At 26.6% G+C, this 57,671-nt stretch carries 54 protein-coding genes (1 of these 54 running past the window's edge); 36 read left to right on the plus strand and 18 right to left on the minus strand.

Going from position 1 to position 57,671, the window contains the following annotated elements; translation table 11 throughout:
* Nucleotides 1–73 precede the first annotated feature (73 nt).
* The 4 genes from ACERKK_RS00005 to ACERKK_RS00020 form a co-directional block, all read right to left on the minus strand.
* Nucleotides 74–3,220: an efflux RND transporter permease subunit gene (locus ACERKK_RS00005; RefSeq protein WP_373771006.1), complete on the minus strand. Its 3,147-nt coding sequence runs from the start codon at nucleotides 3,218–3,220 to the stop codon at nucleotides 74–76.
* Nucleotides 3,221–3,229: 9 nt separating this feature from the next.
* On the minus strand, nucleotides 3,230–4,357 hold the full coding sequence (locus ACERKK_RS00010) for an efflux RND transporter periplasmic adaptor subunit (RefSeq protein ID WP_373771007.1): 1,128 nt from the start codon (nucleotides 4,355–4,357) through the stop codon (nucleotides 3,230–3,232).
* Between the two features lie 126 nt (nucleotides 4,358–4,483).
* Nucleotides 4,484–5,770, minus strand: a complete 1,287-nt coding sequence (locus ACERKK_RS00015; RefSeq protein ID WP_373771008.1) for a 7TM diverse intracellular signaling domain-containing protein — start codon at nucleotides 5,768–5,770, stop codon at nucleotides 4,484–4,486.
* A 3-nt stretch (nucleotides 5,771–5,773) separates the two neighbouring features.
* The gene (locus ACERKK_RS00020) at nucleotides 5,774–6,454 is read right to left on the minus strand and encodes a response regulator transcription factor (protein ID WP_373771009.1); all 681 of its coding nucleotides are present in this window, start codon (nucleotides 6,452–6,454) and stop codon (nucleotides 5,774–5,776) included.
* A 103-nt stretch (nucleotides 6,455–6,557) separates the two neighbouring features.
* Here ACERKK_RS00020 and ACERKK_RS00025 point away from each other — a divergent pair, with 103 nt between their 5' ends.
* Nucleotides 6,558–7,451 (plus strand): DMT family transporter, encoded by an 894-nt coding sequence (locus ACERKK_RS00025; protein WP_373771010.1) that lies wholly within the window; start codon nucleotides 6,558–6,560, stop codon nucleotides 7,449–7,451.
* 3 nt (nucleotides 7,452–7,454) lie between these two features.
* Nucleotides 7,455–8,738, plus strand: coding sequence for a tellurium resistance protein TerC (locus ACERKK_RS00030; protein WP_373771011.1), 1,284 nt, complete (start codon nucleotides 7,455–7,457; stop codon nucleotides 8,736–8,738).
* A 409-nt stretch (nucleotides 8,739–9,147) separates the two neighbouring features.
* Here the strand turns inward: ACERKK_RS00030 and ACERKK_RS00035 are convergent, their stop codons facing one another.
* Complete coding sequence (locus ACERKK_RS00035) at nucleotides 9,148–9,708, minus strand: NlpC/P60 family protein (protein WP_373771012.1); 561 nt, start codon at nucleotides 9,706–9,708, stop codon at nucleotides 9,148–9,150.
* 138 nt (nucleotides 9,709–9,846) lie between these two features.
* On the opposite strand from ACERKK_RS00035, the gene ACERKK_RS00040 reads away from it, so the two are divergent.
* The 4 genes from ACERKK_RS00040 to ACERKK_RS00055 are packed head-to-tail and all read left to right on the plus strand — an operon-like array spanning nucleotide 9,847 to nucleotide 13,260.
* On the plus strand, nucleotides 9,847–10,419 hold the full coding sequence (locus ACERKK_RS00040; RefSeq protein ID WP_373771013.1) for a hypothetical protein: 573 nt from the start codon (nucleotides 9,847–9,849) through the stop codon (nucleotides 10,417–10,419).
* 36 nt (nucleotides 10,420–10,455) lie between these two features.
* Nucleotides 10,456–11,946 carry a hypothetical protein gene (locus tag ACERKK_RS00045; RefSeq protein WP_373771014.1) on the plus strand — a complete coding sequence of 497 codons (1,491 nt, stop codon included), beginning with the start codon at nucleotides 10,456–10,458 and terminating at the stop codon, nucleotides 11,944–11,946.
* Nucleotides 11,939–12,883 (plus strand): glycosyltransferase, encoded by a 945-nt coding sequence (locus ACERKK_RS00050; RefSeq protein WP_373771015.1) that lies wholly within the window; start codon nucleotides 11,939–11,941, stop codon nucleotides 12,881–12,883. The genes ACERKK_RS00045 and ACERKK_RS00050 overlap by 8 nt, the downstream gene beginning before the upstream one ends.
* Nucleotides 12,880–13,260, plus strand: coding sequence for a GtrA family protein (locus ACERKK_RS00055; protein WP_373771016.1), 381 nt, complete (start codon nucleotides 12,880–12,882; stop codon nucleotides 13,258–13,260). The genes ACERKK_RS00050 and ACERKK_RS00055 overlap by 4 nt, the downstream gene beginning before the upstream one ends.
* Here the strand turns inward: ACERKK_RS00055 and ACERKK_RS00060 are convergent.
* Complete coding sequence (locus ACERKK_RS00060) at nucleotides 13,251–15,005, minus strand: LTA synthase family protein (RefSeq protein ID WP_373771017.1); 1,755 nt, start codon at nucleotides 15,003–15,005, stop codon at nucleotides 13,251–13,253. The genes ACERKK_RS00055 and ACERKK_RS00060 overlap by 10 nt on opposite strands.
* A 69-nt stretch (nucleotides 15,006–15,074) precedes the next feature.
* Here ACERKK_RS00060 and ACERKK_RS00065 point away from each other — a divergent pair, with 69 nt between their 5' ends.
* Nucleotides 15,075–16,223: an MFS transporter gene (locus tag ACERKK_RS00065; RefSeq protein WP_373771018.1), complete on the plus strand. Its 1,149-nt coding sequence runs from the start codon at nucleotides 15,075–15,077 to the stop codon at nucleotides 16,221–16,223.
* Here the strand turns inward: ACERKK_RS00065 and ACERKK_RS00070 are convergent, their stop codons facing one another.
* Both ACERKK_RS00070 and alaS read right to left on the minus strand, forming a co-directional pair.
* The gene (locus ACERKK_RS00070; protein ID WP_373771019.1) at nucleotides 16,224–16,703 is read right to left on the minus strand and encodes a hypothetical protein; all 480 of its coding nucleotides are present in this window, start codon (nucleotides 16,701–16,703) and stop codon (nucleotides 16,224–16,226) included.
* Nucleotides 16,703–19,261: an alanine--tRNA ligase gene (alaS, locus tag ACERKK_RS00075; RefSeq protein ID WP_373771020.1), complete on the minus strand. Its 2,559-nt coding sequence runs from the start codon at nucleotides 19,259–19,261 to the stop codon at nucleotides 16,703–16,705. The genes ACERKK_RS00070 and alaS overlap by 1 nt, the downstream gene beginning before the upstream one ends.
* Before the next feature lie 183 nt (nucleotides 19,262–19,444).
* On the opposite strand from alaS, the gene trxA reads away from it, so the two are divergent.
* The 4 genes from trxA to ACERKK_RS00095 all read left to right on the plus strand — a co-directional run bounded on the left by trxA (nucleotide 19,445) and on the right by ACERKK_RS00095 (nucleotide 24,216).
* On the plus strand, nucleotides 19,445–19,762 hold the full coding sequence (trxA, locus tag ACERKK_RS00080; protein WP_373771021.1) for a thioredoxin: 318 nt from the start codon (nucleotides 19,445–19,447) through the stop codon (nucleotides 19,760–19,762).
* 141 nt (nucleotides 19,763–19,903) lie between these two features.
* Complete coding sequence (locus ACERKK_RS00085) at nucleotides 19,904–21,316, plus strand: DASS family sodium-coupled anion symporter (RefSeq protein WP_373771022.1); 1,413 nt, start codon at nucleotides 19,904–19,906, stop codon at nucleotides 21,314–21,316.
* Between the two features lie 81 nt (nucleotides 21,317–21,397).
* Entirely contained in the window at nucleotides 21,398–23,563 is a 2,166-nt protein-coding gene (locus ACERKK_RS00090; protein WP_373771023.1) for an ABC transporter substrate binding protein, read from the plus strand.
* Nucleotides 23,560–24,216, plus strand: coding sequence for a response regulator transcription factor (locus ACERKK_RS00095; RefSeq protein ID WP_373771024.1), 657 nt, complete (start codon nucleotides 23,560–23,562; stop codon nucleotides 24,214–24,216). Before ACERKK_RS00090 ends, ACERKK_RS00095 begins: the two co-directional genes overlap by 4 nt.
* A gap of 17 nt (nucleotides 24,217–24,233) precedes the next feature.
* Here the strand turns inward: ACERKK_RS00095 and ACERKK_RS00100 are convergent, their stop codons facing one another.
* Nucleotides 24,234–25,559, minus strand: a complete 1,326-nt coding sequence (locus tag ACERKK_RS00100) for an alanine/glycine:cation symporter family protein (protein ID WP_373771025.1) — start codon at nucleotides 25,557–25,559, stop codon at nucleotides 24,234–24,236.
* A 201-nt stretch (nucleotides 25,560–25,760) separates the two neighbouring features.
* Here ACERKK_RS00100 and trxB point away from each other — a divergent pair, with 201 nt between their 5' ends.
* The 4 genes from trxB to ACERKK_RS00120 all read left to right on the plus strand — a co-directional run bounded on the left by trxB (nucleotide 25,761) and on the right by ACERKK_RS00120 (nucleotide 29,893).
* The gene (gene trxB / locus ACERKK_RS00105; RefSeq protein ID WP_373771026.1) at nucleotides 25,761–26,690 is read left to right on the plus strand and encodes a thioredoxin-disulfide reductase; all 930 of its coding nucleotides are present in this window, start codon (nucleotides 25,761–25,763) and stop codon (nucleotides 26,688–26,690) included.
* A 15-nt stretch (nucleotides 26,691–26,705) separates the two neighbouring features.
* Nucleotides 26,706–27,479, plus strand: coding sequence for a 4-hydroxy-tetrahydrodipicolinate reductase (gene dapB / locus ACERKK_RS00110; protein WP_373771027.1), 774 nt, complete (start codon nucleotides 26,706–26,708; stop codon nucleotides 27,477–27,479).
* Nucleotides 27,480–27,579: 100 nt separating this feature from the next.
* Complete coding sequence (gene purF, locus ACERKK_RS00115; RefSeq protein ID WP_373771028.1) at nucleotides 27,580–28,929, plus strand: amidophosphoribosyltransferase; 1,350 nt, start codon at nucleotides 27,580–27,582, stop codon at nucleotides 28,927–28,929.
* Nucleotide 28,930: 1 nt separating this feature from the next.
* Nucleotides 28,931–29,893 (plus strand): TIGR01212 family radical SAM protein, encoded by a 963-nt coding sequence (locus ACERKK_RS00120; protein ID WP_373771029.1) that lies wholly within the window; start codon nucleotides 28,931–28,933, stop codon nucleotides 29,891–29,893.
* 29 nt (nucleotides 29,894–29,922) lie between these two features.
* On the opposite strand, the gene ACERKK_RS00125 is transcribed toward ACERKK_RS00120, so the two are convergent.
* Nucleotides 29,923–31,446, minus strand: coding sequence for a bifunctional GNAT family N-acetyltransferase/carbon-nitrogen hydrolase family protein (locus tag ACERKK_RS00125; RefSeq protein ID WP_373771030.1), 1,524 nt, complete (start codon nucleotides 31,444–31,446; stop codon nucleotides 29,923–29,925).
* A 47-nt stretch (nucleotides 31,447–31,493) separates the two neighbouring features.
* On the minus strand, nucleotides 31,494–32,390 hold the full coding sequence (locus ACERKK_RS00130; protein WP_373771031.1) for a LysR family transcriptional regulator: 897 nt from the start codon (nucleotides 32,388–32,390) through the stop codon (nucleotides 31,494–31,496).
* Nucleotides 32,391–32,506: 116 nt separating this feature from the next.
* Here ACERKK_RS00130 and ACERKK_RS00135 point away from each other — a divergent pair, with 116 nt between their 5' ends.
* From ACERKK_RS00135 to smpB, 4 genes are read left to right on the plus strand one after another with little or no spacing between them, the layout of a single operon-like run.
* Nucleotides 32,507–34,561, plus strand: coding sequence for an ATP-dependent helicase (locus ACERKK_RS00135; protein WP_373771032.1), 2,055 nt, complete (start codon nucleotides 32,507–32,509; stop codon nucleotides 34,559–34,561).
* A gap of 22 nt (nucleotides 34,562–34,583) precedes the next feature.
* Nucleotides 34,584–35,435: a tRNA pseudouridine(55) synthase TruB gene (gene truB, locus ACERKK_RS00140; protein WP_373771033.1), complete on the plus strand. Its 852-nt coding sequence runs from the start codon at nucleotides 34,584–34,586 to the stop codon at nucleotides 35,433–35,435.
* Nucleotides 35,432–36,196: a 4-(cytidine 5'-diphospho)-2-C-methyl-D-erythritol kinase gene (locus ACERKK_RS00145; protein ID WP_373771034.1), complete on the plus strand. Its 765-nt coding sequence runs from the start codon at nucleotides 35,432–35,434 to the stop codon at nucleotides 36,194–36,196. The genes truB and ACERKK_RS00145 overlap by 4 nt, the downstream gene beginning before the upstream one ends.
* Nucleotides 36,189–36,659 carry an SsrA-binding protein SmpB gene (gene smpB, locus ACERKK_RS00150; protein ID WP_373771035.1) on the plus strand — a complete coding sequence of 157 codons (471 nt, stop codon included), beginning with the start codon at nucleotides 36,189–36,191 and terminating at the stop codon, nucleotides 36,657–36,659. Before ACERKK_RS00145 ends, smpB begins: the two co-directional genes overlap by 8 nt.
* Here the strand turns inward: smpB and ACERKK_RS00155 are convergent.
* Nucleotides 36,656–37,435, minus strand: a complete 780-nt coding sequence (locus ACERKK_RS00155) for a TIGR04219 family outer membrane beta-barrel protein (protein WP_373771036.1) — start codon at nucleotides 37,433–37,435, stop codon at nucleotides 36,656–36,658. The two genes, smpB and ACERKK_RS00155, sit on opposite strands and share 4 nt — an antisense overlap.
* A gap of 217 nt (nucleotides 37,436–37,652) precedes the next feature.
* Between ACERKK_RS00155 and ccoN the strand changes: the two genes are divergently transcribed.
* From ccoN to ACERKK_RS00195, 8 genes are all read left to right on the plus strand, one after another.
* Nucleotides 37,653–39,122, plus strand: coding sequence for a cytochrome-c oxidase, cbb3-type subunit I (ccoN, locus tag ACERKK_RS00160; protein ID WP_373771037.1), 1,470 nt, complete (start codon nucleotides 37,653–37,655; stop codon nucleotides 39,120–39,122).
* 14 nt (nucleotides 39,123–39,136) lie between these two features.
* Nucleotides 39,137–39,820 (plus strand): cytochrome-c oxidase, cbb3-type subunit II, encoded by a 684-nt coding sequence (gene ccoO, locus ACERKK_RS00165; RefSeq protein WP_373771038.1) that lies wholly within the window; start codon nucleotides 39,137–39,139, stop codon nucleotides 39,818–39,820.
* A gap of 11 nt (nucleotides 39,821–39,831) precedes the next feature.
* A complete protein-coding gene (locus ACERKK_RS00170; RefSeq protein WP_373771039.1) occupies nucleotides 39,832–40,056 on the plus strand; it encodes a CcoQ/FixQ family Cbb3-type cytochrome c oxidase assembly chaperone in 225 nt (74 codons plus the stop codon).
* Nucleotide 40,057: 1 nt separating this feature from the next.
* Nucleotides 40,058–40,945, plus strand: coding sequence for a c-type cytochrome (locus ACERKK_RS00175; protein WP_373771040.1), 888 nt, complete (start codon nucleotides 40,058–40,060; stop codon nucleotides 40,943–40,945).
* Between the two features lies 1 nt (nucleotide 40,946).
* Complete coding sequence (locus ACERKK_RS00180; RefSeq protein ID WP_373771041.1) at nucleotides 40,947–41,189, plus strand: DUF4006 family protein; 243 nt, start codon at nucleotides 40,947–40,949, stop codon at nucleotides 41,187–41,189.
* A gap of 103 nt (nucleotides 41,190–41,292) precedes the next feature.
* Complete coding sequence (locus ACERKK_RS00185; RefSeq protein ID WP_373771042.1) at nucleotides 41,293–41,922, plus strand: hypothetical protein; 630 nt, start codon at nucleotides 41,293–41,295, stop codon at nucleotides 41,920–41,922.
* Between the two features lie 4 nt (nucleotides 41,923–41,926).
* Nucleotides 41,927–42,484 (plus strand): hypothetical protein, encoded by a 558-nt coding sequence (locus ACERKK_RS00190; protein WP_373771043.1) that lies wholly within the window; start codon nucleotides 41,927–41,929, stop codon nucleotides 42,482–42,484.
* Nucleotides 42,474–44,843: a PD-(D/E)XK nuclease family protein gene (locus tag ACERKK_RS00195; protein WP_373771044.1), complete on the plus strand. Its 2,370-nt coding sequence runs from the start codon at nucleotides 42,474–42,476 to the stop codon at nucleotides 44,841–44,843. The genes ACERKK_RS00190 and ACERKK_RS00195 overlap by 11 nt, the downstream gene beginning before the upstream one ends.
* A gap of 57 nt (nucleotides 44,844–44,900) precedes the next feature.
* Here ACERKK_RS00195 and ACERKK_RS00200 read toward each other — a convergent pair whose 3' ends face one another.
* The 6 genes from ACERKK_RS00200 to plsY form a co-directional block, all read right to left on the minus strand.
* The gene (locus ACERKK_RS00200) at nucleotides 44,901–45,989 is read right to left on the minus strand and encodes a porin (protein ID WP_373771045.1); all 1,089 of its coding nucleotides are present in this window, start codon (nucleotides 45,987–45,989) and stop codon (nucleotides 44,901–44,903) included.
* 83 nt (nucleotides 45,990–46,072) lie between these two features.
* Nucleotides 46,073–47,167, minus strand: coding sequence for a peptide chain release factor 2 (gene prfB, locus ACERKK_RS00205; protein WP_373771046.1), 1,095 nt, complete (start codon nucleotides 47,165–47,167; stop codon nucleotides 46,073–46,075).
* A gap of 64 nt (nucleotides 47,168–47,231) precedes the next feature.
* Complete coding sequence (locus tag ACERKK_RS00210) at nucleotides 47,232–47,852, minus strand: cytochrome c (protein WP_373771047.1); 621 nt, start codon at nucleotides 47,850–47,852, stop codon at nucleotides 47,232–47,234.
* 136 nt (nucleotides 47,853–47,988) lie between these two features.
* Nucleotides 47,989–49,152, minus strand: coding sequence for a porin (locus ACERKK_RS00215; protein ID WP_373771048.1), 1,164 nt, complete (start codon nucleotides 49,150–49,152; stop codon nucleotides 47,989–47,991).
* Between the two features lie 214 nt (nucleotides 49,153–49,366).
* On the minus strand, nucleotides 49,367–49,678 hold the full coding sequence (locus ACERKK_RS00220) for a dihydroneopterin aldolase (protein WP_373771049.1): 312 nt from the start codon (nucleotides 49,676–49,678) through the stop codon (nucleotides 49,367–49,369).
* Entirely contained in the window at nucleotides 49,678–50,301 is a 624-nt protein-coding gene (gene plsY, locus ACERKK_RS00225) for a glycerol-3-phosphate 1-O-acyltransferase PlsY (protein ID WP_373771050.1), read from the minus strand. The genes ACERKK_RS00220 and plsY overlap by 1 nt, the downstream gene beginning before the upstream one ends.
* Before the next feature lie 109 nt (nucleotides 50,302–50,410).
* Here plsY and nadA point away from each other — a divergent pair, with 109 nt between their 5' ends.
* The 9 genes from nadA to infB all read left to right on the plus strand — a co-directional run.
* Nucleotides 50,411–51,400 (plus strand): quinolinate synthase NadA, encoded by a 990-nt coding sequence (nadA, locus tag ACERKK_RS00230; RefSeq protein ID WP_373771051.1) that lies wholly within the window; start codon nucleotides 50,411–50,413, stop codon nucleotides 51,398–51,400.
* Nucleotides 51,397–52,218 carry a carboxylating nicotinate-nucleotide diphosphorylase gene (nadC, locus tag ACERKK_RS00235; protein ID WP_373771052.1) on the plus strand — a complete coding sequence of 274 codons (822 nt, stop codon included), beginning with the start codon at nucleotides 51,397–51,399 and terminating at the stop codon, nucleotides 52,216–52,218. The genes nadA and nadC overlap by 4 nt, the downstream gene beginning before the upstream one ends.
* Before the next feature lie 72 nt (nucleotides 52,219–52,290).
* Nucleotides 52,291–53,277, plus strand: a complete 987-nt coding sequence (locus ACERKK_RS00240; RefSeq protein ID WP_373771053.1) for a bifunctional oligoribonuclease/PAP phosphatase NrnA — start codon at nucleotides 52,291–52,293, stop codon at nucleotides 53,275–53,277.
* Nucleotides 53,270–54,646 (plus strand): M23 family metallopeptidase, encoded by a 1,377-nt coding sequence (locus ACERKK_RS00245; protein WP_373771054.1) that lies wholly within the window; start codon nucleotides 53,270–53,272, stop codon nucleotides 54,644–54,646. The genes ACERKK_RS00240 and ACERKK_RS00245 overlap by 8 nt, the downstream gene beginning before the upstream one ends.
* The gene (gene lpxC / locus ACERKK_RS00250) at nucleotides 54,643–55,548 is read left to right on the plus strand and encodes a UDP-3-O-acyl-N-acetylglucosamine deacetylase (RefSeq protein ID WP_373771055.1); all 906 of its coding nucleotides are present in this window, start codon (nucleotides 54,643–54,645) and stop codon (nucleotides 55,546–55,548) included. The genes ACERKK_RS00245 and lpxC overlap by 4 nt, the downstream gene beginning before the upstream one ends.
* A 10-nt stretch (nucleotides 55,549–55,558) precedes the next feature.
* The gene (locus ACERKK_RS00255; RefSeq protein WP_373771056.1) at nucleotides 55,559–56,011 is read left to right on the plus strand and encodes a hypothetical protein; all 453 of its coding nucleotides are present in this window, start codon (nucleotides 55,559–55,561) and stop codon (nucleotides 56,009–56,011) included.
* Nucleotides 56,012–56,022: 11 nt separating this feature from the next.
* Nucleotides 56,023–56,904, plus strand: a complete 882-nt coding sequence (thrB, locus tag ACERKK_RS00260) for a homoserine kinase (RefSeq protein ID WP_373771057.1) — start codon at nucleotides 56,023–56,025, stop codon at nucleotides 56,902–56,904.
* A 34-nt stretch (nucleotides 56,905–56,938) separates the two neighbouring features.
* The gene (locus ACERKK_RS00265; protein ID WP_373771058.1) at nucleotides 56,939–57,214 is read left to right on the plus strand and encodes a DUF448 domain-containing protein; all 276 of its coding nucleotides are present in this window, start codon (nucleotides 56,939–56,941) and stop codon (nucleotides 57,212–57,214) included.
* A protein-coding gene (gene infB, locus ACERKK_RS00270) for a translation initiation factor IF-2 (RefSeq protein WP_373771059.1) crosses the window boundary here: on the plus strand, nucleotides 57,204–57,671 show its beginning. Its footprint extends 2,187 nt past the window's final position; only the first 468 of its 2,655 coding nucleotides appear in the window; it begins with the start codon at nucleotides 57,204–57,206; its stop codon lies off the right edge, out of view. Before ACERKK_RS00265 ends, infB begins: the two co-directional genes overlap by 11 nt.

A 57,671-nucleotide genomic window follows, 5' to 3' on the forward strand; every position in this document is an offset into this window, starting at 1 on the left:
CTCTTTTGCACTTAGTGTTGAATACAATGTTATTGCACAAATTAAAGAAATTGTTTTTTTCATTTTTATATTTTTAAGCATTTTCTTCTACCTTTGCTAGTTTATTTTTTCTTTCTCTTAATCTTTGAAGAATTACAAATAATATAGGAGTAAAAAACAGTGTTAAAATTGTTGACATAATCATTCCACCAAATACAGCCGTACCTAATGATTGTCTTGAAACTGCTCCTGCACCACTTGCAAATACTAATGGTAATATTCCTAATAAAAATGAAAATATTGTCATTAAAATTGCTCTAAGTCTTAAAACAGATGCTTGTATTGCAGAATTTACAATACTTTCTCCTTTTTCTCTTAACTCTTTAGCAAATTCAATAATTAAAATTGCATTTTTACAAGACATACCTATTAGTAAGACTAATCCTATTTGAGTATAGGTATTGTTTAATAAACCTGCAAACATATTAGCACCAAGTGCTCCAAACATAACAGCAGGAATTGGTAGCATAATCATTAATGGCATCATCCATGATTCATATTGTGCAGCAAGGAATAAAAATACCATTATTATTGATAAAGCAAAAATATAAACAGCTGCATTACCTGCTTCTTTTTCTTGTAAACTCATACCTGAAAATTCATATCCAACAGAAGAGGGTAAGGTATCCTTAGCTATTTGTTCTAGTGCATTCATGGCATCACCTGAACTATATCCTTCTTTTATATTATGAATACCATTTATTGCAATACTTTGATAAGAGTTAAAGTGAGTAATTGTATTTACACCACTTATTTGTTTTATTTGAACAATTGTACTTAGTGGTACATTTTCTCCATCTTTATTTTGAACAAAATAGTTACTTATTGAAGTTTTATTTGCTCTATAATTTTGATCTGCTTGAATAAATACTCTATATGTTTTTCCATACTTATTAAAATCATTTACATATAAAGAACCTAAATATGTTTGAAGTGTAGAAAAAACATCATTTAGTTTAATATTTAAAGAAGATACTTTATCTCTATTTATATCAACAAAATATTGAGGATAAGCACTATTAAATGAAGTATAAGCCATCATAATAGATTTATCTTGATTTAATTTTGAAATAAATTCTTTAGAATAAGCTTCAAACTCATTAATTGGCATATTTGTTAGATTCTGAAGTTTTAATTCAAATCCCCCAACAGCAGAAAGTCCAGGAATTGAAGGCATATTAAATACTCTTACATTTGCATCATTTATTTGCTCATTTGTCTGTTTTGTTATTGAATCTGTAATTTCTTTTATTGATTTTTCAACACTTGTTCTTTTTTCCCAATCTTCTAAAACTATAAAAATTGTTGATGTTGATGAATCAAGAGCTCCTGTGATAATACTAAAACCAGTAATACTTATAACATCTTGTACACCATTTGTATTTTTTATAATTTCACTTACTCTTTTTGTAACATCTTCACTTAAACTAAGAGTTGAACCAGCTTGTAGTGAAACAGATGCAAGAAGTGTACCTTGGTCTTCATTTGGTATAAAACCAGTTGGTAAAACTTTAAAAGTGAAATAAGTACAAGCTAATAATAAAGCATAAATCATAACAGCTACATACCAAAACTTGATGATTTTATTTAGCATTTTTTCATAAACTTTTTTAAATGAATCTAAGGCATTATCAAAAGCTGTAAAAATAAAATTCTTTTTTTCTTGTTCTTTTTTTCTTTTTAAAATTGTTGCACATAATGCTGGTGAAAGTGTTAATGCACTAATTGATGAAATAATAACAGCAAAAGCAATAGTAAGTGCAAACTGTTGATATAAAGCACCAGAAATTCCAGGAATAAACGTAACAGGAATAAATACAGCAAGTAATACTAAAGTAGTTGATATAACAGGTGCAAACACTTCTTTCATAGCAAGTGTAGTTGCTTCTTTTAAAGTAATATCTGGATTTTTTGCTAAATTTGTTTCAACATTTTCAACAACAATAATAGCATCATCAACAACAATACCAATAGCTAAAATAAGACCAAATAATGTTAATGTATTAATAGAAAAATTCATAGCTAATAATAGAGCAAAAGTACCAATTAAAGATACAGGAATTGCAATAGCTGGAATTATTGTAGTTCTAAAAGATTGTAAGAAAAAGTATACTACTAATAATACAAGAACTAATGCCTGAAATAAAGTAACAATAACTTCTTTTATTGATACTTCAACAAACTTAGTTGTATCATAAGTTGCTTCAACACTTAAACCTTGTGGGAATCTTTTTGATAAACTATCAATTTTTTCTTGAACTTTTTTTGCTACATCTAAGGCATTTGCTCCTGGTAATTGATATATTCCTAGAAGTGCAGTTGGTTTATTATTTAAAGCAGCACTCCATGAATAATTTTCAGCTCCAAGTTCAACTCTTGATATATCTTTTAATCTAACTTTACTTCCATCTTTATTCTCTTTTATAATAATCTCTTCAAACTCTTTTTGTGAAGAAAGTCTTGTTTTAGATGTAAGTGTATACTGAAATTTATTTGTAGCATTTGATGGTGAACTACCAATTGTTCCAAGAGCAGCTTGTAAGTTTTGCTCTTTTATAGCACTTGTTATTTGATTAATTGTTAGATTATAGTTTGATAATTTATCAGGGTTAATCCATATTCTCATTGAATACTTTCTTTCCCCTAAATTTGAAACATCACCAACTCCATCAATTCTTTTTAACTCTTCTGCAATATTTAAACTAGCAAAATTTGATAAAAATAAAGAATCATGAAGTTCATTTGTAGATTTTACAGTTAAAATCTGTACCATAGAGGTAGACTTCTTCTTTGTAGTAACACCTTGTTGTTTTACACTATCAGGTAAACTAGGACTTGCAAGACTTACTCTATTTTGTACATCAATAGCAGCTGTATTTAAATCATATCCTGTTTCAAAATAAAGATTTATATTTGAACTTCCATCAGATGATGAGGTAGAATCCATATAAATCATACCCTCAACGCCATTTAGTTGTTCTTCTAAAACAGTAGTTACAGAACTTTCAACTACTTGAGCACTTCCTCCTGTATATTTTGCACTAACTGATATTGTAGGAGGTGTAATTTGTGGAAATTGAGCAACTGGAAGAACATATAAAGCTATCATTCCTACTATTATAATAAATAGTGAAATTACTTTTGCAAATATTGGTCTTTTTATAAAAAATATTGAAAACATAAGATTATCCTATTTTTTAATTGGGTTTGATATTTCAGTTGCATCTACTAAAATATTGTTTCTAAGTTTTGTAATATTACTTACTACTACTTTATCACCTTGTTTTAAACCATCTTTGATAATTGCAATATCTTTATTGCTATATGAAATTGTGATTTGCTTTGTTTGGATTTTATTATTTTCATCTACAATATATACAAATGAACCAATTTGATTTTGTCCAATATTATTTGGATGAACAGCAAGAACTGGAATCTCATCACTTATAAATAGTTTAATTTCTACAAAAGTTCCTGCAAATATTAGATTGTCTTTATTATTTATTTTTGCTCTCATAAAAACTGTACCTGTTGTTTCATTTGATGTATTATCAATAAAATCAATTTTTCCATCAAGCTCAAAATCATCATTGCTATTTTCAAGTTTAATTTTTACTATTGGTTTTTCTTTTGATTTGTATTTATTTATTAAAGATACTTCTCTTGCACTTGGATTAAAGTTTGCATATAAAAAACTAGAATCTACTATTTTTGCTAAGTTTGTTGAAGAAGCATTTACTTGATTTCCAACATCAACTAAAGATTTACCAATTTGTCCATCTATTGGGGCTTTAATATTTGTATATTCAACATCTAGCAATGCTTGTTTAATACTTGCTAAATCAGCATGAACAACTGCTTCATTTTGTTTTTTAATAGCTTGTAATTCATCAAGTTTTTCACGTGGAGCTAAACCTTTTTCAACAAGAGGTTTATATCTATTTAAATTTGCAATTGCAAGATTTAAGCTTGCTTTATTTTTTTCTAAACTTGCATTTTTTTGTTCTAAAATAGCTTTATACTGACTATCATCAAGTTTAAATAAATCTTGACCTTTTTTAACACTTTCTCCTGCTTTAAAAAAAATCTCTTTTAATTCGCCATTTACTCGTGATGTAATTTCTACATTTTTAAAAGCTTCAGTTTTTCCTGAAAAATCTACCCAAATTGGATAGGTTTCATTTTGTAATGTATATACATTGACAGCAACTTTTTTTATCTCTTCTTTTATAACTTTCTCTTCTTTTTTATCACATGCTGTAAAAAGAAGTGTTAAACATAATATTAATGATGTAGATATTGATTTTTTTAAAAACATAGGAATCCTTTTATAAATAGCTTAAAAAATAATTTATATTACCATTATATTTTAATCTAACTAGATTCTAACTAATAATTGTGTTGCATTGGTGTTACTTTATAAAAAGTTTTGTATTTAAAAAAGTTAAAACTTAATTATAAACTCAACACCATCTTTTGTATTTATAGCTATTATTGAAGCATTCATATTTTTTTCTAAAATCATTTTACTCATATAAAGACCAAGACCAGTTCCTTGATGTTTATCTTTAGTAGTAAAATAAGGCTCAAATATCTTTTCAATAATATCTTTTGCTATTCCATTTGCATTATCTTTTACTATAATAGTATTTATATCTATTACAATATTAATTTTTGGTTTTATTATTTGATTAAAAATCAAAGCATCTTTTGCATTTTGAAGAAGATTTAAAATAACTTGAGATAACTCTTTTGGAAATGAGTTTAATTTAAAATCCTCAATTATTTCAATTTTTAAATTTATATTATTTGATTTTAGTGTAGGTTTTATGATATTTGATGCATTTAAAATCATACTTGATACATAAAACTCCTCTTTTTGTTTATCTTTTTTATAAAAATTAGTAAAATCATCAATAGTTTCAGACATATATTCAAGTTGAATTTGACTTTGTTCTAGTTTTTCTAATAAATATTTTTCATCTTTATACTTATCCATAATATGAATTTGCATATTTATAATTAGTGATGCGATTCTATTTAGTGGTTGTCTCCATTGATGAGAAATATTAGCTAGCATTTCACCCATTGAAGCTAGTCTTGATTGATGAATTAGCATTTTTTCTTTTTCATTTTTTTCAAGTGTTAAAATACTTGTTTTTGCAAATAGAGCAAATGATAGAATTACTGCTTCTAAAATATTTCCTATTTGGCTTAAGTACTCAAAGTGAATAATTTCAATATTAAATATTCTATTTATATCAGTTAAGAGAATAATTACATAATTAACACTCCAAGCAATTACAAAATACTTTGCAAGAACAAAACCTTTTTTATAAACTTTATAGGCTATTAAAACAAAAGCTAAAAATATAAAAGAAAAAGGTATATATTTTATTAGTAGTGAATTATCTGTAATATATAGAAGAAATAAAATTAGAGGAATAATATATGCAGTATATAAAACATATTTATTTATACTTGGATAGTACTTATTTAGATTTAAAAACTCTTTAGCGAATAAAAAAGAGAAAAATATGGCAAATATTGCAATAGGAACAGTGGGAATAAGTAAAACTTCTAAAGTATTAAGTGATAAAAATACAACAGATAAGTGCATAAAAAAATAGTAAAGATATGCTTTTTCTTTATTATAAACATACCAAAGTATATTAAAAAGAAGAATAATAGAAAATATACCTAAGTAAAAACCTAAAAATAAAGAATTCATTATTTATGCTTCTAAAATATTTATTTTGTATCCTAATCCTGATACATTTGATATAGTCTCTTTATTTATTTTATTTCTTAAAGATTTAACTAAAAGTTTAATTGCATTTTTTGAACCTTCATATTCATAAACAGTAGATTCAATTATTTCATAAGTACAAGATGCTGGATAGCTTTTAATAAGTAAGTCTAGTAATGCTCGTTCATTTTTTGATAAAGGAATTATTTCATCTTTTTTTATTAACTCTTTTGTATAAATATCATAAAAAGTATCAATATCAAAATGTCTTTTTGTGATTATTTCATCTTCTAAAAAATCTTCACATTGTTTTAATGCATCATTTAATTTATTAAGACTAATTGGTTTTACTATATATTTTACAAGATGTAAATTTACTGCTTCTAATAAATACTCATTGCTTGTATATGCAGTTGTAATAATAATTTGAACTTTTGAGGATATTTTTCTAATTTTTTTAGCCATATCTATGCCATTTAATTTAGGCATTTGAATATCTGTGATGATAATATCTGGATTATATTTTTCAAAAAACTCTAAACCTTCTTTGCCATTTGCTGCACAATAAAAAGTTTTGCATTTTCTTTTTAAATAAGAACTAATATTTTCTCTTGTAATATCATCATCTTCAATATATAAAATTGTGCTATTTTTTAATTTTTCCATAAATTATTATATCTTATTATCTACTAACACTAGATAAGTACTTATAATAAGTTATATCAAAATTTTATGTATAATACGAAAAAAATCAAAAGAAGTAAAAATAATGAAAAATTATATATTTTTAATGTTAGCAGTTCTTTTCTGGTCTGGAAATTTTGTATTTGGAAGATTAATATCTTCAAGTATTGAACCAATGGAATTATCTTTTTATAGGTGGTTTTTTGTTTTAATATTACTAAGCCCATATATTTTATTACGTTATAAAAATATATATAGTGTATTTAAAGAAAACTATTTAATACTATGTACTTTAGGTGCATTAGGAATAAGTGGATTTAATACTTTTTTATATTTTGGATTACAAACTACAACAGCAACGAATGCTTTATTAATAAATTCAAGTACACCTATTTTTATAATAGTTTTATCAAGTTTGATTTTTGCAAGACAAATAAGCAAAATTCAGTTCTTAGGAGTTATTTTATCAACACTTGGAGTTGTTTTTTTAATCTTAAAAGGTAATATAAATTTATTTTCAAATATAGAGTTTACTCATGGTGATTTATGGGTAATATTAAGTGCTCTTTCTTGGGCCTTATATTGTATTTTATTAAAATATAAACCAATGAAATTAAATCCTTTAGAGTTCTTTTGTTCAATTACTATAATAGGTGTTTTAATTTTATCTGTAATATATACATATCAAGGTTATAGTATTACTAATCTTAATTTTATGAGTAATAATGAAGTCTTATATTCATTAATGTATATAGTGATTTTTCCATCAATATTATCTTTTTATTTTTGGAATAGCGCAACTATTGCAATTGGTGCAAGTAAAGCAGGACAATTTACTCATCTAATGCCAATTTTTGGAGCGATTATCGCTTATTTTTTATTAGATGAGGTTTTACAGTTTTATCATTTAGTTGGAATGTCATTAATCTTTTTAGGGATATATCTAACTTTATTTGTAAGCAAAAGTGAAAAAGTATAGTTTATGTTAAATCAATTATCAGGCATATTAATATTTGTATCATTTTTTTTAAGTATATACTCGTATTTTATAAATAATGATTTTTTAATATATGCAGGATTAAGTGTATGGATTGCATTTTTATTGCTTTTTTTATCTTTGAAAAATATAAAGATGCTTACTACTCTTTTAGTTCTTAGTATGATTGCTTTTTATATATCTTATTTAAATGATTTTACAATTGATTTTAAAAAAGCATTTACAGTAAATCAATATTTATTAACACTTTTAATAGGAGTAGGTTTTTTACGATTAATTGCAAGTCCAAAAAAAGACAAATCACAGATATTACCAAAAGGCAAAGAATCTTTTTTAAAAACATATTTAGGTGTACATCTTTTTGGTTCTGTTATAAATCTATCTTCACTTATTTTAGTTGCTGATAAACTATATAAAAAAGGCCCACTTTCTAATGCTCAAATAATACTTTTAACACGAGCATTTGCAAGTGATGCTTACTGGTCACCATTTTTTGTAGCTTTTGCTGCTGCTATTACTTATGCACCTTTATTATCAACATCTATTATTTTAGTTAATGGATTATTTTTAGCATTGATTGCATTTTTATTTACATATGCTGAGGTTATTAAAAATAAGGATTTACGCATAGATGAATTTCAAGGTTATCCTGTCTCTTTTCAATCATTACTTTTACCATTCTCCCTTGCATTTTTAGTACTTGTAACAAATCACTATTTTCCAAATATAAAAGTGATTATTTTAATAGCGCTTTTTTCTATACTTCTAACACTATTTGTTTTACCAATAAAAAAAGGTTTAAAAAAATCTATTAATATTTTGCAAAACCATATTTTTGAAGAACTACCAAAAATGAAATTAGAAATGTCACTTTTTTTGGTTGCAGGAATGTTTGGAATTTCAATAAGTTCTATTTTATTAGGACTTGATTTATCTTTACCATTTGAAAAGTTTGATTGGTTTATTGCCTCAATTTTATTAGCGATATTTATTTTTTTAGCTTTTATTGGAATTCATCCAATTATAACAATAGCAATAATTGGAGATTTTTTAAGTGGAGTTAATAATACTTTACTTGCAGTTACTTTTTTAATGGCATGGTCAACAACAGTATCGACTTCACCTTTTAGTGGATTAAATCTTACAATTATTGCAAGGTATAATATTGATGGAAAAAGAATATTTAAACTCAATATTGTGTATGTACTAAAAATGTACATTGTTAGCGTATTTTGTTTGTTTATTTTATCAAAGTATTTAAAGTTGTAGTAAAATCATACAATTATCATATAATTAGATTATAATTGTTTCATAAAAGAGGTAGATGCATTCTTACTTGTATCCTTTCTGCTTCCTAAATTATAAATTTGGTGCATCTATTTACTTTTGACATTCATTCATTACATTTAGCCCATTATAATAAAAGTGATTATTTGATACAAATTTATTTTGTTACTAATGAAAAAAGATTTATTTTTTATATCTTTACGTCGCATTTAGGTATATTAAAAATAGACTTTAATTTAAGTAACCATCGCTTTCCCCCTCCTAAAATATATTAGGGCTAATGTAATCTCCTTGTAATTTTAAAAATAGACAGTTTAAAGCTTTAAGTATTTTGTTTATAAGAGTTTTGCTGTATTAGGCCATGGAATTTTTCTATGGCCTTTTTTTTTGATTAATTATCTATGATTCTTCTAGACATCCAGTAATGTTTTTTATAAAAAGGTTTATCAACTTTTGTAAATCTAATTCCTTTTACAGAAGCATGCATAAAATCTCCATTACCCATATAAATTCCAACATGTCTATCTTTTACACCTGTTTTAAAGAATATTAAATCACCTAATTGTAACTCAGATTTTTTAATTTTCTTTCCAACTTTTATTTGTGTCCATGTTGATCTTGGAATTTGAATATCAAGCTTTTCTTTATATATTCTTTGAATAAAAGCAGAACAATCTATTCCTTTTTTAGAATTTCCACCATATACATATTTTACATCTTTCCATTCTGAGTAAAATTCCATAATAGCTTTGTTCATCTCTTCTAAGTCATTTTTATTTGATGATAATTCATCCTCTTTAGTTTTTAACTCTTCTAAAGGTGTTTGCGTAGATACTTGTTTGTATTTATCTGATTGAGTAATTTTATTTTTAATTTCAACTTCTTTTTGAACGCTTGCACAAGCAACAAAAAAAAGACAAAAAGGCAATAAAAAATACATTTTTTTTCTCATATATTAATCTCCAAAAATTAAATTTAACTTATATTATAGCTTAAAGCAAATTAAGTTTTGATTTTTAAAATCTTTGAAAGTACCTATACAAGGGCTTTACAAAATGATATAATATATAAACTTACAAAAGGAGCTCAAATGTTTAGAAACTACATAATATACTTAGTTATATTTATATTTGCAGGCTGTTCTCAAAATTATGATAATAATTTTTTCAAAAATAATGTAATTTACGATAAAAATAAAATTCAATATACTTTTGATTCTTGTACCAATAGCTCATATATTTTAAATACAAAAGATGAAAAATATGGCAAGTTATTTATTGAATATATTAGTTTAGATATTGATTGCCGATGGAATGGCTTAGAGAGAGGTTATTTTGAATATTTATTTAAGCAAACACTTAAAATAAAAGAGTTTAAAGTAATAGAACGATTAGATTATGAAAACTATGAAATATCAACTTTGTTAATTGATAATAAATATTATTTAAATATAATACATTTCTTTATAGTTACAGAAAATACTTTTATTATTGACCAAGAAGGAGTTTTGACAAATGAATTAATAAATAAATTTGATAAAAACTATAAAAATGAATATTTAAATAAAAATAGATATAAATTTGACTATAACAAAAGTCTAGTAAATCTAAATTTTATTAATGCATACTTTTCAAAAGAAATTGAGTATCCAGATAGTAAATAATATAAGCAGAATTTTTATCTGCTTATAAATGGAATCATGATAATATTTTTAATGAAAAATAAATTCTTTTTTAATAAATATATCCACAGTTTAATCCTTCTTATTTCAGCCTTATCATTTTCTATTTCACTTGATATTAGTATGCCTGATGATGGACTAAGACATATTGCTTTTGCGTATAATAAAGATATTATGCACTCTTGGGGCGAGGTTTTCCCTTATTCTTTATTTGGCTCTTATGATCCTTGGTTTATGTGGCATAATTTATTGGCTTTTTTCTCCAATTTTATTCCAATTGAATATGTACATATTCTAATAAATACCTTATCTTTGTTTTTTCTAATGTTATTAATTGCACAATATATAAAAAATGAAATCAAATATGAATTTTCATCTATGTTATATATCGTAGTTATTTCACTTGTATTTTTAACAGCATCAAGATATCTAATGGTAAGACCTGATCTATTATCAGGATTATATGTAATGGCTGCACTTTTACTTAGCAATCGTTTTATATATATTTTTATATTAACAATATTATATGCTCCTTTTTATTACTTGTTTTTTATGTATACAGGCTCTATTGGTTTAGTATATTTAATACAAAAAAAATGGAATGCTTTTTGGGGAGTTTTTTTAGCTTCATGTTTTTCTCTTATACTATTTTTATTACATGATTTAGAAAACTATTTACAAACGGTTATAAATATTTTAACTGATCAAAAACTGCGAATGGGACTTGAAGTAGGTGAGGGTAAGGCCTTATTCTCTTTTTTATCAAATGTTAATTATTTTGTATTATTAGCTGTGTTTTTAGGTATTTCAAGTTATATAATTTATAAAAACTATAAATATTTTAAATCAAATAATATTGCACTGTTTTTACTAATAACATCAATTTTATGGGTAAATCAAGCTAGATATTTTTATCTATTCTTACCTTTATTTGTAATCTATTTTTTATCAATAATTTTAAATGCAAATAAAAAAAGCTTTTTTTATAACTTAAGAAAAAAGTATTTATTTATGATAAAAAATGTTAATTATGCAAAAAAATCAATGATTTTTTATCTTATTGCTATTCCTTATTGTATTGCAGTTTTTTCTTATGTTTATAATGGAAAATCTTTAAATAAAGAGATAAATGAAGCTGTTTTTTTTAAAGATAAAGCTTTTGATAATAAAACAATATTATCAAATAGATTACATGAAGATATGTATAGAGCAGTTTATTTAAATCCTAAAATTCATTTTGTTCCAAGTTGTAGTGTTGGTTGGTTTTCAAATGAGAATGAAAATATAAAAGATATTTACATAAGAATGCAAAAAGAGGAGGGGATTAGTGAACTTGAATTATCTAAATTAGTAAAATATGTAAATGCTGATATCTATATTCACTATCTTAGAAATGATAAACAAGTATTAAATTTTGAAAAATTAAATAATTTGGGAATAATTCCTTTATCTATTTATCATAATCGAATAATTTTTAAAATAAAAAAAGAGATGAAAAACAATGAATAACACTAATCCAAATATTGCAGTTATTCTTCCTGCTTTTAATGAAGAAAAAACTATAAAAGATACAATACTTAGTTTTTTTAAAGAATTACCAACATCAAATATAGTAGTAATAGATAATAACTCATCTGATAAAACTTCTTTAATAGTGAAAGATGTATTTGAAGAGTTTGATATAAATGGAACACTTTTACATGAAAACAGACAAGGTAAAGGAAATGCTGTTCGATTAGCTTTTAATAAAATTGATGCTGATGTATATATTATGGCTGATGCTGATATGACTTATCCTGCAAATGAAGTGCATAAACTTATATCATCTGTTTTAGAAAACAATGTTGATATGTGTGTTGGAGATAGACTTAGTTTAGGTGACTATAAAAAAGAGAATAGCAGAGCCTTTCATAACTTTGGAAACACCTTAGTTCAAAAATTAGTAAATAAACTATTTAAAGCAAAGATAACTGATATTATGAGTGGGTATAGAGCTTTTAGTAAAAAATTTGTAAAAAACTATCCTATTTTAGTTGAAGGTTTTGAATTAGAAACAGATATGACTTTACATGCTTTAGATAAAAGATTTAAAATAGAAGAAGTATGTATAAGTTATAAAGATAGACCAGAAGGAAGTTTTTCAAAACTAAATACCTTTAATGATGGTTTTAAAGTGATATTTACAATTTTTCAAATTTTTAGATATTACAGACCTTTTGTATTTTTCTTTTCTTTAACAATTCTTTTTGCACTTTTATCTCTAATTAGTGCTATACCTGTTTTTGATGATTGGCTTACATATAAATATATTTATCATGTTCCCTTAGCTATTTTAGCAACTGGTTTGGGTTTAATTAGTATTATCTTTTTTGCTTTAGGAATAATACTAGACTCAATTGCTCATAATAATAAATTAGAATTTGAACAAAGAATATTAGACTTTTGAAACAGTTTATAAAATTCGGTTTTATAGGAGGTATTGGCTTTTTAGTTGATGCTTCAATTCTTTTATTTTTAGTACATAAATTAAATATGGATATTAATATTTCAAGAGTTTTTTCATTTCTTTTTGCAGTTTTAGTTACTTGGCTTTTAAATAGAAAATTTACTTTTTCCTTAAATAGTAAATATAAAAAAAGAAAAGAGTATATTTATTATATGAGTATTCAAACTATTGGTGCTTTGTTAAATTATACTATTTTCATTTCTTTAGTTTATTCATATAAAGTATTCCAAGAGTATTTAATTTTACCTCTTGCAATTGCCTCAATTATTGTAATGTTTTTTAATTTTTTTATGATTAGAAATAAGATTTATAATTGAGTGATACTTATTTCATTAAACTCTTTTTTTTCTCTTTGAATTCTCATGTAATTAATTTTATTTAAAACTTCTTCATTTTGTTCATCTTCAATAATCTTTGTATTATCGCCATTTAGTTTTATATTAAAAATCTTATTTTCATTAAATACACTAATAATACCTCTTTGATCTCCTCTTCTATGTATGATATATTTTGGATTTGTTTTAGAAGAAATAAAATCTCCATTCCATATAGATGTACAACTTTGCTCTAATACATAATTTTTAATAGAATTATAAATATCAACTTGTTGAAAAGCTTGAAGATTTACTTCTTTTTGTTTTTTATTATCTACTAAAATCATAGGAACAAAAGCAGGAGCTTTATATATGCCATGTTTAATAACTTGTTCTTTTCTTATTGGAATCACTGGATGATGATCTCCTACAATAATTAATAATCCATCTTTAAAAAAGTTCATTTCATTTAATTTATTATAAAAATTTCCAATTTGTTTATCTACATATCTTATTGTTTCTTCTTCTGAACGATTTTCATTTTCAGGATTTATAAAAGGTGCATGAGAACTTACAGTTTTTATAAATAAGAAGTATTTTCCTTCTTGTTTAGAAACTCTTTTTAATACACGTTGATATAAAAATTCATCTCCTGCTGCATTAAAGTGAAATCTTTTTTTATCAGAATATAGTTTTTGTTCACTTCCTTCAATATGTTTAAATCCAATACTCTTTGCCCATAAGCCTGTATTTGAAAATTCTAAATCAGAAGAAGTAATAAATTCTGTTTGATAATCCTCTTTATTTAAAATATCAGCTAAAGAATCTTTGATATTATAAAAACCACTAAATGAAACGCCACCTCCATTTGAAAAAGAGCTAGAAGCATATATTGGAAATTTACCTGTTAGGATTGAAATCTCTGCATCTTCTGTAACAAATCCATTTGCATAAAAATTTTTAAAACTAATATTTTCTTTTGCAATTTTATCAAGTTGGGGAGTCCAATTTTTGATATTTGAAAAATATTCACTTTGATATGAGGCTAATGATTCAACCATTAAAACTATAATATTTTTATTATTTTTTTCACTTTTAATACATTGTTGATTATGATTTACTGATAGGTTTTTTTTGAAATCATTTGAGTATTTATTAGATTGTTCAATAATATCGTAGTTATATTCAATAAAATTTTTATATAACCAAGAATGAATATAACGACCATTATCAGCAAATAAGAAAAGAGTAAAACATAAAACAATTGAAGTTAAATAAGTATAGTGACTTCTTTTATTTTGAATTTGATAATTTTTGAAAATAAATATTAAAATTAAAACTATTGTAATCAAAGAAGCTAAGATAATAAGTATATTAAGAGAATATAATTGTTGTATATATTTAGGAGCGTAAGTTATATATTTTATAATATCACCTAAGATTAGGTGAGTAGCAAAGCTATTTAGAACAAATAAATCAATTATGTAAAGTAAAAAAATCACTAGAGCAAATAGTCGTAAAACAATGGCTATATAATATTTAATAAACTTCAAATATGAAATATATATAAATAAAATGATTAAGAAATAAATGATTGAATCATGTGCTAAAGTTTGAAATATACGATAAAATAAACTCTCTTCATGATTTATAAAAAAAAAGTTAATTATTAGTAGTTTAAATAAAACTGGAATTAGTAAAATTTCTAAAAGTAAAAATCCAATAAGTTTTGAGTTGAATATATTCATAAAGTTCCTATAATTTAAAGTATTATAGCTAAGTTATATTTATTTCAAGAAATACGATATAATTCAAAAATGAAAAAATTAGACTTATTTATTATTATTTATTCAATAATTATTATACTTTCAGTTATGTATGCAACACAACCTTTGCAACCATTATTAGCGCAAAAATTTGATATCTCAATTACAAAAGCATCTCAATTTACAGCTGTAATTATGTTCTTTCTTGCAATATCACCAATTGTTTATGGGTATATTTTAGAAAAAGTTTGTGCTAAAAAAATGCTTATTATTGCATCTTTTATTCTTTTAGTTACAAATATATTTTTAGCAATGTCAACTACTTATGAATCATTTTTTACTTTTAGAATTATTGAGGCTTTAGTAATACCTGCAATATTAACAGCACTTATGAGTATATTAGCAAATACAAATAAAGAAAATATAAAATTTAATATGTCAATTTATGTGGCATCAACAGTTTTAGGTGGTCTTGTTGGAAGAATATTTTCAGGGTTTATTGCAACATATTTTTCTTATGAGTTTGTATTTTATTCACTTTCTCTTGGACTATCTATATCTTTGATTTTAATACAAAAATTATCTTATGAAGGTGATGCAAAAGTTGTTAAACCTAAGTTAAATGATATTGTGACTATTTTAAAAGATAAAAGGTTTTTATTAGTATATTTTCTAATGTTTTGTATGTTCTTCGTATTTGCTGGCGTTTTAAATGTACTACCTTTTAGAGTAAAAGATATATCAAGTAATGTTACAGAATTTCAAATAAGTCTTTTATACCTAGGTTATGGAATGGGAATCCTTGTATCTTTATTTTCAAAAAAAATCATTGCATTTTTTAAAAATGAAATAAATACTATTTTAGCTGGTGTTTGTTTTTTCTTATTTATTACATTTTTTCTAGTTACTCAAGATATTGTAATATTATTTGTAATGTTGTTTTTATTTTGTATAGGAATGTTTACTGTTCACACTGTAAGTACAGGTTTAGCAAACTCTTTAAAAGATGAACAAAAATCTTTAACTTCTGGAATGTATTTAAGTTTTTATTATATTGGAGGGGCAAGTGGAAGTATTATTCCTTCTATAATTTATGATTATTATGGTTGGAATATAATGATTTACTCTTTAATATTTATACTTTCTATTGTATTGTTTGTAAGTTTTAAAAATAGAGCTTTATTTTTAAAAGAGGGTTAATTAAAACCCTCTAAGTGTTACACCTAAATAAATAGCAATTATTCCTAATGCGATATTTAAAGGTATAAAATATTTAGCAATTGGCGCTAATTGTGCTTTTGTAGTAATATAATCACCTAAAAGAAAAGCTTTTTGGGCTTTATTTCTTTTAATATAAATACTTATAAAAACTATTGTCATAATAGTCCAAATAATCTCTTTTGCAATAACAACACTATATATTGGTGTTCCTTTAAACCCTAAAGCAATTATCATAATAATAGCAGTGATTAAAAGTATTACAATACAAGGAATTACAATATTAAAAAATGTTTTTAAAAATTGTAATGTTCTTTCAATTTTGATTTTTGGTTCAGCTATATCTTGAACTGAAGGATGAACTGCAAATCTAAGTGCAATCATTCCTCCAACCCAAATCACAGCTGAAATTACGTGTAAAAATATTATTGGTGCAGAAGAACTTTGGAAGAATTCTGTCATTATTTTAAATTTTCTTGTGCAAAAGTTAAGGCAGCTGTTTTAGCCTCTTCAATTTTACTTACATCTTTTCCACCAGCTTGAGCGAAGTCAGGTCTTCCACCACCTCCACCACCAACGATTGGAGCAATTGCTTTAATCCAATCACCAGCTTTAATACTTGTGTTTTTGCTTCCAGCAACTAACATAACTTTGTCACCTTTTGCTTGAAGTAATAATACAGCAACTTTTTCATTTGCATTTTTTAAATCATCAACAATTTTTTTAATATCACCATTTGATACTACATCAACAACAATTTTTGTATCACCAATCATTGATTCTGAAATAGGAGATTGTGATTGGCTTTGAGCTTCAACTAATTCATTTTTTAATGTTTTAATTTGATCTTTTAATTTTTTAATACCTGCAATTGCATCATTATTTTTTAATTCAGATTGAATTTCATTCATACTAGAAATAATCTCTTTAGTATAAGAAATAGCAGAAGCACCACATACAGCTTCGATTCTTCTAACTCCTGCACTTACACCACTTTCTTTTATGATATAGAAACTACCAATATCACTAGTATTTTTAACATGAGTTCCACCACAGAATTCAACTGAAACATCAGCAAAATTTACAACTCTTACTGTATCACCATATTTTTCACCAAACATTGCAATAGCACCAGATTTTTTTGCTTCTTCAATTGGTAATTCTTGGATATCTCCTGAAATTCCTCTTGCAATCATAGAGTTTACTAAATCTTCAACTTCTTCAATTTGTTCATTACTCATAGCTTTTGGATATGTAAAGTCAAATCTTAATCTGTTGGCATCATTTAAACTACCAGCTTGAGAAACAGTATCACCTAAAACCATTTTTAAAGCAGATTGTAAAAGGTGAGTAGCACTATGATGTTTAGATATTTCATTTCTATTTACAACAATAGCTTCAACTTTTTCACCTTTTCTTAAATTTAATGATTCAATATTTACTTTTGATAAATTAAGACCAAAGAATTTTTGTGTATCTTCAATCATTGCAATATGTTTATTATCTTCTAATGCACCTATATCACCAGATTGTCCACCTGATGTTGCATAAAATGGAGTTTTATCAAGCATAACCCAACCACTTGAACCTTTTTCTAAAGTTTCAACTTCTTTATAGTTTTCATCTAATAAAGCTAAAATAGTACTTTTAGAAGCAGTATTTTCATAACCGATAAATTCATTTTCACCATATTTTTCAAGTAATTGTTTAAAATCACCTTCAGCAGCAGTATCTCCACTACCTTTCCAAGCAGCTTTTGCTTTTGCTTTTTGTTCACTCATAAGTTCATCAAATTTAGCACTATCTACTTTTAAATTTTTATCTCTTAACATATCTTCTGTTAAGTCTAATGGGAATCCATAAGTATCATATAGTTTAAATGCAACTTCACCAGAGAAAACTTCTTTTGTATTTTTTAATTCATCATTAAAAATATTCATACCTAAATCAATAGTTTTAAAGAATCTTTCTTCTTCAAGTGTTAATTGTTCTTTAATATAGTTTGCTTTTTCAACTAGTTCTGTATAGTGAGAACCTAAAATATCTGCTAATGTATCAAATAGTTTTGCTAAGAATGGTTTTCTAAATCCTAAAAGGTAACCATGTCTAACAGCTCTTCTTAAAATTCTTCTACATACATAAGGTCTTCCTTCGTTTCCAAAAAGAATACCTTGAGATAACATAAATGATGTTGCTCTTAAATGATCAGCTATAACTCTATATGAACCAATAGTTTCTTTAGTAGTTTTTTTCTTACTTAATTCTTCTAATTTTTTGATAATTGGTTGGAAGTTTGATGAATCAAAGTTGTTAAAAACACCTTCTTTAATAGCAATAACTCTTTCAAGTCCCATTCCTGTATCAATTGATGGTTTTGGTAAAGGATTAAGTTTTCCACTTGCATCTCTTTCATATTGCATAAATACTAGGTTCCAAATTTCTAAGAATCTATCACCTTCTCCACCTAAGTAATCTTCATCTGTACTAAAGTTTTCTTCACCTTGGTCATAGAAAATTTCAGAACAAGGTCCACAAGCACCTGTATCACCCATTGACCAGAAATTATCTTTATCTCCAAATCTTTTGATTCTTGAAGCATCAATATGTTTTTGCCATAATTCATATGCTTCATCATCACTTTCATGAATAGTAACCCATAATTTTTCAATTGGTAATTCAAGATTTTTTGTAATAAATTCCCATGCGTAAGCTATTGCATCTTCTTTAAAATAATCACCAAAAGAGAAATTTCCTAACATCTCAAATAGTGTATGATGACGTGCAGTATAACCTACATTTTCAAGGTCATTATGCTTACCACCAGCTCTAACACAAAGTTGACAAGTAGTAGCAGTTGGATTTTCAGGTCTTGGAATAGCACCTGTAAAAACATCTTTAAACTGTACCATTCCGGCATTTGTAAACATAAGTGTTGGATCATCTGGCACTAGTGGCATTGATGAAATAACATCATGTCCTTTACTTTTAAAAAACTCTAAATACTCTTTTCTAATATCCATAAAATCATCCATTTTAAATTTAATTTAGATATTTTATCCAAAAATTAATTTAGGCAAGATTAGTAACTCTTTATTTAAAAGTAATATAAAACTTAATTTAAGTTTTTTAAAGATATAATCTATAAGTTTAATTTAAAATTATTCTACTTAAAATATAAAAACAATTAATAATAAGGAAATAAAATGGGAAAATATACTGAATTAACTCCAGCAAATTTTGAAGAAATTACTAGTAATGGTGTTTCTCTAGTTGACTTTTGGGCTCCATGGTGTGGACCTTGTAGAATGATTGCTCCTGTAATTGAAGAATTAGCAGAAGAATTCGAAGGTAAAGCTAATATCTGTAAAGTAAATACAGATGAAGAACAAGATTTAGCTGTTAAATATGGAATTAGATCAATTCCAACAATCATCTTTATGAAAGATGGTGAAATCGTTGATCAAATGGTTGGTGCTTCTTCTAAACAAGCATTTACTGATAAAATCAACTCATTATTATAATAAATACTATCAAATTATTTAAAAAGGGATAAGATTTAATCTTATCCCTTTTTTTTATGCCTAAATTTTCCTACAAATGTCATATTAAAGTCACTTTACTATTTTATTATTTCATTATAAAGATAAATGAAGGAGACTATCATGTTTCAAAACAACAAAATAAATATTTTGATTCCACTATTAGTTGGAATTATTGTGGCACTTTTGCCAACACCAGAAGGTTTAAGTGTTAATGCACAATACTTCTTTGCGCTATTTTTAACTGTAATTATTGCTTTAATTTTAGAGCCAATTCCAGCTGCACTTATTGGACTTACAGGTGTTGCATTTGCAGCAACTTTTGGTTTAGTAGGGGATACTGCAAAAGCAAGTAGAGATTGGGCATTAAGTGGATTCTCAAATGGAGTAATCTGGCTAATTTTTGCAGCATTTATGTTTGCACTTGGTTACAAAAAAAGTGGACTTGGAAAAAGAATCGCACTTTTATTAGTTAAATATCTTGGTAAAACATCACTTGGTTTAGGATATGCAGTAGCATTTGCTGATGGTGTATTATCACCATTTATGCCATCTAATACAGCAAGAAGTGCAGGGACAATTTTCCCAATTGCTATTAATATTCCACAAATGTTTAATTCAACTCCTGAAAATGAACCTAGAAAATTAGGTGGATATATTTCATGGGTAGCAATTGCAGCAACATGTGTTACAAGTTCAATGTTTTTAACAGCACTTGCACCTAACCTTTTAGCTGTATCATTAGTTGAAAAAAGTACAGGAATAGTTATAAACTGGGCACAATGGTTTAGTACATTAGGAATAGTAATGGTTCCATTATTTTTATTAGTTCCATTCTTAGCATATATTATTTACCCACCAGAACAAAAAAAATCTCCTGAAGCACCAGCTTGGGCAGCAAAAGAATTAAAAGAAATGGGACCTGTTTCTAAAAATGAATTGCTTATGTTAGGTCTTGGAATGCTTGCACTTGTAATGTGGATTTTTGGAAAAGAAATTGGTGTAAATGGTACAATAGCTGCAATTTTTGTATTATCATTATTAGTTTTAACAAATGTTATTTCATGGGAAGATGTTATTACAAATAAAGCTGCTATAAATGTATTTATTTGGTTTGCAACTTTAGTAGCAATGGCAAGTGGACTTAAACAAGTTGGATATTTAAAATGGGCAGCAGGATTAATCGCAGGAAGTTTATCAGGATTTGAACCTACTATGATTGTAATAGTTCTAGTTGTTTTATTTTTCTTATTTCACTATTTATTTGCAAGTGTTACAGCACATACAGTTGCACTTTTACCACTATTTTTAGGGGTTGCTGTTAATTTATTACCAGCTGAAATGATTCAACCATTATCTTTATTACTTGTAGGTTCATTAGGACTTATGGGAATAATTACACCATATGCAACAGGACCATCTCCTATTTGGTATGGAGCAGGTTATATCTCTCAAGCTACATGGTGGAAACTTGGAGCAATATTTGGAGCTATTTATTTAGGTGCATTAGTTTTATTAGGATTTATTATCTTATAAGACAATATTTTAAAAGTGCTAGTTTAAATACTAGTGCTTTTTTAATTTTTAAACTTAGTAATAATTGACTATAATTCAATTATGAAAAAACTACTTTTACTTTTAATTCTTTTTAATTCTTATCTTTTTGCAAATAAATCAATTTTAATTATTAATTCATATCATAAAGGTTATGAATGGAGTGATAAAATTATTCAAGGAATTGAAAAAGAATTTTACTCTTATGATGATATAGATACAAGTACTTTATATATGGATTCAAAAAGAGTTACTTCTAATGAATATATTTTAAATCTTGAAAACTTATATAAAATACAATTAAAAAATAGAAAATATGACTTAATAATTGTAATTGATAGATTTGCATATGATTTTGTTTTAAAGTCATATAAAAATCTTTTTACAAATGAACCTATTTTAGCACTTGGTCTGGAGAACTTTTCACGTAAAAATTTACAAAAATATAACTTAGAAGATAAAGTCTCAGTATTATTAGAAAAACGAGACTTAAAAGGAAATACAAAAGTAATACAAACACTTATTCCTTCAATAAAAAAGTTATATATTATAAATGATAAAAGTACAAATGCAGAACATACAGAACCATTAATAAAAGAGTTTCTTGATAATTTTAAAGGTAAATACAAACTTATTTATTTAAAAGAGAATAACTTAGAGGATTTAAGTAAAAAGTTTGAAAAATTTGAAGAAAATACTGCTGCTTTATTTATTCGATTCTATAAAGACTCAAATGGAAAATTATATAAAAATAACACTATTTCAAAATTTATTCAAAACTCAAAAATACCTATTTTTGTTACAGACTCAATGTTTATAAAAAAAGGTGCTATTGGTGGTCGTATTATTGATTTAAGTATATTTGGTAAAACTTCTGGACAAATGGCATTAGATATTTTAGAAAATAATAAAACAAATATAAAAGTATTTGATGAGCTATATTATGTATTTGATGCTTTAAAATTAGATCAATTTACACTTGCTGTTAATCAGCTAAATGATTCTTATAAGATTGTAAATAAAAGAGTTACATTTTATGATAAAAATAGAGGATTTATAAATTTTGTATTTACAATATCTCCTATTTTAATTCTTCTTATAATTGGTTTATTTCATAATATCTATCTTAGAAAAAATACTGAAAAAAAATTAAGACAAAGAATAGAGTTTGATTCTGTTTTATTAAATGCAATTGAAAGTCCAATATTTTGGCAAGATGATAAAGGTAAAATAATTGATTCAAATGTTAAATTCTGTAATTTTTTAGAACTACCTAGTTCTAAAATTTATGGAAAATCCTTAATTCAATTAGAAAATAAAAATGCAGATATAATTTCTGATATTTTAGAGAAATATAAAAAAGACAAAGATAAAAACAATAGGTTTAAATATAAAATATCAAATGATAAAAAAAAGATATATTTTATAAAACAAGCATCATATTGTGATAGTAAAACTAAGATTATGGGTACAGTTACAATTTTTACTGATATTACAAAAGAGATTGAAAATGAAAAAGATAATGAAAAAAATCAACAATTTATAATACAACAATCAAAATTAGCAGAAATAGGAGAAATTTTCTCATCAATTGCTCATCAATGGAAGTCGCCATTAGTTGAAATTACTACAATAGCACAAGAGAGTTTTTATAATTCAAATACAGATGTTTTAGAAAACCAATCTTATGTAAAAGATATAATGACACAAGTGAATTATATGAATGATACTATAAATGATTTTCAAAGTTTTATAGTTCCTTCAAATAAAAAGAGCATTTTTAATGCCTATGATGCAATTAAATCAATGCTTGATATTGTTGAACATAATATTAAATATAACTATATTAGCATAAACATCGATGTAAAAGAAGATACAAATTTAAATATTTGTGGATTTAGAAATGAGTTTATGCAATCAGTTTTAAATATTATTAATAATGCAAAAGATGAATTGTTAAATAATGATTATAAAAATAGAAAAATTGATATGTTTTTTTATAATAAAAATAATAAATTAATAATAAAGATAAATGATAATGCAGGTGGAATAAAACAAAAAAATATTAAAAAAATATTTAAAGTTTATTATTCTACAAAAAAAGATGGTCATGGAATTGGCTTATATATGGTAAAAATGATTATAGAAGATAAAATGAATGGAAAAATAAAAGTGCAAAACATAAAAGATGGCGCTTCTTTTACAATTGAATTAGAGAGTATAAAATGAAAATATTAGTATTAGAAGATAATGAAAGATTACTAAATCTAATGAAAAATTCTTTAGAAAAAGAGAACTATAAAGTTGATACTTTTACTAATGGCGAAGATGCACTAGAATCTTTAGAAAATGGATATTCATGTTTTATTTTAGATATAAATGTACCTAATATCGATGGACTTTCTTTACTAGAACTTTTAAGATTAAATCACAAAGAAACACCTGCAATTATAATCAGCTCAAATCATGATTTAGAGTTTATTCAAAAAGCTTATGAATTATCATGTGATGATTATATAAAAAAACCATTTTTTATTTTAGAGCTTATTGAAAAAGTAAAAAAACTATGTTTGATTCAAAAAAAATATCTAAAATTTGATGAAAACTATAAATATGATTTTAAAAATCATATTTTATATAAAGATCAAAAAGAGATTGAACTTACAAAAAAAGAGATTTTATTTTTAGAACTTTTTTCAAAGAACTTACATCATATCGCAACATACGACAAAATTATGGAATATGTATGGGAAGGCGAAGAATCAAATCTTACAAATATAAGAGCTATGATTAAAAGATTAAGAAAAAAAATACCAAGTGAATCAATTGTGAGTATAAAAGGTTTAGGTTATTCTTTAAATAAAGAGGTTGATTTAGTATAAAAGCTTATGCTTTTATACTATTTTGCTTTAAAATATCTATTTGTTTCTTCTGTAACGATTTTAGATAATAATAATAGTCCAATTAAGTTTGGTATTGCCATTAAACCATTTGCTAAATCTGAAAAATTCCATACAAGTTTTAATTCAAGCATTGCTCCAACTAAAACAAAACTTACAAATATAACTCTATAAATACTAATAGATTTTTCTCCAAAAATATATTCAAAGGCTTTTTCACCATAATATGACCAACCTAAGATTGTAGAGTATCCAAAAAGAATAGTTGCTAAAATTACAACAAATGAACCATAACCGCCTAAGAAATATTCAAAACTTTTTAGTGTTAAATCACCAGCACTTGCGCCTGTTGTCCATATAGGTGCCATCAGTATAATTAATGCTGTCATAGTACAAACAACTAAAGTATCAATAAATGTTTGTGTCATAGAAACAAGTGCTTGTTTTACAGGATCACTTGTCTTTGCAGCTGCTGCTGCAATTGGAGCTGAACCTAGACCTGATTCATTTGAAAATACACCTCTTGCAATTCCATATCTAATAGCAGCAGCAACAGCAGCTCCTGCAAATCCACCACCAGCAGCAATTGGATTAAAAGCATGATAGAAAATTAGGCCAAATGCATCAGAAATTTTATCAGCATTTGTAGCTAAAATTATAATAGCAGTTGTTAAATAAATTGCAATCATAAATGGAATTAAAATTGATGTTGTTTTTCCAATTGATTTAATCCCACCTAAAATTACAAAAGAAGTAATTGTTAAAAGTACAATTCCTGTTATCCATGATGGTGTATCAAATTGAGAAGTCAAAGCAGTTGCAATAGCATTTGATTGTGTCATATTTCCAATTCCAAATGAAGCTAAAACAGTAAAAGCAGCAAAGGCTAAACCAAGTTTAGGCATATTTGCACCTTTTGCAAGGTAGTACATAGGTCCACCTTTGTAACCATTTATCCCTTTTTCTCTGTATTTTACAGCTAAAATAGCTTCTGAATATTTAGTTGCCATTCCAACTAAACCAGTAACCCACATCCAAAATACAGCTCCTGGTCCTCCAAATGTAATCGCAGTTGCAACTCCAACAATATTACCAATACCAACAGTTGCAGCAAGCGCTGTCATTAGTGCTTGAAAGTTTGTAATATCACCTTTTGCATCTTTTTCTTTTGTAAAAATCAATTTAAAAGCATGACCTAATGCCCAAAATTGCATTCCTTTTAATTTAATTGTTAGGTATAAACCAGTTCCTACAAGTAAAATTAACATAGGAACTCCCCATACTAATGATGAGATTTGAGAAATAATTTTTTCTAATTCTTGCATATATGTCCTTTAAGTAGTGAGATAATAGCAAAATAGTCATGAATAAGTTATTAAAATAAATAAGAATAATTTTTATTTTATTGATAAAAATTATCATAAAAATATTAATATTAATTAACCTATAACTTACATATATTTTAGTATTATTATGACTTTAATAAATACTATAAATTATAATTTCACAAATAGAAGGAATCTTATATGTTAGACTTAGCGATTATTGGTGGTGGACCTGCTGGATTAACAGCTGGACTTTATGCTACAAGAGGTGGCTTAAACAATGTAACAATGTTTGAAATGGGAATGCCAGGAGGACAAATTACAGGTTCATCTGAAATAGAAAACTACCCAGGCCAAGCTGAAGTTGTTTCAGGTATGGATTTAATGCAAAACTGGCCTGAGCAATGTCAAAGATTTGGATTAAAACATGAAATGAACCAAGTTTCTAATGTTAAGAAAGTTGGAGATATTTTTGAGTTAACTACTGTTGATGGTAAAACTCAAGAGGCAAAAACAGTTTTAATGGCAACAGGTTCAGTTCCAAGACGTGCTGGATTTAAAGGTGAAGATGAGTTCTTTGGAAGAGGAATTTCTACTTGTGCTACTTGTGATGGTTTTTTCTATAAAGGAAAAGAAGTTGCAGTTGTAGGTGGTGGAGATTCTGCTTTAGAAGAAGCAGTTTACTTATCAAAATTATGTTCTAAAGTATATTTAGTTCATAGAAGAGATACATATAGAGCAGCTCCTTCAACAATTGAACATATGAAAGCAGCTTCAAATATTGAAGAAGTTACAAATGTTGATGTTGAAGAAGTATTTGGTGATATGTCTGGTGTTTTAGGTTTAAAAGTTAAATCTAAACTAACAGGTGAAATTAGAGATTTACCAACTCCAGGTGTATTTGTATTTGTTGGTAGAAATGTATTAAATGAACCAATTAAACAAGAAGATGGATCATTTTTATGTGATGTTAATGATGCTGGTGAAGTTATTGTTAATTTAAAAATGCAAACATCAGTACCAGGATTATATGCAGCAGGTGATATTAGAATTGATGCAGCAAAACAAGTAGTTTGTGCAGCAGCAGATGGTGCGACAGCTGCTGTAAATATAATTGAGTATATAGGATAAAAGGAAGTTATTTAAATGATTAATGTAGGTATTTTAGGAAGTACAGGAAGAGTAGGTTCATTACTAATTGATGATTTACAAGTTGATGAAAATGCAAATTTATCAGCAGTTCATGTTTTTAGTAAATTAACAAGAACTTTACCTGAAGATACAGTTGTTACAAATGATATGGCAGTATTATTTGAATCATCTGATGTAATTATAGATTTTTCTGCACCAGAAGGAACAGAAGCTTTACTTACAGAAGTAGTTGAAAATGGTGCAAGAAAACCACTTGTTATTGCAACAACTGGATTTAATAAGCACCAACAAAACTTATTACTTCAAGCAAGTCAACTAGTACCAGTATTATATGCTACAAATATGAGTTTAGGTGTTGCAGTTTTAAATAAACTTGTAGCACTTGCTTCTAAAACATTAAGAGATTTTGATATTGAAATTGTTGAGCAACATCATAAGCATAAAGTTGATTCTCCTTCTGGTACTGCTTTAACTTTAGCAGAACACGCTGCTAATGCTAGAGATTTAAATCTTGATGAAGTTAGAGTTTCAGGACGTGATGGACAAATTGGTGCTAGAACTAAAGATGAAATCGCAGTTATGGCATTAAGAGGTGGAGATATTGTAGGTCGACATACAGTTGGACTTTATAATGATGGTGAATTTTTAGAGTTAAATCATACTGCAACAGCAAGAAATACTTTTTCAAAAGGTGCTATTAAAGTTGCAAAATGGATTGTTGGTAAAGAAGCAAAATTATATTCAATTAATGATGCTTTAGGTCTTTAAAAATTAAATAATAAACAATAAAACAATAAAAAATAAAATAAACTAGAAGATAAAAAGATATTTACACTTTCACTTTTTCTTCTAACATAAGGTTAAATAAATGTGCGCAATAGTTGGAATTTATGGGAATGATAACGCTGCTAGATTAGCTTCTTTAGCTCTTTTCTCAATGCAACATAGAGGTCAAGAGGCAACTGGTATTTCTTCATCTTGTAATGGTAAGATTCATACAATCAAAAACAGAGGTTTAGTTTCAGAAGTTTTTAATGAAGATGCTTTAAAAATCTTACATGGTAATATGGCAATAGGTCATAATAGATATTCAACTGCGGGTGGGGATTCAATTTTAGATGCTCAACCTGTATTTGCTAAATATAAATTAGGTGAAATTTCTATTGTTCATAATGGAAACTTAATTAACAAAAGTGAAGTAAGAAAAGATTTAATTGACAAAGGTGCTATTTTTCAAACAGGAATGGACACTGAAAACTTAATTCATTTAATTGCAAAAAACACAAAAGATAGATTAAGAGATAGAATCAAAGAAGCCTTAGAAAAAACTATTGGTGCATATTGTTTTATTGTTCAATCAAGATCAAAACAATTTGTTATTAGAGATAGATATGGTATTAGACCACTATCTTTAGGAAAATTAAAATCAGGTGGTTATATTGTTGCATCTGAAACATGTGCATTTGATTTAGTAGATGCTACATTTATTAGAGATGTTAATCCAGGAGAAATGTTAATCTTTAGTGAAGATTATGAAGAACCAGAATCAATTCAATTATTTGAACCACAATTTAGACCTTGTGCTTTTGAATATGTATATTTTGCTAGACCTGATTCAGAAATTGATGGTAAAAATGTATATAGAACAAGAGAAAATATGGGTAGAGCTTTAGCTAAAAATGATGAAGAATCAGTAGTTAAATATGATATGGTTGTACCAGTTCCAGATTCAGGAGTTCCAGCTGCACTTGGTTATGCTGCACAAAGTGGAGTTCCATTTGAGTATGGAATTATTAGAAATCATTATGTTGGAAGAACATTTATTGAACCAACACAAGAGATGAGAAGTATGAAAGTTAAAATGAAACTTTCACCTATGAGATCTCTTATTGCTGGTAAATCATTATTGGTAATTGATGATTCTATTGTAAGAGGTACAACTTCTAAAAGAATCGTAAAAATGCTTAAAGATGCTGGGGCTAAAGAAGTTCACTTTAGAGTTGCTTCTCCTGAAATAAAATTCCCATGTTATTATGGTATTGATACACCAAATAAAGAAGAATTAATCTCAAATAATATGACAAAAGATGAAGTTTGTAAATATATAGAAGCTGATTCTTTAGAGTACTTATCTGTTGATGATTTAGTTAATGCAATTGGAAATGATAGAAATTATGCATTAGAAAGCTTTAATGGGGATTACTTCGTAAAAGAGTAAAATGAATGAATTAAAAAATGTTTTAACTATTGGTAGATATTTTAAAAATAAATTTGGTGAAAAAATTTATAAAGTTCCAATTTCAATATCTGGATTTACATGTCCAAATATTGATGGAACAGTAGCAAAGGGTGGTTGTTCTTTTTGTGAGAACGACTCTTTTTCTCCAAATTTACAAGAAAAGAAACCAAAATTTAAATTAAACCCAAGAGTAAATGAAAATCCATTTTTAGATAATCAATTAAAACAACTTGAACTACAATTTAATGCTACAAAACAAAGATTAGAAAATAAATTTGGAACACAAAAGTTTATAGTTTATTTTCAATCTTTTACTAACACTTATGCACCATTTGCAACACTAAAAGCACTATATGAAAAAGCTTTAAGTTTTGATAATGTTATTGGTTTAAGTATTGGTACAAGAACAGATTGTGTAACAGATGAAATTTTAGATTATTTAAAAGATTTATCAAAAGATAAAGAAATATGGATTGAATATGGTATCCAATCTTTTTATGATGAAACACTAGAAACTATAAATAGAGGTGATAGTGCTGAAAACATGAGATACTGGATAAAAAGAAGTAAGGAAAAAGGATTAAATGTTTGTGGACATTTAATTTATGGTTTACCAAATGAAACTCAAGAAATGATGCTTGAGACATTTAAACAAACTGTTGAATTAGAAGTTGACTCTATTAAATTTCATCCTTTATATGTTGTAAAAAACACACTACTTACAAATGAATTTAGAAAAGGAAGATTTACTCCTATTTCTGAAGAATTATATATTGATACAGTTGTAAAATCTATAAAAGATTTACCCAATAATATATCAATACAAAGAATTACTGCAGGAATCAATGATGATACTTTATTATCACCTGATTGGTGTAGAGATAAACATACTCAAATGAAAAATATAAGATTGGCTTTGGAAAAAGAGGGTCTTAATTATTAGTAAAAATATTAGGATAAATCCTAATATTTTTACTTCTTAAATTCTATTTCGTAAATATCAGTTCTTCTATCTTTTAAGTTTGTAACACTTCCTAAACTATGAAGTTCTTTTAATAATTCTAAATCAACATCAGCGACTAAAATCATTTCAGTATTTGGAGTTGATTCAGCTTTTATTCCATTTGGTGGGAAAGCAAAATCACATGGTGTAAATACAGCAGATTGAGCATATTGAATGTCCATATTTGCAACCTTAGGTAAATTTCCAACACAACCAGCAATTGCAACATAACATTCGTTTTCAACTGCTCTTGCTTGTGCGCAAATTTTTACTCTTGAGTAACCATTTTGTGTATCTGTTAAAAATGGTACAAATAAAATATCCATTCCTTCTTTTGCAAGAAGCCTTCCTAATTCTGGAAATTCACTATCATAACAAATTAAAACACCAATTTTTCCACAATCTGTATCAAATGTTTTTATTTCATTTGAGCCTTTTAAACCCCAAACTTTCTTTTCATCAGGAGTAACATGCATCTTAGAATATTTTTCTATTGAACCATCTCTTTTACAAACAAATCCAACATTATATAAGTCACCATCAACTAATTCAGGCATGCTTCCTGTAATAATATTGATATTATATGCTATTGCTAAACGAGAGAATTCATCTTTGAATTTTGGTGTAAATTTTGCTAACTCTCTTATTGCTTCTGCTTCTCCTAAGTGATTAAATGCAGCCATAAGAGGAGCATTGAAAAATTCAGGGAAAAGTGCAAAATCACTTCTATAATTTGATACAGCATCTACGAAAAATTCTGCTTGTTCTAAAACTTCATCTATATTTTTATATGGTCTAACTTGCCATTGAATTAATCCTAATCTAATAACAGTTTTTTGTGGCATTGGAACTTTTGAAGGTTTTGAATAATAGATATTATCCCATGCTAATAATGAAGCATATTCACAGCTATCAACATCACCTTCTAAATAGTTTTTTAGAATTCTTTTTACATAAAAATCATTTGATAATTGAAAGTTAAGAACAGGGTCATAAATTTCTCTTTCTCTTACTTTTGAAATATACTCTTTAGGAGATAATTTGTCAGAATACTCTTTGTAATTTGGTAATCTTCCACCAAAAAGTATTCCTTTTAGATTTAACTCTTCACAAAGTTCTTGTCTAAACTCATAAAGTCTTCTACCAAGTCTAAGACCTCTAAATTTTTTACTAACAAAAACATCAACACCATAAAGTGTATCACCATTATCATCATGCGTATCAAAACTATAATTGCCTGTGATTTCTTTATAAGTATGAGAATCATCAAATTTATTATAATCAACTACTATACTTAAAGCAAAACCTGCAAGTTCTCCATCTATTTTGATTCCAACTTGACCCTTTGGGAATTTTTTTAATAAAGTTGAAAACTCTTTTAAACTCCAACTTGAATCATCTAAATTCTTATACTCATCATTCATTAATATTTCTATATTTTTATGATCTTCAATTTTCAGATAAATCAGTTCTATTTTGTCTATATTATCCATTTAACACCTTTATATTTGTATGTGTTTGTAAGTTGATTTATAAATGATTATTTAACTTTTAATAGATAGTCAACTACATTATTTATAAAGACATCATTTTTCTTCTCTTTTCTATATGCAATATATAGTTTTCTTATCATTTTTTGATTATTGATTCTTGATTCAAATAATGCACCTGATTTTAATAATGATTCAATTGCATTTTTTGATACAACTGAAACTGTTGGAGTTAATTTTTTATCAGAATGCAATACCGTTTGTACAATTGTAGTAGCACTTGTAACCTCACTTGTAACATCAAAAGTATCACAATCAGGGAAATTAGCTTTTTCAAGATTTTCTTTAAATATTTGTCTAGTATTAGAATCAGGATTTCTACAAACCCACTTATAAGATAATAAATCTTCTGCTGTAGCTTTTTTTGGAAGTCTTTGATTTGAGAATATTACTATTTCATCTTCCATCCATTCTTTATAAATAATATCTTCATTAGCAACATAATTTTCAACTAAAGCAATATCTATTTTTTTATCTAATAAATCTTCAATAGCTTCATGGGAAACCGAAACATTTATTGATACATCATTATGTAAATCATCTTTTAGATTATTTAGAAATCTTGGCAAAATATAATTACCAATAATAAATGATGCTCCAAATATAAAAGATACATCTTTATTCATTATTTTTAGTACTTCTTTTTCTGCATTTGATACACATTTTTCTAACTTTAAAGCAATTGCATAAAGCATTTGCCCCTCTTTAGTTAGTTTAATACCATTCTTTTTTCTATCAACTACTTGTACTTCTAAATAATCTTCAATAAACTTAATTTGTTGAGTAACTGCTGGTTGAGAAATACCCAGTTTTGCTGAAGCTTTGGAAAATGACTTCTCTCTAACAACTGTAAGAAAAGTTGTTATTTTTGCAAAATCTGTTAGCATTTTTACCTCCATAAAATAATTTATAATTATCATAACATTTATTTATATATAGAATAATTAAGAAGAATAATGGATTTATTTTATATATGTTATAATTATATATTAACGGAGAAAAAATGTCTGAAAATCTACTATCATCACTTAATGATTCACAAAAAATCGCAGCCCAACATATTGATGGCTCACTACTTATATTAGCAGGAGCAGGTTCTGGGAAAACGAAAACAATAACAACTAGACTTGCGTATTTAATTTCAATTGGGATTGATCCAGCATCAATTTTAACTTTGACTTTTACAAATAAAGCAGCATCTGAAATGAGAGAACGAGCTTTCTCAATGATTGATCCATCACATATAAATACACCGCCATTATTATGTACTTTTCATAAATTTGGATTATTATTTTTAAAGTTTTATATGACTGAATTAGGAAGAAAAAACAATTTTATTATTATAGATACAGATGATAAAAAAAGAATTTTAAAGTCAATTGATAAAGAGATTACAACATCATTAGTTGCAGCAGAAATTTCTAAATACAAAAATACATTAATAACTCCAAGTGAAGCTAAATCAGCAGCACAATTAAAACTTTACAAAGATATTGCAGATATTTATGAAAAATATGAAGATTATATTGCAAAAAATAATCTAGTAGATTTTGATGACTTATTACTTCTTCCATATAAAATTTTAAAAAACAATGAAGAATTAGCAAAAGAAACAAGTAAAAGATACCAATATATTATGGTAGATGAGTATCAAGATACAAATGAATTACAATATAGACTATTAAGAATGTTATGTACAACTCATGATAATCTTTGTGTGGTTGGGGATGATGACCAATCAATTTATGGTTGGCGTGGTGCAACTATTAAAAATATATTAAATTTTTCTGAGCATTTTGAAGATACAACTGTTGTAAAACTTGAAGAAAACTATAGATCAACTGATACTATCTTAAATCATGCAAATCAATTAATTGAACATAACAGAGATAGATTAGGAAAAAAACTAGTAGGTACAAGATCAAAAGGTGATTCAATAAAAGTCTATGAATCACATGATGAAAATGAAGAAACAAGAAAAATTGTTGATGATATAAAGAACTTATTAGATGCAGGTAAATCAGCAAAAGATATTGCAATTTTATTTAGAGTAAATGCCTTATCAAGATCTTTAGAAGAGGGTTTTAATAAAGCAGGTTTAAACTATAAACTTGTTGGTGGTATGAAGTTCTACGAAAGAGCAGAGATTAAAGATTTAATTGCTTATTTTAGAATTTTAACAAATGCAAGTGATAACTTTTCATTAAAAAGAGTAATCAATAAACCAAAACGTGGAATTGGTAAAACAACAATTGATAAGCTAGAAGCTAAATCACAAGAAACAAAAAAGCCAATTTTTGATTTAATACAAGAATTAACACCAGAAGAATTAACAGCAATTGTAGGTAAAAAGAACTCAAGAACTCTAAAAGTATTTGAAGCCACTATTATTGATTTAAGAGAAATAATTGATGAATCTAAGATGAAGTTTTTAGACTCTTTTGAAGAATCATTTGATTATAGAGCTTCTTATGATAATGTTCCTGATGGTTTTGAAAGACAAGCTAACGTTGATGAATTTTATGGTTATATAAGAGATTACTTTATTCAACATCCTCATTTAGAATTAAAAGATTTTTTAAATGATATTGCACTTGAAAGTGAAAATAGTGAATATAATAATGAAGCTATTTCTATGATGAGTATTCATGCTTCAAAAGGTTTAGAGTTTAAAAATGTATTTATTATTGGTTTAGAAGAAGGCTTTTTCCCAATTACAGGAGATGGAGCTGATACAGAAGAAGAAAGAAGATTAGGTTATGTAGCAATTACAAGAGCTATGGATAATCTTACTTTATCTTTTGTTCATTCAAGATTTTATAAGGGAAAAAGAACACAATTAAAAAGAAGTAGATTTTTAAGTGAATCAGGTCTTATAAAAGGGTGTTTAACAATTGAAAAAACATCATCTTATAAAAAAGGTGACCTAGTTCAACATAAAATTTTTGGAATGGGTAGAGTACAAAAAAGTGCTAAAGCTGGTAAAGATTATAAATTAACTATAAACTTTGGTGGAACAGTTCGAGATATTTTATCTTCATTTGTAGAAAAAATATAATATTAAAAAAAGTGAAATAAAATTGCAAAAAAGATTATACGATAAAGAATCATTAAATAAATTAATAGTAGTAAATAAACCAATATATATGAGTTCAAACTCTTATTTAAATAGAATAAAAAGAAAATATAAAAATAAAAAAGCAGGTTTTTCGGGTACATTAGATCCTTTTGCAAAGGGATGTTTAATTGTTGCCTTTGGACAATATTCTAAACTTTTCAAATATCTTAAAAAAACACCAAAAACATATAAAGCTGTTCTTTGGTTAGGTGCAACTTCTGAATCATTAGATTTAGAAAATATTATAGATGTACAAGAAGCAAAAAGATTAGATATAAATGATATAAAAAAACAAATTGATTCTTTAGTAGGTGATATAACATATACTCCTCCAAAGTTTTCTGCTAAAAAAATTGATGGAAAAAGAGCTTATGATTTAGCAAGAGAAGGTAAAGAAGTAAAAATGAAAGAATCAACTATGAGTATTACTAATACTAAGTTTATTTCATATTCACATCCTTTTATTACTTTTGAATCAACGGTAAGTGAAGGTTCATATATAAGAAGTTTAGGTCAAATTTTGGCAAAAAAACTTGATAGTATTGGAACTTTATCTTATTTAGAAAGAATAAATGAAGGTGAATTTTTTTATGAAAATGAAAAAGATTTAAACCCTTTAGATTATTTAGATTTAGATAAAAATATTTATACAGGTACAAAAGAGTGGCTATTTGATGGTAAAAAGATTTCAATTGATTATTTAGAAAAAAAAGAGAATGGCTCATATATAATTGAGTTTGATGATTTTTTTAGTATCATTGAGATAAATGAAAATGAAGTTTCATATTTGTTAAATAAGGTAAAACTAGGATGATGAAAAAATCTTATGCAAAAGTTAATATTTTTTTAAAAATTGCAAATAAAAGGGATAATTATCATGAACTTGTATCAAGATTTGTAAGAGTTCATTCACTTTATGATTTAGTATCATTTGAAAAATCAAATAATACTAAGTTTAATATAATAGGTGATTTTGCTTGTAAACTAGAATCAAATACTGTATATAAAGCATATAAACTTTTAGAAAAATATGATAGCGTTAAGACTTTTTTTCAAAATCATGATGTTAAAATTGAAAAAAATATACCAGAATTTGCAGGTTTAGGTGGTGGTAGTTCTAATGCTGCTACTTTTTTAATTATGACTAATGAATATTGTAATTTAAATCTATCAAAAGATGAGTTATGTGAAATTGCTGTAAAAATTGGTGCAGATGTTCCATTTTTTGTATATGAATATGATAGTGCAAATGTTAGAGGTATTGGTGAAATTGTAGAGAAATTTGATGAAGAAATTTTAGATATACAAACTATTACTCCAAAAATTAAATGTGATACTGGTGAAATTTTTTCTATTTTTAGAAATAAATTTTATAAACAAATTCAAGATGATGAAGCTTTAAAACTATTAAATACAAAATCAATTGATATTTTAAATCAATTAGATATTTATACTGCAAATGATTTATATGAACCTGCAGTTAATGCATATTCACTATTAAAAGAGTATGAAAAAAAAGATTGGTATTTTAGTGGAAGTGGAAGTTCATTTTTTAAGGTAAACAATAATGGCTAAAAAAGAAGTAAAAAAGAATTTAGTATTTAAAAATAAAAAAGCATTTCATGATTTTACAATTTTAGATACTTATGAAGCAGGAATAGTTTTAGAAGGTAGTGAAGTAAAAGCTCTACGAGATGGTCGCGCAAATTTAAAAGATTCATTTATTAAAATAATAAAAGGTGAAGTTTTTTTATTTAATATGCATATTTCTCACTTAAGTACAGCTCATGCAACTTATAGACCTGATGAAAGACGTGAAAGAAAATTATTATTGCATAATAAAGAGATAGAAAAATTGTACTCAAAAGTAATGAAAGATGGAATAACAATTGTAGCTTTAAAAATGTATTTTAATGCAAAAAATATGGTAAAAGTACAAATTGCATCTGCATTAGGAAAGAAACTTCATGATAAAAGAGAAGATTTAAAAAAGAAAACTCAAGAGCGAGATATGAAAATCGCTCTTAAGAGTTTTTAGAATTTTGCTGATAATCCTAGCATCATTCCTTTATTAGTGATATTACCATTTACATCATCTGATAAATCTTTACTAATATCTAGTTTTTGAATTTTATATCCAACATCTAATCTAAAATCAATTAATGGTAAAGGTATTGGTAAATCAATACTTGCCATAATCATTGAATCACTTAATTCAGAACCATCATATGAAATCATTTTTGTTGAAGCACTAATAGTTGCAGGAATAAATGGTGGTTTTATTTGTGCAGCTAAATAACCCATTGGTACAATAAAATCTAAATCAACTGATTCTACTTTTGTACTATTTACATCTGAAAGTGTTATAGAACCATCATATTGTTTGATATTAATACCAAAATCAACATTTAAAATACCTGCTGATAGTATATTTAATCCAGGAACTCCCCAATATAAAATTAAATCATTTTGTGTTAAATCAATATCAGATTTAGTTGAACCAGAAAAAGTCTCATTACCAAATGTTACATTTGCAGTTTTTGTTGCATTTGTTTTTAACTCTTGTCTTTCAATTCTAATATTTGGAATAATTGGAACAAAATGATTTATGTCTGCATAAAAATATCCATTTGATGAATCATTTAATCCTAAATCATTTTCTAAGTTAATATCTCCTGCATCATAAGCGATTGTTCCAGAAGTTTTAGCCATCCAAGCTCCAGCTCCAACTTGTGCATCTAAAATAACACCAGCACTTGCATTTGTGCATAATAAACATGAAGCTGTTAGTGCAGAATAAAGAAGTTTTTTCATTTGTTTCCTTTTGTTTTTCGCATTATAGTATAAAATTTATTATTTGATGATAATACTGATTATTAAAAGCATAATTTTCTTCTATCTAATTATTATTTTTTAATAAAATTTGGCTTAATTTTTGCTAATATTAAGGCTTAACTTAGTGGGGTTTAGTTAAAATATTCGCCATAAGTGACGTTAGTGACTTGTATATAAAATTAGTAGGAGGAGATTGATGCAAAACGGTGCACAAATTGAGTACGATTACTCAGTTGCAAAAGCCTTTACATTTGCAACAATTTTGTTTGGTATCATTGGTATGACAGTTGGTGTTGTATTAGCGTTTCAATTAGCATTCCCTGAGTTAAATAATTTAGCCGGAGAATATGGTACATTCAGTAGATTAAGACCTTTACACACAAATGGTGTTGCTTTTGGTTTTGCTCTAAGTGGTATTTTTGCGGCATGGTATTATATTTCGCAAAGAGTTTTAAAAGTTTCTTTAAAAGAATCACCATTCTTGATGGGTATTGCAAAATTACATTTTGTACTTTATTTCATAACTATTCTTTTAGCAGTTGTAACTCTATTTATGGGTATTACAACATCTAAAGAGTATGCTGAATTAGAGTGGCCATTAGATATCTTAGTTGTACTTTGGTGGGTATTATGGGGTATTTCAATTTTTGGTTTAATTGGTATTAGAAGAGAAAGAACTTTATATATTTCTTTATGGTATTTCATAGCTACATTTATTTCTGTTGCAATGTTATATTTATTTAACAATATGGAAGTTCCTACATATTTTGCTTCAGGTGGATATGGTTCATGGATTCATTCTGTTTCTATGTATTCAGGTACAAATGACGCACTAGTACAATGGTGGTATGGACACAATGCTGTTGCATTCGTATTCACAACTCCAATTATTGCTATGATTTATTATTTCTTACCAAAAGAATCAGGTCAAAATGTTTATTCATATAAACTTTCTATCCTAGCATTCTGGGGATTATTATTTGTTTATTTATGGGCTGGTGGACACCACCTTATTTATTCAACTGTTCCTGATTGGATGCAAACAATGGGTTCTGTAATGTCAGTTGTATTAATTTTACCATCATGGGGATCAGCTATTAATATGCTTTTAACAATGAAGGGTGAATGGCAACAATTACAAACAAATACACTAATTAAATTTATGGTATTAGCTTCAACTTTCTATATGTTATCAACTATTGAAGGACCAATTCAAGCTATTAAATCTGTAAATGCTATTGCACACTTTACTGACTGGATTCCAGGACACGTACATGATGGTGTATTAGGATGGGTTGTATTTATGATTATGGCAGCATTATTCCATATGGTTCCAAGAATGTATAAAAGAGAAATTTACTCTAAGTCATTAATGGATACACAATTCTGGTTACAAACAACTGGTATTGTATTATACTTTACGTCAATGTGGATTGCAGGTATTACTCAAGGTATGATGTGGAGAGCGTATGATGATTACGGTTCTTTATTATATTCATTCATTGATACAGTAACTGTATTACAACCATATTACACAATTAGAGCAGTTGGTGGGTTAATGTACCTAATTGGATTCTTTATGTTCGCATATAATATTTATAAAACTATTAAATGTGGAAGAATACTTGATAAAGAACCAGCAAACGCTACACCAGTAGCTGCGTAAGAAAAGGAGAAAATATGTTTCATTGGTTTGAACAAAGACCGTTTTTCTTTGCGGTACTAGTATTCGTGTTTGTTGCATTTGCAGGTATTATAGAAGTTATTCCAGATTTTGCAAAACAATCTAGACCAACTGTAGGTACTAAGCCATATTCTGTTTTAGAATTAGCTGGTAGACAAGTTTATATCAAAGATTCGTGTAATGCTTGTCATTCACAATTAGTTAGACCATTTAAATCAGAAACTGATAGATATGGTATGTATTCATTATCTGGTGAGTACGCTTATGATAGACCATTCTTATGGGGATCAAAAAGAACTGGACCAGATTTAATGAGAGTTGGAAATTATAGAACTACAGATTGGCATGAGAATCATATGATGGATCCTGCTTCAGTTGTTCCTGGTACTGTAATGCCAGCATACCCTCATCATTTTACAAATATTGCTGATTTAGATACAGCATATGCAGAAGCTTATACAGTTAAAACTGTTTTTGCAACTCCATATGATCAAGATTTAGATGGTGATGGAAAAATTGATGTAGTTTTAGGTGATTATGAATCAGCTATGGCAAACGTACAAGAAGAAGCAAAAGCTATTGCTGCTGATATGAAAACTCAAGCGGTAAAAGATGCTGTTGCAAATGGTAAAATTCCTGAGATAGTTGCATTAATTGCATATTTAAATTCTTTAAAATAAGAGGTTATTAAATGAGTTACGAAACATTGTTAAACATTCAAGGTTATGCAAAGTTCTTTTTGATACTTGCAGTTTTTACTATATTCTATTCTTACGCTTACTCTATATATAAAAGAGATAAAAAAGGTGAGAGAGATTTTGAAAAGTATTCAAATCTTGTTCATGATGATTCAATTGTTTCAGCTCCCCTTGAAGATATAAGAAAAGATAAAGAAAAAGATAATAAGGAGAAATAGTATGAAATCTATGGTAGTAGGTGGAATTATTCTTATCATCGCTTTATTAGCAGGAACTTACTTAGCAGCAGGTGATGCTTTTATTGGTGATGATTACATTAATAGCCTAACAATGTTAGGTGCAGTAGCAATTATTACGATTAGTGTATTTGTAGTATTAAAATACGTTAATCAAATGAAAAATGATACAGCAAGTGGTGACTTAGCTGAGGAAAAATGGGATGGTATTGGTGAATATAAAAATCCAATCCCAACTGGATGGGCATTAGCATTTATTGGTTCAATTCTTTGGATGTTCTGGTATTTTACTATTGGTTATCCAATTAATGGATTCTCACAAATTGGTCAATGGAATGAAGAGACATTAGAATACAATGCAAAGTTTGAAAAGAAATGGGAAAACCCATCAACTGAAACATTAGAAGCAATGGGTCAATCTACATTCTTAGTTCAATGTTCACCTTGTCATGGTGTAACAGCTGAAGGTATTGAAGGTAAAGCACAAGATTTAACTAAAAGAATCGCTAAAGAACAAGTTGTTCATATTATTAATAATGGTTCAAATAGTTTAAAAACTGCATATCCTGGTGGAATGCCTGCTGGTATGGCATTTGGTGATGATGTAGATGTAGTTGCTGAATATGTTGCTGGTGGATTCCAAGGTGAACAACCTGCTGCGTATGCTGCTTGTGCTGGATGTCATGGTGCAGATGGTAAAGGTATGCCTTACGTTGCTCCAAACATTAGAGAGTATGATGATGCAATCGTATCAGCTGTGTTAAAAGACGGAAAAAAAGGTAATATTGGTATGATGCCAAGCTTTGATGGAAGACTTAATGAAACACAACAAAAAGCACTTGCTGCATACTTAAGAAGTTTAGGAGAGTAAGATGGCTGGAAATACACAAATGAACGAAAACGAAAGAGGTATATTTAAGCTACATGGTATCACAGGGATGTTAATAGCGGTAGTTTTATTACTATCGATTTTAGCATTTCTTGTTACTAATGCTTTAACAGTACAACAAAATGAAGCTAATAATTTTTACCAAATAAATCAAGATTTAAATGGATTAAAAATGAATAGCTCAGATAATCATAAACAGTACCAACTTGTTGGTCCTGGTAAATAAGGAGTAGGATATGGAAAAAATTATTGGTGTTTTACTTTTAGTAAGTGCTGTAATGACTGCTTATTATGGTTACTTTGATGCTGCAAAAGTATATGTTGGTTAAATGAAAACTTTTAACAATTTAAAAATAGGAGTGATTTTTTCACTTCTATTTTTTTTATCACAAAACTTATTTGCAAATGATTATATATTAAATGATGATGGTTTAATTGATCAAAGAGCAAAGGAAAAAATCAATCAAATTGGTGCTGAGACTAAATCTAAATTAGGTGTAAATGTATACCTTTATGTAAAGTCAAGTTTAAAACTAGCAAAAGATATAAAAACAAAAGAAAAGTATGACTATATTAGAAATTATGAAAATCAAATAGTTTCTACATTAGAAAAACCTTATGTTCTTATGACTATGGCTGTTGAAGATATACATGTGAATCTTTTATTTAGTAAAGATTTAGAAAAAGTTATCGATAAAGATGATATTTTAAATGGATATGTTGTTCCTTTATTAGCATCAAAAGATAAAAATACATTATTTGCAAAAGTAAGTGCGGCTACATTAAATGGATATGCAGCTATTGCTGATACTATTGCTCTTACAAAAAATATTAAACTGCAAAGCAGTATTGGAAACCAAGGAAAGATTTCAAGTACAATTTGGCGTGTATTAATGTACACATTAGTTGTAATTGGTTTATTAACTTATATTTATGCTGTAATGAGAAAAAGAAAGTAGAACTATGAAAAGAAATTATTGGCCATTACTATTTATTGGGATTTTTTCATTTACATTTGGAATGATTGTTTGGACTATTATGAGTGCTGTTAAAGTACCTGTTCATGAAGATCAAAGTTTTTTAAAAACATACCAAGATGTTGATATGAATTACAACAATATAATGACTTCAAACATGATATTTAAAAATAAATATCATTTAGAGTTTATTATAAATAATAAAAAATTAAATCTAACAACAAGTGATATAAAACTTTCTCAAAGAGTTTTAGAAAAAAAGACACATCATAAAAACTTATTAAAACTAGGTTCAAATAATTTAGTAGTTAATGTAATTGATAAAAATACACAAGAAAAGAGAAGTGTACAAATTGATTTAAGAGTTACTAAAAGTATTCAAAGTGATAGTGATATAAATCTAAAGCCTAATGATTTTAAAAATGAGTCAAATATGTATTTAACTAATTTTGATATCAAATATGAAAATAACTGGAATATAACAGGTACATTTACAGTAGGAAATGATGTAGGTTATATTTTTATAAAAACAAATGCAATTTAAACAAAAACTACTTATATTTCCAACTTCAAGAGCAATTCGTTCTTATATAACAAAGCAAAAAGAGATAAACACTCTTTTGCCTTTTGTTCTAACTATTGATGATTTTTTTAAAAAATCTATAATTTTAAAAGATAAAAAATATTGTGATGAAGAACAAAGATTTTTATTTTTAAAAGAGGCAATTAAAAATACAAATGTTAAAAAATTAGGTATTTCAGATAATTTTACAAAATTTTTAAAACAAAATGATTATATTTACAGATTCTTTTTAGAACTATCTAGTGAAAAAGTTGATATTGAAAGTATTAAAAGTATTGATACTTATGACTATTATATTGAACACTTAGAAATCTTACAAGAAATTAGAAAAAACTATTTACAAATATTAGATGAAAACTCTTATGTTGATAGAATAAATATATCACAGCATTATAAAATAAATAAAAATTTTTTAAAGAAATTTGAAAATATAGAATTAGTCTTTGAAGGTTACTTTACAAAAGTAGAATTTGATATGATAAATGATATTTCAAAAGAGATAAAACTAATAATAAATTTTTACTCAAATGAATATAATCAAAAATCGCTTGAAGTATTTAAAGATAGTTTAAATGAAGAAATTCAAATTGATTATAAGTATAAAATTGATTTATCTCAAAAAGAAATTATAAAAAAAGATAAAATTGAAAATAAATTAAACTCTTTAGAAATTAAAGGATTTAATTCAAGAATTAATCAAATCTCATATATAAAATCATCAATTGTAAAAAGTGTACAAAATGGCGTTAATCCATCAGATATAGCACTTGTATTACCTGATGAGAGTTTTGCTTCTGTAATACAGTTATTTGATAATGAGAAGTATTTTAACTACGCTATGGGACGAAGTATTAAGAATTATAAACTATACCAAGTTGCATTTGCAATAAACTCTTATTTAAATGAAGATGAAATTAAAAATAGTAAAAATATTGAGTTTTTAAATCTTGATAAAATGTATATTGATAAAAATATAAAAACTATTTGGAAAAAAATATCAACAAAAGAGAATTTTGATTTTATATGTGATTATATTAAATCATTTGAAGAGAATGAAGAAATATTAGAAAAATATGATGAAGTTATTTATAAATTAAAAATCTTACTTTTTTCACATGAAAATCATATTTTATTAAAAGATTTATATAAGATATTTTTACAAAAAATATCAAAAATAACTTTAGATGATGTAAATTCAGGAAAAATTACAGTTTTAGGATTGTTAGAAACTAGGTCAATTAATTTTGATACAGTTATTATTTGTGATTTTAATGAAAGTTTTATTCCAAAAAAATCTGTAAAAGATAAGTTCTTATCATCAAAAATAAAAAAATTATCAAACTTACCAACACAATTTGATAGAGAATCATTACAAAAGTATTATTATAAAAGATTAATAACATCATGTAAAAATGTATTTGTTTCTTATGTAAACTCTGATACAAATCAAATATCAAGATTTGCAAATGAACTTTTTGATAAACAAATAAGTACAGATATAAACGATAATTCATATAAGCATATTTTATATAATAATCATAATATCTCACATTTTGATGAAAAAATAGTAGACAAAATAGATTTAACCAAATTTGAATGGTCAGCAACTTCTTTTAAAATATATTTAGAGTGTAAAAGAAAATTTTATTTACAATATATTCTAAAAATTTATGAACATACAATTTCTTTAAAACCAAAAGGTTTTGAACTTGGAAGTATTATTCATACTATTTTAGAGAAGTTTTATAAAGAAAAACTATATTTAGAAAGTGATTCTACTTTTAAATTAGAAGAGTTATTTAATGAATATAGAAGTGAAAATCCTTTTTTAATTTTAGATTTAGAAATTTGGAAAAAAAAGATAAAAGAGTTTTTTGATTATGATTTAAAACGACTAGAAAATGCAAAAGTAATATCATGTGAACAGGCTTTTAATATTAGTTTTGAAGATATTAAAATAAAGGGAGTTATTGATAGAATTGATTTAGTTGGGGATTATTATGAAGTTATTGATTATAAGACTTCAAGTGCTTTAAAAGTTGATACATTAAAGAATTTTGATAAGTCAAAAGATTTTCAATTGGAATTTTATTATCTTGCTATGAGTGCTCTTTATAATACAGATAAAATCAATACTTATTATTATGATTTAAGTAATACATTATTAGTAGAAGAAATAGCTTTAGATAAAAAACTTGAGTTATTAGTAGAAAAGTTTAATGAATTAAAAGAAATATCAAAAAATGAAATATCTTTTGATAAGTGTGAAGAAAAATCTACTTGTATGTATTGTGCATATACAACTATTTGTAATAGATAAATTTAAAAAATATATAGAACCAAAGGCTCTATATATTTACTTATATTCTAATTTGAATTAGAAAGAGTATTGTACGTGTAATCTACCACTAGTAGATGCTTTAGTATTTTCTTCTTTATATTCACCAAATCTTACATAAGTCATGAAGTTTGAAGAGATTTTATAAGCAACTTGTGCATAAGTTTCTTTTCTATCATCTCCAGATGCAACTGCATCTAGGTTAGAATGTTTTAATGATACATGAACATTATTTGCAATTTGAGCACCAATATTAGCAAATAAAATTTCTGAATCAGCTTGGTCAATTAAACCAACTCTCCAGTGTTGATCAAAAGTAGTATCTGATGAGTTACCATCTAATGCAACAGCACCATTTTTTCCAGATTTACCATATCCAAGATATGCATCAATAATACCAACAGCTAGACCCATATCAACTTTAAAAGTAGATATTTCGTCATTATTCGCATCATAATCTTGTTCTGAATATCTAATAGATGGATTTAATTTTAAACCTGAAACTTCATAAGAAGCGTTTAATCCTGCAGTATATGCTTTTGCAACATCATTAACATCAATAAACCATGCATCTGCATTAATACCAGCAAATGAACCTAATATTCCAACAGTAGCAATATCTTTACCTGCAACATTATTAATATTTGATTGATTAAAGTAAGCACCTGCAATTGTTAATGGCTTAAGATTATATGTAGCTAATACACCAGTTCCTGTAGATTCTGCACCGATTGAATCTCTTGCAACTGTAAATGGTGTAGCAATTCCTTGTTTACCAAATGTAACTGTAGCATTATTTAAACCTGAATATGAAAAGTTAGCTTCTGATAATCCAAATTTTGCTTCAGTATCAGCATCATTAGTATTAATTGATTTAGGACTTGTAGTTCCATCTCCAATAATTATTCTTGAGTTAAAAGTAATATCATCATTAACTTTAGATTTTAAAGTTGCAGCTATTTTATAGTTATTAGATGCATCACTTGCACCTTCATAATCATTATATCTATATGCAGCAGTTCCTGAAACATCAACATTTTTAATAGCTTCTGCTAAATCTTTTGCAGAAGCAGTTGATAGACATGATACTGCAAGAGCAGCTACCATACTTAATTTTGTTATTTTCATTTATTCTCCTTAAAATTAAAAGAAGAGTATATATAAAAATGACATAAAAGTAATTAAAAAATGGCTAAAAAATCAATAAAAAGTTATATTGAAGTTGCTATTAACACATCTTCTATAACTTTTGTGATATCTCCATCTAAAATTGCATCTACATTTGAGTAGCCAATATTTGATCTTGTATCTTTTACTTGTTGATATGGTTGCATTACATAAGATCTAATTTGATGACCCCAACCAATATCACTTTTTTCAATACCATTTTTTTCTGCTGCTTGCTTTTCAAGTTCAAATTCATAAAGTCTTGATTTTAGCATTTTTAAAGCACTTGCTTTATTTTTATGTTGAGATCTATCATTTTGACATTGAACTACAATATTTGTCTCAATATGTGTGATTCTAATAGCACTTTCAGTTTTATTAACATGCTGACCACCAGCACCACTTGCTCTATATGTATCAATTCTAATATCTTTATCTTCTATTTCAATAGCGATATTATCATCAACTTCAGGACTTACCATAACAGAAGCAAATGATGTATGTCTTTTTGCATTTGAATCAAATGGAGAAATTCTTACTAATCTATGAATACCATTTTCTGTTTTTAAGTATCCATAAGCATTTTCACCTTTAATCATAAAAGATACATCTTTTATTCCAGCTTCATCACCTGGCTGATAATCTAGTAGTTCTATCTTAAAGTTTTGTCTTTCAGCCCATCTTAGATACATTCTATATAACATAGAAGCCCAATCTTGTGATTCTGTTCCACCTGCACCTGGATGAATAGTAACAATAGCATTTGAAATATCATCAGGGTTTGATAACATTACTGATATTTCAGTTGATTTGATTAATTCATCTAAATCTTTCGCTTCTTCATATAAAAGCTCAAATGTATCATCATCTCTTTCTTCATTTGCTAATTCGTATAATTCATTAGTTCCGCTAAGTGCTTCATTTGCTTTATTGTATTTATTTAGTTTTGATAAAATTCTATTTTTTTCAATACCAATTTTTGTAGCATTATCTACATCATTCCAAAAGTCTTGTTCTGATTCTAATTCTTCGATTTGTTTTAATCTAATATTTAAATCATCAGGTTTTAAAATACCTTTGATATTTTTCAATTTAGTATTAAGTAGTTTTAATAATTCTGAGTATTCGTATGCATCCATTTAGTATATCCTCTTAAAAGGGGATTATACTAAAATGTTGTATAAATTATAGTTAGTCTAATATTTATTTATTTACTTTTTTAAGATATTCATAAATATTTTCAATATCTTCACTTGTTACAGTACTTGTATATGGGAACATTACAGAAGCTTGACCTCTATCATAAGACATATTTGCATAATCTCTCATAATAGTTTTAAAATCTTCTAAATTAATATTGTTTATAGCTCTTGAAGTACCATACTCTTCTTCACCATTTACACCATGACAAGATTGACATGATTTTGTATATTTTATTTTTCCTGATTCATAACTTGCTTGTGCTTTTTTCTTTTGAACAATCTCTTTTTTTATTTTTTCTTCTTTTTTGATTCTAGCCATGATTTTATCTTCTAAATCTTGCTCATTTGCTACAAAAGTAGAGTTTGTATTTATTGATTGTTTTTTGAAAATATAGATATAGTTAAAACCATTATCTGATTTATTGATTTTAATATCATCAACACTCCAACCATTTTTTACCATATCTTTAACACTTGTATTACTAGCACATAATCCACCATCTAATTTTGTAGATTCAATAGTAGTCATTGATTTATGATTTTCTTTAAAACACATTGTTGTTTGTGCATTTAAAATAGTAAGCGAAAGTGAACTAATAAGTAAACTTGTAAGAAATTTCATATATATCCTTTAATATTGTGAAAATATTTTATCATAGTATTTCTTTTTATAGTATTTAAATTTAGCAGTATTTAAAAAAAAAGGTTAGAGAAAAATCTCTAACCTTTTTGAAGTTTAGTAGTATATATCTTTGTTATTAGAAAGAGTATTGTACGTGAAGTCTACCTCTAGTACCTTTATCATCAGTATTATTATCAACATCTACTTGACCAATTCTTACATAATACATAAAGTTTTTACCCATTTTATGTGTTAATTGACCATAATATTCAGTTGCATCTTCATCTGTTGCACTATCAACTTTTAATGTATTATAGTTTGCTGATAAATTAATCCCAGACATTACATCAGCATTAACATTTAATTTTAATAAAGATGCATCATCTTTTTTCTCAAGATTTAATCCCCAACCTTGCATAGATGTAGCTGCATCTGCATCTCCAGTTAATGAAGCCCCAGTTAATACACTATCAACATCATTTGTTTGACCGTAATCAACACCAAAACCAACCATACCTAGTTTAGCTTTAGCTCCAACTTTCCATAAAGACTCAGTATCTTGATTAGCAAAATCATGAGAAATTGCTGAATATCTAGCGTATAATGAAACTACATCAATTTTAGCTTTAGCTCCAATTGTGTATGCTGCATGTTCAGAATTTGCTGCACCAGTTGCTGCACCTTCTTTAACATTTAAGTACCATGCATCTAAAGCAACTGGACCAGCATTTGCCATTAAACCTAAACCAGCAACATCTTGACCTTCAATCGCTTCAAGGTTAGTTTGGTTTAAATAAGTACCTGCAACTGTAACAATTCCTGCATTATAAACTGCAGTAATACCCGTACCTGTATCTTCATTACCAGCTGCATCAGCTTGAACAGCAAATGGAGATGGAACTGCTTGTTTACCAGCAATAATTGTAGTATTTGCTAAACCTGTATATGCAAAATTTGCTTGAGTTAATGCAAATGCAGCTTCACCATCAGATGCTTTTGTTGATCCACCAACTGCAGCCATATCTGTAGTTCCAGCACCTATAACAGTTCTAGTATTAGCAGTTAAATCATCATTAATTTTAGATTTTAAATTAACAGCAATCTTATAACTATTATTAGATTCATTATTTGAACCTAAAACTGTATCATTTTCTTGTGTTCTATCATCATATCTATATACAACTGTACCAGATACATCTACATTTTTGATTGCTTCTTCTAAAGCCTTAGCTGATAAAGATGTTGATAAACCTGCTACTGCTACTGCTGCTACTAAACTTAATTTTGCGATTTTTTTCATTTGTTCTCCTAAAATTTCGAAATCATTTTTCAGTCTGTCGGAGCGCGCGAACTCATCCAAAATTTATTTTTGAAACTTTATCCGACATACCGTTGTGACCATTCTACACCACTAATTTTTAAACTATTCTTAAAAATTATTCTTTTTTTGTTAATTATTAGTTAATTTAGGGGGATTTTTGTTTACAAAGCATTAATGCTTTGTTCATGCTATGTTAGCAACTCAATGATACAATGCAGTCTTTTAAGATATCAGGTTTTGATATCTTAATTTTTAACTTAGTTATTTTATAAGTTTTATTTAGTTTTTTTTGAATAATTAATAATGCATCTTCTAAAAGTAAAAACTTTTTTTTCTTCATAATAGTTTTTACTAAATTAGAAACTTCACTATAATCTATAAAGTAGTCTTTTTGGTATTCATATTCAAAAGAGATATTTATTACAACTTTTTGTTTTTTAACTCTTTCAAAATCAAGAATACCAATAATACATTTAAATGTTAGGTCTGTTATTTCAATTTTCACTATATTACTTTTTTCTCTTCACCTTTTATCATTCTAATGATATTAGGTATATGTTTATAGTAGATAATAAAAGCAATAATATACATAGGTACGTTAGAACCAACATCTAATCCATCTTTCATAAATACAGCTGATATTACAACTGCACTTAAACCAATTAGCGATGAAAGAGATGAAATTTTTAATACTTTTGCACCTATTATCCAAACAGCTGCACCTATTAGTGTTGGTATTGGAATTAAAACTATAAATACACCAAGTCCTGTTGCAACACCTTTCCCACCTTCAAGTCCTAAATATATAGAATAACAATGACCTAAAACTGATAAAACAGCAATTGTCCAAAGTGTAGATTCACTCATGCCCATATTCATAGCTACTAATAATACAAGTGTACCTTTTAGTGCATCTAATATAACAGTAGCAGCTCCAAGTTTTTTTGCTAAACTTGGATTTGTTTCTTTTACAACTCTTAATACATTTGTAGCACCTATTGAGCCACTTCCTGCACTTTTAACATCAACTCCTGCAAAAAACTTTGCTAATAATAATCCAAAAGGGATAGATCCAATTAGATAGGCTGCAAGATAAAATAATATATTTGCATTCGTAAAAAAGTCCATTTATTACCTTTGTATATAATGTTAATTATATGATTGTTTAATTTAATTAAATGGATTATAACAAACATTTAGTTATATTATCATTTAAAAACATTTGTTAAGGTTTATTTTGAATTTAAAAGAAGAGATAATAAAACTAAAAGAAGAGCTAGATGTAACGCTTGTAGCTCACTTTTACCAAAGAGATGAAGTATTTGATTTAGCAGATATTACAGGAGATTCTTTAGAATTAGCTAAAAAAGTAATGCTAACAGACTCTAAATATGTAGTATTTTGTGGTGTTGGTTTTATGGGTGAAAGCGTAAAAGTTATGAGTCCAGAAAAAACAGTATTAATGCCAAAAATTGCATGTTGTGCAATGGCAAGAATGATTGATGAAGGTTATTTTGAAGAAAATCTAAAAATTATGAATAAAGCCGGAATTAAAAATGAAGATATTCTTCCTATTACTTATATAAATTCAAGTGCAGCTGTAAAAGCTAAAGTTGGAGCTATGGGTGGAATGGTTTGTACTTCATCAAATGCTTATAAAATTATTCAAAAAGGTTTAGAATCAGGTAAAAAAATATTTTTTGTTCCTGATAGATGTTTGGGACAAAACTTTGCCAAATCATTAAATTTAAAGTCATCTGTAATTGGTGATGGAAGTGATTTAAATGAAGCAGATATTATTTGTTATAATGGTTTTTGTTCTGTTCATCAACAGTTTTCAGTAGAAGATATTGAATTTTATAGAGAAAAATATCCTGATATTTTAATTGCAGTTCATCCAGAATGTGACCCAAGTGTTTGTGATGCATCTGATTTTGTTGGTTCTACTTCTCAGTTAATTGAGTTTATAAAAGAATTACCAGCTGAACAAAAAATTGCTGTTGGAACTGAGTTTAATATGGTTAATAGATTAAGAGATAAAAATACTTATATCTTAAGTTCAACAAAACCTGAATGTCCAACAATGAATGAAACTACTCTTGAAGATGTTTATAAAACATTAAAATCAATCAAAGATGGAAATTTATCAAAAGAGAATGAAATTGTAGTGTCAGAAGATACAGCAAAATGGGCTAAAGTAGCATTAGAAAGGATGTTTGAAGTATGATTAATATTAAGAAGTTTGTAAAAAATGCCATTATTGAAGATAATGGAAGAGGGGATTTATTCTTCGATGTTGCTCCAAAAGGTAGATTTACAGCACGTGCAATTGCTAAATCTGATGGTATTATTGCAGGAATTCAATATGCAAAAGTATTAGCAAGAACTGAAAAATTTGATTGTAAGTTTTTAAAACATGATGGTGATGTGATTAAAGCTGGTGATGTTATTGCTGAACTTGAAGGAAAAGCTTCAATTTTACTTTCTAGTGAAAGAACTTTTTTAAATATACTTCAACATGCATCTGGAATTGCAACTATGGCAAATAAATATGCAAAATTAATGGAAGGAACGGATGTTGTTTTATTAGATACTAGAAAAACAAGACCACAACTTCGAGATTTTGAAAAATATGCTTCAAGAGTTGGTGGTGCAATTAACCATAGACTAGGTCTTGATGATTGTTTAATGTTAAAAGATACTCACTTACGAACAATTAAAAACTTAAAAGAGTTTATAAAAAAAGCAAGAAAAAGAATTTCTTGGGTTACAAAAATTGAAATTGAGTGTGAAACATTTGAGCAAGTAAAAGAAGCAATGGATGCTGGTGCTGATATTATTATGTGTGATAATATGACACCTGAACAAATTAAAAATGTTGTAAAATATAGAAATGAAAACTATCCTCATATTTTATTAGAAGCTAGTGGAAATATTGATTTAAATACAATAAGAGGTTATGCAAAAACTGGAGTTGATGCAATTAGTAGTGGAAGTATTATACATCAAGCTACTTGGTTAGATTTCTCAATGAAGTTTGACTAAAAATAAAAAATATTGTTAACTATTCATTATTAATAGTTACGTAGAATTTATATTTAAAAAAAAGGGAAAGTATTGAAAAAGGATTTTATAGTTAGTAATAAAATAGATATGTCATGTTATACACAAGCTTTAGAACTTATTGAAAAAAGTAGATATATTTTAATTATTACGCATGTAAACCCTGATGCTGATACTATATCATCAGCATTAGCCTTATCGATATTTTTTCATGAAAATAAGATAAAACACAAAGTTTTTAACGTAAGTTCTGATTTACCTGAAAACTTAAATTTTATTGATAGATTTGATAAAATCACTGACCAACTTCCTAAATTCTTTGATTTAGCAATAAGTGTTGATTGTGGAACATACCCAAGATTAGGTTTAAAGCTTGATCCAAGTATTCCACTAATCAATTTTGACCATCATAAATCAAATAATAATTTTGGGATGATTAATATCGTAGATCCACAAAAAAGCTCAACAGCTGAAATTGTATATGATTTTTTTAAGCATAATGGTTTATATATCACTAAAAGTTCAGCAACAGCTTTATATGTTGGTATTTATGATGATTCATTAGCATTTTCACTTGGAAGATGTGATGAATTAACATTTGATAAAGTTAACTTCTTAGTTCAATGTGGTGCAAGTCCATCAGGAATTGCAAATAAGTTATTAAGAAGAGACTCTTTAGCAAAATATAGAATCATCCCTAAAGTATTAGATAGTCTTGAATTATATAAAGAAGGTGAAGTTGCAAGTATTATAGCAACGCAAGAATGGTTTAAACAAACAGGTGCTCATAATCGTGATTGTGAAGATGCACTTGATATGATTATGAGTATGGCAATTGTGAAAATAGCTTTTTTTGCAAGAATCGTAGAAGGTAAAACAAGAATTTCAATCAGATCTAAAGATAAAACAGATGTATCTAAAATAGCCGGTTACTTCGACGGTGGTGGACATTATAATGCAGCTGGATGCAGTATAAATACAACAAATATCGAAGAAGCAAAACAATTAGTATTAAAGGAAATTTTTGAGTTATATGAATAGAAAAAAAAATGATAAAGCAATCAAGTTATTAGTATATATATTTATTATTACAATTATATCAACTTTGGCATTCGTATTTTTATCGCCTATTTTTGAGAAAAACAAACCTAAAACATCATTAGGAAGTGAGTTATTTTGGAATTTAAAATCTCCATTGCCAATAAATCTATCTGATGATAATGAAATAAAATCTTACAAAATTACATATAACGATGGTAAAAGAACAATTATTCTTGATACAAAAGTAATTTCAAAACAAAAAGGTTCTTTAGATTTAAATATTATTGCACCAAAGCAAGATATTATGTATCATCCAAAAGAAGTAACACTAAAATTAGAAGTATTTGATACGAGTAAATGGAATTTCTTTAAGGGAAATAGTTTAGTAAAAGAAGTAAAAGTAAAAGTTGATAATATCAGACCAATTGCAAATGTAATTACTAACTCTTATTTAATAAGACAAGGTGGAAGTGCTGTTGTTATTGCTCAAATTGAAGATGAAAATTTAAAAGATTTTTATGTATCTTTTAATAATCAAGATAGATTTGAATTAATTCCATTTTATAAAGATAACTACTACTTTGCTATTATTGCATGGCCAATATTTAGAGAAAATTTTGAAGGTGTGAATTTAGTTGCAATTGATGAAGCTAAAAACCAAACTATTACAAAAGTACCTTTATACATTAAAAGTTTAAAGCAAAAAATTGATGATATAAAAATTTCTGATAAATTTATTGAAAAAGTAAGTAAAAATGTTTTAAGTAAAAGTGGTTATGAAATACCATCAGATGGCACTGAGATTTTTATAAAAGAAAATAGAGATTTAAGAGAACAAAATGTTAAAACTATAAAAGAAGTTAGTTTAAATTATATGAATAAAGAAAAAATTTCTAACTTTAATTTAAAAGCATTTAGAAGATTACCATCAGGTATGAAATTTGCAGGATTTGGTGAGAGAAGACATTATTTTTATAATAATGAAAAAATTGATGAAGCATGGCACCTTGGAATGGATTGGGGAAGTATAAAAAGAGCAAAAATTTTTACTACAAATGCTGGAAAAGTAATTTATAATGATTACTTAGGAATATATGGAAATACTGTAATTATTGACCATAAGTATGGATTATCGTCTCTATATGCACATACAAGTAGATCAAATGTTAATTTAAATGATAATGTAAAAGCAGGTCAACAAATTGCTAATACTGGTTCAACAGGAGCTGTATTTGGAGATCATTTACATTTTGGTGTCTTAGTTCAAGGAATAGAAGTTGATCCAAAAGAGTGGATGGATAGAAATTGGATAAAGCTAAATGTGACTAATACTATAAGTCAAGCTAAGAAAGTGATAGATAGCAAATGAAACAAAGAACAATAAAAAAATCTGTAGAAATTGTAGGTATAGGATTACACAAAGGTGTACCTGTTAAAATGAGACTTGAACCATTAGATTCAGATATGGGAATAATTTTTTACAGAGTTGATGCAGGTGTAACAATTCCATTAAAAATAGAAAACGTTGTTGATACAAAAATGGCAACTGTTATTGGAAAAGATAATGTTGTAATTTCTACAATTGAACATTTATTATCAGCTGTATATGCTTATGGTATTGATAATTTAAGAGTTGTAATTGATAATGATGAAGTACCTGTATTAGATGGAAGTTCTTCAGGTTATTGTATGCTTATTGAAGAAGCTGGAATTAAAGAGTTAGAGAAATCAAAAAAAGCAATTAAAATTAAAAAAGAAGTAACTGTTACTACACCTGAGGGTAAAAAAGTATGCTTAAAACCATCTAATAGAATTGTTTATGATTTTAAAATTGATTTTGATCATCCATCAATTGGTGAACAAAATTTTCATTTTGATTATTCAATTGCTGAATATAAAGAGAATATTTCAAGAGCTAGAACTTTTGGGTTTTTACATGAAGTTCAATATCTAAGAAGTATTGGTTTAGCTCAAGGTGGTTCAATGGAAAATGCTATTGTTCTTGACCAAAGTAAGATATTAAATCCTGAGGGTTTAAGATATGACAATGAATTTGTAAGACATAAAATACTAGATGCAATTGGTGATATGGCACTTTTAGGTTATACACTTGTTGGAGAATATGATGCAATTGCAGGTTCTCATCATTTAAATCATTTATTAACAAAAGAGCTTTATTCAGATGAATCAAATTATGAGATTATTGATTTAGAAGAAGCAAGTAGTGAAGCAGAAGTATTTGAATTAGCTTATTCAAAAGTAGAAATATAAGGTTAAATAATTGATTGAAGTTTTAGTTATAAGTATTTCAAACCCTTTATTAATTGGGGTTTATGAAAATAAAGAATTAATAAAAGAGTATAAACTTGAGGGTAAAACTTCAGATTTATTACCTACTTTATTTAAAGAGTTATTAAAAAGTTACAATATTGGAAAAATTAATTATGTAAATTCTCCAGGTTCTTATATGGCAATAAAAGTTGCTTATGTTTTTTTAAAAACTATATGTATCAGCAAAGATATAGAGCTTAATGCTTGTAATGGTTTTGAATTTAATGAAAATTCTCCTATTAAAGCTTTAGGTAAAAAATATTTTATAAATGAGAATAATAAAATTAAAGTAGATTTTTTAGAAAAAGATAGTATAATACGCGACTTTAAATTACCTACGTGTATAAAAAAAATAAATTTTAGTAAAGAAACACTGCCAATATATAATTTACCAGCTGTTTAAGAAGGAAATAGATGAAAGTAAGCGTTCCAGCAACTAGTGCTAATTTGGGACCAGGTTTTGATTCTCTTGGTTTAGCTATTGCTATGAAAAACCAAGTAATTATCAGACCAGCAAAATTTCATAGTGTGTCATTAAAAGGTGAGGGTGCAAATAACCCAGTACTTAAAGACAACAATATGTTTATCTCAATTTTTAATGATTTTTATCATAACTTATCTCATAAAAAAAGACATTTTAGATTTGAATTTTTTAATGAAATTCCATTATCAAGAGGATTAGGTAGTTCTTCAGCTGTAATTGTTTCAGCTATTGCTTCTGCATATGCAATTGAGGGGATTAAATTAGAAAAAGATAAACTTTTAAATCTTGCACTTGCTTATGAAAATCATCCTGATAATATTACACCTGCTGTAATGGGTGGATTTAATGTTGCAACTGTTCAAGATGATGAAGTGAAATTTATTAATAAAGCAATACCTAATATTTTAAAAGCTGTTGTTGTTATTCCAAATAGACCAATTTCAACTCAACTTTCAAGAAAAGCATTGCCTTTTAAATATTCAAAAGAAGATGTAATCTTTAATATTGCACATTCATCTTTATTAACTGCTGCATTTATGAGTGAAGATTGGAAAATGCTAAGAACTGCATCTATGGATAAAATTCATCAAAAATATAGAATGAAACAAATGGCTGAATTATTTGATGTTCAAAAAACATCTTTAAAAGCTGGTTCATTAATGAGTACATTATCAGGTTCAGGTTCAACATTCTTTTCAATTTGTTATGCAGAAGATGCAAGAAAAATTGAAAAAGCATTAAAAACTAGATTCCCACATTTTAAAGTTTTCTCTACAGATTTTGATAATGTTGGTGTTAAAATTGAAATCTAATTTTTCGAAATTAAGATTATTTTAGGTATAATGATTGACAAATCCAAAAAAGAGCTTAAGAACTTGTATTGTTTGTAGAGAAAAATACGAGCAAAAAGAACTATTTCGACTAAAATGCGAAGATAAAAAACTTGTACCATACAACAACAATGGCAGAAGTTTTTATATCTGTAAAGATTGTATAAAAATAGTACAATCAGATATTAAGCAAAAAGAATATAAAAAACTAGAAAAATCACTTTTTAGAGAGTGTAAAAATAAAGATAACTATGTTGTACAACTTAAGGAGATGCTAACAGATGTCAGATAAAGTAAGAGTTTATGAAATTGCAGAAGAGGCAGGGGCTAGTAGTGTAGATGTAATCGCTAAAGCCAAAGATTTAAATATTGAGCTTAAATCACCTCAAAGCGCGGTATCATTTGAAGATGCTGAAGAAATCACAAAATATATAATGACTGGTAAAAGTTCAAAAATTGAAGTAAAACCAGTAGAAAAGAAAAAAACAGTATCTAAACCTAAAGAAGTTCTTGAAACAAAGAAAGAAGAAAAAATAGAAGAAAATGTAACACAAACAGCTGATGCTAAAACTACATCAACTACAGAAGAGTCAAAACCAAACGATAATAAGTCTGCTGAAAAAATAGAATCTAAAGATGTACAAAAATCTGAAGCTAATAATGATGCTGAAGATAAACCTAAAAAGATCGTTCCAAAAAGAAGAGGTCTTAAAATTGTTAAGAAGAAAAAACCAAAGGTTGTTGAACCT

It is taken from the genome of Poseidonibacter sp., from assembly GCF_041821165.1.
In the GTDB taxonomy this organism is placed as follows: domain Bacteria; phylum Campylobacterota; class Campylobacteria; order Campylobacterales; family Arcobacteraceae; genus Poseidonibacter.

Excerpts from the sequence above, each read along its gene's own strand:
- ACERKK_RS00005 (WP_373771006.1), bottom strand. The coding sequence starts at position 3,220 with ATGTTTTCAATATTTTTTATAAAAAGACCAATATTTGCAAAAGTAATT.
- ACERKK_RS00010 (WP_373771007.1), bottom strand. The coding sequence starts at position 4,357 with ATGTTTTTAAAAAAATCAATATCTACATCATTAATATTATGTTTAACA.
- ACERKK_RS00015 (WP_373771008.1), bottom strand. The coding sequence starts at position 5,770 with ATGAATTCTTTATTTTTAGGTTTTTACTTAGGTATATTTTCTATTATT.
- ACERKK_RS00020 (WP_373771009.1), bottom strand. The coding sequence starts at position 6,454 with ATGGAAAAATTAAAAAATAGCACAATTTTATATATTGAAGATGATGAT.
- ACERKK_RS00025 (WP_373771010.1), top strand. The coding sequence starts at position 6,558 with ATGAAAAATTATATATTTTTAATGTTAGCAGTTCTTTTCTGGTCTGGA.
- ACERKK_RS00030 (WP_373771011.1), top strand. The coding sequence starts at position 7,455 with ATGTTAAATCAATTATCAGGCATATTAATATTTGTATCATTTTTTTTA.
- ACERKK_RS00035 (WP_373771012.1), bottom strand. The coding sequence starts at position 9,708 with ATGAGAAAAAAAATGTATTTTTTATTGCCTTTTTGTCTTTTTTTTGTT.
- ACERKK_RS00040 (WP_373771013.1), top strand. The coding sequence starts at position 9,847 with ATGTTTAGAAACTACATAATATACTTAGTTATATTTATATTTGCAGGC.
- ACERKK_RS00045 (WP_373771014.1), top strand. The coding sequence starts at position 10,456 with ATGATAATATTTTTAATGAAAAATAAATTCTTTTTTAATAAATATATC.
- ACERKK_RS00050 (WP_373771015.1), top strand. The coding sequence starts at position 11,939 with ATGAATAACACTAATCCAAATATTGCAGTTATTCTTCCTGCTTTTAAT.
- ACERKK_RS00060 (WP_373771017.1), bottom strand. The coding sequence starts at position 15,005 with ATGAATATATTCAACTCAAAACTTATTGGATTTTTACTTTTAGAAATT.
- ACERKK_RS00065 (WP_373771018.1), top strand. The coding sequence starts at position 15,075 with ATGAAAAAATTAGACTTATTTATTATTATTTATTCAATAATTATTATA.
- ACERKK_RS00070 (WP_373771019.1), bottom strand. The coding sequence starts at position 16,703 with ATGACAGAATTCTTCCAAAGTTCTTCTGCACCAATAATATTTTTACAC.
- alaS (WP_373771020.1), bottom strand. The coding sequence starts at position 19,261 with ATGGATATTAGAAAAGAGTATTTAGAGTTTTTTAAAAGTAAAGGACAT.
- trxA (WP_373771021.1), top strand. The coding sequence starts at position 19,445 with ATGGGAAAATATACTGAATTAACTCCAGCAAATTTTGAAGAAATTACT.
- ACERKK_RS00085 (WP_373771022.1), top strand. The coding sequence starts at position 19,904 with ATGTTTCAAAACAACAAAATAAATATTTTGATTCCACTATTAGTTGGA.
- ACERKK_RS00090 (WP_373771023.1), top strand. The coding sequence starts at position 21,398 with ATGAAAAAACTACTTTTACTTTTAATTCTTTTTAATTCTTATCTTTTT.
- ACERKK_RS00095 (WP_373771024.1), top strand. The coding sequence starts at position 23,560 with ATGAAAATATTAGTATTAGAAGATAATGAAAGATTACTAAATCTAATG.
- ACERKK_RS00100 (WP_373771025.1), bottom strand. The coding sequence starts at position 25,559 with ATGCAAGAATTAGAAAAAATTATTTCTCAAATCTCATCATTAGTATGG.
- trxB (WP_373771026.1), top strand. The coding sequence starts at position 25,761 with ATGTTAGACTTAGCGATTATTGGTGGTGGACCTGCTGGATTAACAGCT.
- dapB (WP_373771027.1), top strand. The coding sequence starts at position 26,706 with ATGATTAATGTAGGTATTTTAGGAAGTACAGGAAGAGTAGGTTCATTA.
- purF (WP_373771028.1), top strand. The coding sequence starts at position 27,580 with ATGTGCGCAATAGTTGGAATTTATGGGAATGATAACGCTGCTAGATTA.
- ACERKK_RS00120 (WP_373771029.1), top strand. The coding sequence starts at position 28,931 with ATGAATGAATTAAAAAATGTTTTAACTATTGGTAGATATTTTAAAAAT.
- ACERKK_RS00125 (WP_373771030.1), bottom strand. The coding sequence starts at position 31,446 with ATGGATAATATAGACAAAATAGAACTGATTTATCTGAAAATTGAAGAT.
- ACERKK_RS00130 (WP_373771031.1), bottom strand. The coding sequence starts at position 32,390 with ATGCTAACAGATTTTGCAAAAATAACAACTTTTCTTACAGTTGTTAGA.
- ACERKK_RS00135 (WP_373771032.1), top strand. The coding sequence starts at position 32,507 with ATGTCTGAAAATCTACTATCATCACTTAATGATTCACAAAAAATCGCA.
- ACERKK_RS00145 (WP_373771034.1), top strand. The coding sequence starts at position 35,432 with ATGATGAAAAAATCTTATGCAAAAGTTAATATTTTTTTAAAAATTGCA.
- smpB (WP_373771035.1), top strand. The coding sequence starts at position 36,189 with ATGGCTAAAAAAGAAGTAAAAAAGAATTTAGTATTTAAAAATAAAAAA.
- ACERKK_RS00155 (WP_373771036.1), bottom strand. The coding sequence starts at position 37,435 with ATGAAAAAACTTCTTTATTCTGCACTAACAGCTTCATGTTTATTATGC.
- ccoN (WP_373771037.1), top strand. The coding sequence starts at position 37,653 with ATGCAAAACGGTGCACAAATTGAGTACGATTACTCAGTTGCAAAAGCC.
- ccoO (WP_373771038.1), top strand. The coding sequence starts at position 39,137 with ATGTTTCATTGGTTTGAACAAAGACCGTTTTTCTTTGCGGTACTAGTA.
- ACERKK_RS00170 (WP_373771039.1), top strand. The coding sequence starts at position 39,832 with ATGAGTTACGAAACATTGTTAAACATTCAAGGTTATGCAAAGTTCTTT.
- ACERKK_RS00175 (WP_373771040.1), top strand. The coding sequence starts at position 40,058 with ATGAAATCTATGGTAGTAGGTGGAATTATTCTTATCATCGCTTTATTA.
- ACERKK_RS00180 (WP_373771041.1), top strand. The coding sequence starts at position 40,947 with ATGGCTGGAAATACACAAATGAACGAAAACGAAAGAGGTATATTTAAG.
- ACERKK_RS00185 (WP_373771042.1), top strand. The coding sequence starts at position 41,293 with ATGAAAACTTTTAACAATTTAAAAATAGGAGTGATTTTTTCACTTCTA.
- ACERKK_RS00190 (WP_373771043.1), top strand. The coding sequence starts at position 41,927 with ATGAAAAGAAATTATTGGCCATTACTATTTATTGGGATTTTTTCATTT.
- ACERKK_RS00195 (WP_373771044.1), top strand. The coding sequence starts at position 42,474 with ATGCAATTTAAACAAAAACTACTTATATTTCCAACTTCAAGAGCAATT.
- ACERKK_RS00200 (WP_373771045.1), bottom strand. The coding sequence starts at position 45,989 with ATGAAAATAACAAAATTAAGTATGGTAGCTGCTCTTGCAGTATCATGT.
- prfB (WP_373771046.1), bottom strand. The coding sequence starts at position 47,167 with ATGGATGCATACGAATACTCAGAATTATTAAAACTACTTAATACTAAA.
- ACERKK_RS00210 (WP_373771047.1), bottom strand. The coding sequence starts at position 47,852 with ATGAAATTTCTTACAAGTTTACTTATTAGTTCACTTTCGCTTACTATT.
- ACERKK_RS00215 (WP_373771048.1), bottom strand. The coding sequence starts at position 49,152 with ATGAAAAAAATCGCAAAATTAAGTTTAGTAGCAGCAGTAGCAGTAGCA.
- plsY (WP_373771050.1), bottom strand. The coding sequence starts at position 50,301 with ATGGACTTTTTTACGAATGCAAATATATTATTTTATCTTGCAGCCTAT.
- nadC (WP_373771052.1), top strand. The coding sequence starts at position 51,397 with ATGATTAATATTAAGAAGTTTGTAAAAAATGCCATTATTGAAGATAAT.
- ACERKK_RS00245 (WP_373771054.1), top strand. The coding sequence starts at position 53,270 with ATGAATAGAAAAAAAAATGATAAAGCAATCAAGTTATTAGTATATATA.
- lpxC (WP_373771055.1), top strand. The coding sequence starts at position 54,643 with ATGAAACAAAGAACAATAAAAAAATCTGTAGAAATTGTAGGTATAGGA.
- thrB (WP_373771057.1), top strand. The coding sequence starts at position 56,023 with ATGAAAGTAAGCGTTCCAGCAACTAGTGCTAATTTGGGACCAGGTTTT.